The sequence below is a fragment of the Streptomyces sp. NPDC049627 genome, from assembly GCF_044465645.1.
Lineage (GTDB): Bacteria > Actinomycetota > Actinomycetes > Streptomycetales > Streptomycetaceae > Streptomyces.
On the sequence record NZ_JBITLW010000008.1, the window covers coordinates 281,217 to 338,887 of the forward strand.

The following is a 57,671-nucleotide window of genomic DNA, read 5'->3' on the forward strand; positions in this document are numbered from 1 at the left end:
GTGACGCCGTCGTTCGCGGTGACGCCGTCGTTCGCGGTGGCGGCAAGGCTCCCGTTCAGCCTTGAGGCGGCCGACCCCAGGCCCGCCGTTTGGGCAACGGACTCGCGTAGCTCCCGGCCCGGCTCGTCGTCAGCCCCAGCCCCACCAGCGACTCGGCCAGCTTCACCGCCGCTCCCACCCCGTCGACCACCGGAACCCCCAGCTTCTCCCCCACCGCCCGCTGCAGCCCGGTCATCCCGGCGCACCCCAGCACCAGGACCTCGGCACCGGCGTCCCGCGCCCGTTCGGCGGCAGCCAGGAACGCGGACTCCGTGCGCTCGCCGTCCTCCAGCTCCAGCACTCCGAGCCCCGTACCGATCACGGCGACGCAGTTGCGGCCCACGCCGGCCGTCTCCAGGCTGTCCTCGATCTGCCCGCACGACCGCTCCAGCGTGGTCACGACCCCGTACCGCCGCCCCAGCAGACAGGCCAGGTGCGCCGCCGCCTCCGTGATGTCGACGACCGGTACGTCCACCAGCTCCCGGACGCCCTCGCGCCCGTGCTCCCCGAAGCCGGCCATGACGACCGCGTCGTACTCGGGGCCCTCGTACGTCCGCAGCGCGTCCATCACGGCCGCCGCCGACAGATAGCTGTCCAGCCAGCCCTCCGCCGACTCCGGCCCCCACCGCGGCGTCAGCCCGAGCACGGTGGTGCCCGGGCCTGCCGCGGCCCGGGCACCTCGTACGATCTCCTCGGTCATCTCCTGCGTGGTATTGCAGTTGGTGACGACGATCCGCACGTCCTTCAGACCTCCCGCGCCACGGACCCTGCGGACCCGGTGAGGGACCCGGCGGCGGACTCGGCGCGCTCACCGCGGCACAGCACCAGATACAGCCCGGCCGCCATCGCCGTCCCGATGAACCACGAGTACGGCGCCACATCGCTGAACGTCTTCACCAGCGCCAGGACCGCCGCCACCCCGGCCGCGGGCAGGAACGCCCACAGCGCCTTGGGGTTGACGCCCTTGCGGTAGTAGTAGCGGGAGCCGGGCTCGGCGGAGAACAGCTCGTCCACGTCCACGCGGCCGCGCTTGACCAGGTAGTAGTCGACCATGATCACGCCGAACAGCGGGCCGAGGAAGGCGCCGAGGCCGCCCAGGAAGTAGTTCACGACGGTCGGGTTGGAGAAGAGGTTCCAGGGGGTCACCACCAGCGCCGCCACCGTGCTGATCATGCCGCCGACCTTGAAGGTGATCTTCTGCGGCCAGACGTTGGCCAGGTCGTACGCCGGTGAGACGAAGTTGGCGACGATGTTGACGCCCATGGTGGCGATGGCGAAGGTGAGGGCCGCCACGACCAGGACCCAGGTGTTGCCGACCTTGGCGACCAGCTCCGCCGGGTCCGTGATGGCCTCGCCGAACACCTCCAGCGAACCGGCCGTGACGATCACCGAGACGACCACGAACGCCGTCGAGTTGATGGGCAGGCCCCAGAAGTTGCCCCGCCGCACGGTCGGGTAGTCGGGCGCGAAGCGCGAGAAGTCGCAGAAGTTGAGCATCAGCGTCCCGTACGTGGCGAGGATCAGGCCGATCGCGCCGAACCACTGACGCCACTGCTCGCCGACGGACACCGGGTGCGGGGTGGTGGTGAGGGAGATCGTCCAGCCGGCCTTGGCGAGGATCCAGACCGCCAGCGCGATCATCACCACCCAGATCGCCGGACCGCAGAAGTCCTGGAACTTCCGCACCGACTCCATGCCCTGGCTGATGATCAGCGCCTGGATGAGCCAGAGGGAAAGGAAGGAGACCCAGCCGAGGGCGTGCAGGCCCAGGAAGGAGCTGTGCGTCCAGGACTCCAGGCCGGGCCAGGCGGCCAGCAGCATCACGTTCACGGCGACCGAGGCCAGATACGTCTGGATGCCGTACCACATGATGGCGATCACGGCCCTGATCAGCGCCGGGATGTTGGCGCCCCAGACGCCGAAGCTGATGCGGCTGACGACCGGGAACGGGACGCCGTGGCGCTGGCCGATCCTCCCCATCCAGTTCATGCCGATGTAGATCAGCACGAAGCCGACGAGCAGGGAGGTGAAGACCTGCCACACGTTCATGCCGAGGACCAGCAGACCGGCGGCGAAGGTGTAGTTGCCGAGGTTGTGGACGTCGGACATCCACATGGCGAAGAGATCGAAGACCTTCCAGTTGCGCTTGCCCGCGGGCGCGAGGTCTTCGTTGGTGAGCCGTGGATCGGGGACGAACGCTGGTGTGCCGGTGGCTTCGGCACGGTCGGCGAGGGACACGGGGCCTCCAGGAGCCGGGGGACGGGAGACTACTTGTGGAGGGCGTTTGGCAGAGCCGTTTGGTATACCAAACAGCGGACATAGTCCCGCCGTCAACAGTTCTGACCGATGTCGCTCTTGTTAACGCTTCGTAAAACACACCCGGGGTCGGCGAAGATGACCTCATGAGCTCCACGACGAAGATCGAACCCCTGGGCGCGATCCGCGAGCGCGTCCTGGCCACCCTCCGGCAGGAGATCATCGCGGGCCGCCTGCGCCCCGGCGACCGGCTCGTCGAGCGCGAGCTGGCCGACCGCTTCGGCGTCTCCCGCGTGCCGGTCCGCGAGGCGATCCGCGCCCTGGTCGCCGAGGGGTTCGTCCTCTTCGAGACGCCCCGCCGTACGGTCGTACGGCGGCTCACCCCGACCGACGTCAAGGAGCTCTTCGAACTGCGCGAGGCGTTGGAGGTGTACGCGGCGGGGCTCGCCGCGTCCCGTGCGACGCCGGAGGACCTGGCCGAGGTCGAGCAGCTCCTCGACCAGGCGGCCACCGCCACCGAGGCGGGGGACGCGGAAGCGATCACGGACGTCAACAGCCGGCTGCACGACCGCATCGTGGCGATGGCCGGCAACAGCCTGCTGATCGAGGCCCTGGAACCGGTCGCGGGCCGCCTGCGCTGGATGACCCGGCGCAATGAGGAGTGGCCCCAACTCCTCGTCGAGCACCGGGAGTTGTACGAGGCGATCGCGTCCGGCGACCCGGCCCGGGCCCGCGCGCACGCCCTCGCGCACGTGCGGACCAACCACCGGTCGACGGTGCGGCAGTTGTTCGGGGAGGCCGCGGCCGAGGAGCTGCCGTGACAGGCAGCGAAGGACTCGGCTCGCTCAAAGCCCCTCACGGGACGTCGTGCCCTGGGGCATCGCACTGCGCCAGGGGATGAGCGCGAGGGCGGCCGCCAGCGTGACCGCCCCGGCGGTCAGCGCGGTCGCCGTGAGGCCGTCGACGAAGGCCTGCCGGGCAACCGGCGTCGGCGGCAGTACGGCGGTCGGGCCGGCCACCGGGGCCGCGGCGCCGAGACGGTCGGTGACGACCGTACTGAGGACGGAACCCTGCACGGCGACGCCGAGAGCGGCTCCGACCTGGCGGGTGGCGTCGTTCACCGCGGACCCCAGTGCGGCCCGGGACAGCGGAACCGCGCCCATGACGGACTCCGTGCCGGCGACCGCGGCGATTCCGGCACCCAGCCCGGCGATGACCTGGAAGAACATCAGGTGTCCGTAGCCGGAGGTCGCCCGGGTGTGGGCCAGGACCGCGAACGCGCCGGTGACCAGGGCGAGTCCGGCCGCGATCGGGGTCCGTCCGTCATGGCGGGCGAGCATCCGCGGCGCCGCCAGTGAGCCCACGGCGAGGGCCGCGGCCAGGGGCAGCGTGCGGACACCGGCCTGCCAGGGGGTGTACCCCAGGACGCCTTGCAGATAGAGGGTGATGACGAACAGCGCCCCGTACAGCGCGAAGGACAGCAGCGCCAGGGACACGGCGCCGCGCAGCACGCCGGGTCGGCGCAGCAGGGGCAACGGCAGCATCGCATGCCCGGCGCGGCGCTTCTCATGGGCGGCGAACGCGGCCATGAGGGCGGCGGCCAGGGCGAACCCGGTGAGCACCGGTGTGCTCGTCCACCCCTTCACCGGGCTCTCGATCACCGCCCAGACGAGCGTGAGCAGTCCGCACGCCGACAGCAGCGCGCCGGGCAGGTCGACCCGCTGCTCGCAGCGGCCCTCGGCGCGCCCGCCGCCATGAATCCCTGTACGGCCGGGTCCGGTCTCCGGTACGACGAGCGCGGTGAGGACCAGCGTCACGGCGACGAACGGGACGTTCACCCAGAACCCGGCGCGCCAGGAGAAGCCCTCGACGAGCGCCCCGCCGAGCACGGGCCCCGTCATGCCGCCCAGCCCCAGGACGGCGGCCCACAGGGCGATCGCCCGGCGCCGCGCCGCGGGTTCGGTGAAGAGGTTGCCGATGATCGACAGGGTGGCGGGCATGAGCAGGGCCGCGCCGGCGCCCATGCCGCAGCGCGCGGCGATGACCGGGCCCGGCTCCTCGGCGAGCGCGCCGAGCGCGGAGGCGGCTGCGCACACCGCCAGACCGATCGTGAAGGCCCGGCGCCGGCCGATCCGGTCGGTGAGGGCGCCCGCGGTCAGCACGAGGCCGGCGAGGACCAGCGCGTAGGCGTCGACGATCCACTGGACCTGGGCCATGGAGGGGTCGAGGTCGCGCTGCAGGTCGGGCACGGCGACGTTGAGGACGGTCAGGTCCATGCCGAGCAGGAACACCCCGAGGCAGACCACCGCGGCGGCCGCCCAGCGCGCACGGTCGCGGGTCATCGGGCCGCGGTCTGCAGGTCCTTGGCGAGTTGCCGCACCAGGGCCGGCGCCTGGTCCGGGTCCTGCGGGTAGGTGTGGCGGCCGGGGAAGAGGCAGGGAGTCGCGGGCGTGGTGAAAAGGTCGTTCCAGCGTTCCAGGCAGTCCGGCGGAACGAGGGGGTCCGCGGTGCCGCCGTAGAGGGCCAGGGACACCTCCAGGGGCGGCTCGTCGTGGTGGCGGTGGTGCAGGGCGAGGACCAGGTCGGCGAGGAACGGTGTGCACAGACGCGTCACGGTCACCGGATCTTCGAGGAGTTCGGCGGGCACGGGACCCACCATGTCGGTGAACGCGTCGAGACCCGAGGTCAGCAGGGTGGCCAGGAGCCGGCCGAGGTCGCCCCGGTGGGGTGCGGGCAGGGCGGAGAGCGCGACGAGTACGGGCTCGCGCCGTCCGGTGCGGCGCAGGCGGCGCGCGGTCTCGTGGGCGAGCAAGGCGCCGAGGCTGTGGCCGAACAGGGCGAAGGGCCGCGGGTCGGCGGCGTCGTCGACGAGGGAGGCGAGCGCGGCGACGAGTGCTCGCGGGTCGGTCGACGACGGTTCGTCACGGCGACTGCCGCGACCGGGCAGCGCGACGGTGTACAGCTCCACGGCATCCGGCAGCAGCGCGGCCCAGGCCTGGTAGAACTCCGGCCCGGAACCGCCGGGCGGCAGGCAGTACAGGCGCACGGCGGCCTCGGGACGACGGGCGAGGGAGACGAGTGCGGGCACGGGGGCGGTCCTCATCGGGGTCGTGGGGAGGGGGTGAGGGGCGAGCGGAGCTGATCGGGCTGATGGGCGGAGGACCGGTCGTCACCGGAGTGGTGAGCAAGCGAACGAACTTCACCGGGCTGATCGGCGGACGCACCGCAACCACCGCAATGGCCAGCAGACCAACCGCCCGCACCAGGCTGATCGGGCCATGAGCGGAGCCAACCGTGCTGATCGGCGGACCAGCGGTCCTCACCGGAGTCATGAGCGGGCGAACGAACCTCACCGGGCTGATCGGCGGACGAACCGTCGTCACCTCAATGGCCAGCAGACCAACCGCCCGCACCGGGCTGATCGGCGGACGAACCGCAACCACCGCAATGGTCAGCGGGCCAACCGTCCTCACCGGCCTCATCAGCGGACGCACCGGCTCCACCGCAGGCGTCACCAGCTGAGCCGTACTCATCGGACAGGTCGCCGAGTGGCGTCGAGGCGGCCGAGTACCCGGCGCGCGAGGGCGGCGACGTTCGGCGTGCCGGCGAGTTCCACGGTGGGCAGTTCGCAGCCGAGCCGCTGCTGGAGCAGGGTGGCGAGTTCGGCGGCCAGCAGGGAGTCCACGCCCAGTTGGTCCAGGCGCCGGGTCCGGTCGACGCGGTCGGGCGTGGTCTGCAGGACGTGCGCGAGCAGCTCGGCCAGGACGTCCTCGACGAGGACGGCGGCGGCGTCGGGCGTGGCCCGCTCCAGCGCCTGCCGCAGCCGCTCCGCGCCGTCGGTGTGCTCGGCCGGGGGCAGCAGCGCGGCCGTACGCGGCGCGGTGAGGGTGTGCAGGAAGCGGTGCAGTCGTCCCCAGTCGACGTGGCCCACGGCGACCACCGTGGCGTCGGGGTCGGCGAGGAGCCGGTCGAGGGCGGCGAACGCGTCGGCGGTGGCGAGTCCGCCGAGGCCCAGCGCCGTCATCTCGGCGCCGCGCTCGGTGCGATGCACGAAACCGGCTCCGGCGATCGCACCCCACTGCACCGCGAGGCCGGGCAGTCCGGCCCGGCGCCGGTCGCGTACGAGGGCTTCCAGGGCGAGGTTGGCGGCCGCGTACGACGACTGCGCGAGGTTGCCGGCGACGGCGGCGACGGAGCTGTAGACGACGAAGAAGTCGAGCGGGCGGTCGCGCGTCAGCTCGTCCAGCACGTGACCGGCCGTCAGCTTGGGGGTGAGGACGGCCCGTACCCGTGCGTCGTCCAGTTCGTGCAGCGGAGCGTCGTCGAGCACCATCGCGGCGTGGACCACCCCGGCGAGGCGGCGTCCCTCGGCGTCGAGGTCGTCGAGGATGCGGCGCACGGCGTCCCGGTCGGCCGCGTCGGCGGCGTACGCGTTCACGCGCACCCCGAGCGAGGCGAGGTCGGCGGTCAGCTCAGCTGCGCCGGGCGTGTCCGCGCCGCGCCGGCCGACCAGCGTCAGATGGCGGGCCCCGCGGGCGGCCAGGTGGCGGGCGGTGGCGGCGCCGAAGCCCCCCAGCCCGCCGGTGACCAGGTAACTCGCCTCCGGATCCAGCGCGGGGGCGGTGGTCGCGGGGCGGACCGGCACGGGTTCGGCGGCGTCGAAGGTGACGACGACCTTGCCGATGTGCCGGGAGTGCTGCAGGGCGGCGAACGCCTCCCGGATCTTCGTGGCGGGGTGGACGCGATGGGGCAGGGGGCGGTAGTGGCCCGCGTGGACGCCCCGGGTGATCTCCGTCAGATGGGCGTCGGCCACCGGGGACGCCTCGGTGAGCAGCGCGGCCACGTCCACGCCGTGGAAGGAGAGGTTGGCGCGGAACGGTGCCAGGGCGAGGGAGTTGTCGGCGAGGAAGTCGCGCTTGCCGAGTTCCACGAACCGGCCGTGCGGCGCCAGGACCCGCAGGCTGCGGTCCATGGCCTCGCCGGCCAGGGAGTTGAGCACGACGTCCACGCCGCGGCCCTCGGTGAGCGTGTCGATCTCGTCGGCGAAGCGCAGGGTGCGCGAGTCGAGGACGTGCTCGACGCCGAACAGCCGCAGCAGGTCACGCTTGGCGGGGGTACCGGCGGTGGCGATGACGTGGGCGCCGATGTGCCGGGCGTACTGCAGGGCGGCGAGGCCCACGCCCCCGGCCGCGCCGTGCACGAGCACCGTCTCGCCGGGCCGCAGACGGGCCAGATGGCCCAGCGCGTGCCGGACGGTCAAGAAGACGGTCGGCAGCGTGGCGGCCTCGGTGAAGTCCATGCCGGCCGGCACCGGCACCACCCGGTCGGCGCGGGCCCGCGCGTGCGAGCCGTAGCAGCCGAGGGTCAGGCAGGCCACCCGGTCGCCGGCACCGATGTGCTCGACACCCGCACCCACGGCGACGACCGTGCCGGCGCACTCCAGTCCGATCGGCTCCGCGTCGAGCCCGCGCGGCGCCCGAGGCGGCGGCACCAGTCCCGTGACGGCCATGACGTCGCGGTAGTTGAGCCCGGCGGCCGCGACCTCGACGACGATCTCGTCGGCTCCCGGCCGCGGCACCCGCGCCGGACGCCAGCCGAGCCGGTACCGCAGACCGGGCTCGTCCACGGTCAGGGTGTACGCGGTGGACGTCCCTGCCCTCGAAGGCGCCACGGGACCCGGCACGTAGGGACGCAGCCTCGTCACGAAGCGCCCCTCCCGGGTCAGCAGCACCTCGTCGTCGGCCGGGCGGGCCGTCAGCTCCTCGGCCAGTCCGTCCTCGGCCCCGGGCGCGAGGGCGATGCGCCGGACGGCCAGCCTCGGCTGCTCGTTGGCCAGACTCCGGGCCGCTCCCCACAAGGCCGCGACGGCGGCCGGCGGGATGTCGTGGGCGCCGCACGCGACGACCCAGACGGTGACCTCGCGGTCCTCGGGCAACTGCCGGGTGGCGGTCGCGAGCGCGCGAAGCACGGCACAGTGCCGTACGGCGGTCTCCGTCACGGCAGCGGCGGCGCCTCCGAGGCCGCCCCCCTCAGCCAGCAGCACCAAGTCGTCCGTGTCCGCGAGGAGTTCGGACCACCACTGCGGGCGCTCGCTCGCGGGCCGGGCATCGGTGCCCAGCGCCGTCGCGGCCGCGGTGGCGAGCGGCCCGCCGGTCACGGCGGCCACCGCGGGCGGACGCACGGGACACGGCCCGGGCGACGCGGATGCGGATACGGCTGCGGCTGCCGATACGGCTGCGGCTGTGGCGCGGGGAACCCGGGCGGTGAGGATGACGGAGTAGTCGTCGTACGCGGGCTGCGCGGCGTCGCCCGGCTGCACGGTGCCGGTGTATCCGCACTCCTCCAGCAGCCCGGGCCACCGGTCACGTGCCACCAGCGGCCCGTTCGGCCGCAGATCCGTGTCCTCGGCACCCCAGTAGGAGTCCAGCAGCCCGAACACCGGAGTGAGCCCGGCCGGGTCGTGGCTCTCCACCGCGAGCAGCTGTCCGCCGTCGGCCAGCAGGTCGCCGACGCGGTGCAGGGCACGCCGCAGATTCCGCGTGGCGTGCAGCACGTTCGCGGCGATGACGAGGTCGTACGAGGCGGGCGCGAAGCCCTGGGCGACGGGGTCGGCGTCGAGATCGAGGCAGCGGTAGTGGACGAAGTCGTGGTCGGCGAAGCGGTCCTGGGCCGCCGGGAAGAAGGCGGAGGACACGTCGGTGTAGGTGTAGTGCGTACGGTCGGGCGGCAGCAGCGGCAGCAGCGCGGCCGTCAACCCGCCGGTCCCCGCGCCGACCTCCAGCACCCGCAGCGGCCGTCCCTCGGGCCACTCCGCCACGGCGGCGTCCAGCAGGAGCCGGGCGACGCGGTAGTGGTGCCGCATGACGGGTGTGCTGTCGTAGAAGCGCGCGGCGAGGGCGTCGGGCTCGGCGAGCAGCAGCGCGAGCGGGTCGGTGCGGCCGCGCAGCACGTCCGCGAGATGCCGCCCGCAGACGGCGTAGGTCTGCGCGGCGGTGATCTCGGCCGGGAAGGCCAGGAGCCCTTCCCGGAACAGCCGGTGCGGCTGCGGCTCCTCGGCCACCCGCCACCGGCCGTCCCCGCCCGCGGCCAGGACGCCCTGCTGTACGGCGTACTCGAACAGGGCGGTGAGCAGCCTGCGATGCCGGGACCGCACTCCGGCCGCGATCAGGTCGTCCAGCGTGAACTCCCCTGCTCCTGACAGGAGTTCGCGTACGGCGGCCGCGGTCAGGTGCGCGTTCAGGCGCAGAGCCTGGGCGCGGGCGCGGTCGTACGGGTGGGTCCGCCAGCTCCGCTCGGCCCGGGACAGTCCGTCCGCGCAGGCGGCGAGGGTGACCGCGGGTGCCGACCAGGGCGAGGGCGTGGCGGGGCTCGTGGGCAGCGGGGCGGCGCGCAGGACCTCGGCCAGCTGCTGGGGTGCGGTGGTGCGCGTCGCGTCGAAGCGGCGCAGTCGGCAGCCGAGCGCTTCCAGGGCCACGGTGCCGTCGTCGGCCATGACGGTCAGGTCCCAGACGGCCTCGCGTGGGGTACGGCCGCGCAGGCGCACGTGGATCAGGCCGGTGCGGGGCAGCGGCTGCCAGCAGCGCACGGTGTCGATGCCGACGGGGAGGAAGGCGGCCGGGGCGCGTTCGGTGCCGGCCGGCGTGCCGTCGGGGTTGGCCGCCTCCAGGTCCGTCGCCGCCGCGAGCAGCGGAAGGCCCGCCTGCAGGGCGCCGTCGAGAAGCGTGGGGTGGGCGAGGGGGGCGTCGGTGAGGTCGACGGTGGCGGCGTAGGAGGCGAGCACCTCACGGCCGTCGGCGGCGTCGGTGCGCAGGCCGGTCAGGGTGCGGAAGGCGGGGCCGTAAGGCAGTCCGGCGCGGGCGCAGAGGGTGTAGTGGCCGGCCGCGCTCATCTCGCGGGGCAGCCGGGCGCGCAGTGCGCGCGGGTCGGCGCCGGGCGGGCCCGCGCGCAGCAGCCTGCGCACTCTGCCGCGGGCGTGCTCGGTCCACGCACCGCCACCACCACCGTCACCACCGTCACGACCACCCCCACCGTCACGGCTGGAGACGGTGAAGGCGCCGTCGCGTTCCAGTGCCGTATGGACGGACACCGTGCGGTCCTCGTCCTCGCCCGGCAGGCTCAGCGCACGGCCGATCGACAGACCGAGCACCTCGACGGGCGCGGCGTGCACGGCCTGTCCGAGGGTCAGGGCCAGGTCCGCGTACCCGGCCGCCGGCACGACCACCGTCTCGCCGACGAGGTGGTCGGCCAGCCACCCCGGCACACCACAGGAGAGCTCCTGCTGCCAGGCGGGCCGCGCCCCCGGCAGCCGTACGCCGAGCAGGGCGTGGGGCGGCTGCCCCGGGTCGCCGTCCTCCTCGGCCGGGGTCTCCGGCCACCAGCCGGGACCGCCGTTCCAGTGGCGTTCGCGCTGCCAAGGGTAGGCGGGCACGTCGGCCACCCGGCCCGGATACGGGAAGGGGACACTCCAGTCCGCGTCGGCTCCGCACGCCAGCAGCTGGGCCACGGTGCCGTCGAGCGCGCCGGGGCCGGAGGCGGTGCGGGTGAGTGTGGGGATCACCGCGACGGGCCGCCCGGTGTCCGCCGTCGCGCGCCGCAGGTAGGCGCCGAGTGCGGGGTGGGGGCCGATCTCCACCAGGACGTCGCAGCCGGCCTCGCCGACGAGGACGTCCACCGCATCGGCGAACCGGACGGGCGCACGCACATTGCGCCACCAGTAGTCGGCGTCGAGGGCCGCGCCACCGCTCAGCCGCCCGGTGACCGTGGAGGCCAGGGGGATGCGCGCGGGCCGTGCCGCCAGCCCGGACAGCGCGGCGGCGAGCGGCCCGCACAAGGCGTCCATGGCGGGGCTGTGGAAGGCGTGGTCCAGCCCGAGGTCGCGGAAGAACACGCCCCCTTCGCCCAGCACTTCACCGAGCGCGGCGAGCGCCGCGGCGTCCCCCGCGACGGTCACGTCCCGGGCGCTGTTGATCCCGGCGACGACCAGCCGCTCCTCCTGCCCGGTCCCGGCGATCAGCTTCTCGGCGTCCGAGGCGCCGAGCCCGACGGCCGCCATCCTCCCGCACCCGGCGGTCGTGCCCTGGGCCCGGCTGCGCGCGGCGATCACCCGGCAGGCGGCCGCGCGGTCCAGGGCCCCCGCGCAGTAGGCGGCCGCGACCTCGCCCACGCTGTGCCCGCAGACCGCGGCGGCAGCGAACCCCCGTGCCGCGAGGGCCGCCACCAGCCCGGCCTGCAGGGCGAACAGCATCGGCTGGGCGATCTCGGTGCGCCGCCAGACCTCCGCCCCTCGCGGTGCGGCCATCTCCTCGCGGACCGACCAGCCGAGCAGCGGGCGCAACACCGCGTCGAGCGCGTCGACCTCGGCCGTGAAGTGCCCGTCGGCGCCGAGGAGTTCCGCGCCCATCCCGGCCCACTGCGACCCGTTGCCGCTGAAGACGAGTGCGATACGACCCCGCTCCACACCGACCGCACGGGCCGCGCCCGGCGCCGGGTCGCCCTGCGCCACGCTCCGCAACGCGCGCGCCGCCGACGCCGGGTCCCCGGCGAGCAACGCGACCCGATGCTCGTACCGGGCCTGGCGACGGCACGCCGTGTAGGCCGTGTCGTAGAAGGCGCCCGGGGCCAGGCCTTCCAGGTGCCCGGCCCACCGGACGGCCGCGGCCTCCAGCGCCTGCGGCGTGCGGGCGGACACGACGAGCGGGAGCGGGCCGTCGCAGCCGGGACGCGTCCGGTCGTCCGGAAGGCGGTCCGCGCCCTCCGCGCCGGATCGGCCGCATACGTCCGGAGCCGCGCCCAGCACCACATGGGCGTTGGCCCCGCCGAACCCGAAGGAGTTCACCCCCGCCACCAGCCGCGCACCCGGCAGGCCACGCACCTCGGCCACCGGTTCCAGGCCCAGCCCGGCGAAGTCGATCCGCGTACTCGGCGGAGCCGTACGCAGGGTCGCGGGAATCCGCCGCTCCCGCAGCACCAGCAGCGCCTTGAGCAGTCCCGGCACTCCGGCCGCCGCCTCCAGGTGCCCCAGGTTCGACTTCACCGACCCGATCGGCAGCGGCACACCCGGCGTACGCCGCCGTCCGAGCACCTCCCCCAAGGCCGCGCACTCGACGGGATCCCCGGCCTGTGTGCCGGTGCCGTGTGCCTCGACGTACGCCACCTCGTCCGCGCCGACGCCCGTCTCGGCGTACACCCGCTCCAGCAGCGCGGCCTGGCTGCGCGCGCTCGGCAGCGCCAGCCCGGCCGTACGGCCGTCCGCGTTGACACCGCTGCCGAGGATCACCCCGTGGATCCGGTCACCGTCCGCCAGCGCCGCAGTGAGCGGCTTGAGTACGAACACGCCGGCGCCCTCGGAGCGCACATAGCCGTCCGCGTGCGCGGAGAACGGATGGCAGCGCCCGCTCGGCGACAGCATCGACGCCTGCGCGAACCCGACGCTCTCCCACGGGTTGAGCAGCACGTTCACCCCGCCCGTGAGCGCGAGCGCGCTGCGCCCCGACCGCAGCTCCTGGCACGCCTGGTGCACTGCGGTGAGCGTCGACGAGCACGCCGTGTCGACGGCGAACGACGCCCCGCGCAGATCGAAGACGTACGACACCCGGTTCGCGGTGTTGCAGGCCGCCGTTCCGCTCATGGAATAGGCGTTCGTCGTGCGCGGCCGCCGCTGCTGCAGATCGCCGTATCCGTGCGAGGACACGCCCACGATCACCGCCGTGTCGCCGCCGGCCAGCGTCGCCGGGTCGATGCCCGCGTCGCCGAACGCCTCGACCGCGCACTCCAGGAGCAGCCGCTGCTGCGGGTCCAGCCGGGAGGCCTCCTTCGGGGAGATGCCGAAGAACTCCGCGTCGAAGGAGGCCACGTCGTCCAGGAAGCCGCCGGCGGCCGTGTACATGCGGCCGGGGCGCGGTCGTCCGTCGGCCGACACGAACCGCGTCACGTCGAACCGGTCGCCCGGCACCTCCCCGACCAGGTCCCGGCCCTCCGCCAACGCCGCCCACAGCCCGTCGAGGGACCGGATCCCGCCGGGCAGCCGGAGCCCCACGCCCACCACCGCGACGGCTCCGGAGCCGTGCCCCTCCTGCCCGGGCGGGGCGGGAGGGGCGAGGGGCAGGGAGCTGTCCGCGGCGGCGTCGGACATCGGACGAACGTGGTCATTGGGCTGGGGCACGCTGCCGACAACTCTCCGGGACCTCCCGGGGTTACTGCCGACGAGGCCATGCGGGGGGTGGCGGGCGAGGGGACGGCCGTCAGGAGCCGGGGGCGGTGTGCAGCGCGGCGAACAGGGCCCGGGCGCGGGTACCGTCCGCGCTGTCCCACGCGCCCGTGACGTGACCCTTCGCTCCCGGCGGCGGGACGGGCGAGCCGTCGGGGGCGGGCCGCAGGACGCGGTGCAGGCGGAGGGTCGCGCCGTCCGGTGCCCGCAGTTCGGTGCCCTCCTGGTCGTCGGTGACCACTCCCCCGGTGAAGTCCGAGGGGACGGCGCCGTCGCCGGTGTACAAGCGGCCGACCTCACGGTCGGGTGTGTCGCTGAGGCTCTGGGCCTGAGCCTGGGCCCGCCCCTCGATCAGTGCGAGCAACTGGGCGACCAGCACCGGGTCGTGGCACCCGTCGTAGACCCAGCGCTGTCCCAGTACGCCGTGCTCCATGGTGCCGACCAGGGCGTCCTCCGCGGCGTCGAGCGGTGCGCCGCGATAGGTGAGGGGCACCAGGTAGGCGGCGGGAGTGGCGCCGGTGGCATCGGTGGCATCGGTGACCACCATGAACTCGATCCCCACCTCGCCCTCCGGGTCGTCCAGCCGGAAGCCGCCTGCCTTGACCAACTCGGGTTCGACCCCGCCTGACTGGTACCAGGGGCGGGTGGGCAGCCAGGACGTGAGCAGTTCCAGCTTGGTCGGCTTGAGCGTGGTGTGGTGAATGACAGCCATCCGCGCACCGTAACGTCCGTACGACCGCCCCGTCCCCTCATTTCAGCCCGGCCGCCTCCGCCGCCGCACCCAGCACCTCCCGCAGCATCGCGGGCGTGAGCCTGCCGGTGAAGGTGTTGCGCTGGCTGACGTGGAAGCATCCGAAGAGCGCGAGGCCGTCGTGGCCTTCAAGGCCGTCGAGCGTGACCCGCGCCCCGTGCGCGAACGCGGGCCGCGGCCGGGGCACCCGCCACCCCGCCTCCGCCAGCGCGGGCAGGGCCGCCTGCCAGCCGAAGGCGCCCAGGACGACGACCGCCCGCAGCGTCGGCCGCAGCAGCCTCAGCTCCTGCACGAGCCAGGGCCGGCAGGTCTCCCGTTCCCCCGGGGTGGGCTTGTTGGCGGGCGGGGCGCAGTGCACGGGGGCCGTGACGCGGACCCCGTACAGCTCCAGGCCGTCGTCCGCGGCGACCGACGTGGGCTGCGAGGCGAGCCCCACGTCGTACAGCGCCTGGTACAGCACGTCGCCGGAACGGTCACCGGTGAACATCCGGCCGGTGCGGTTGCCCCCGTGCGCGGCCGGAGCGAGCCCGACGATCAGCAGCCGGGCGTCCGGCGGGCCGAAGCCCGGGACCGGCCGGCCCCAGTACGTCTGGTCGGCGAAGGCGGCCCGCCGGGTACGGGCCACCTCCTCGCGCCAGGCGACCAGCCGCGGGCAGGCCCGGCAGCCCGCGATCCGACGGTCGAGATCAACGAGGGCGTCCACAGCTCCACCGTAAAGCCGTCCCGGCGCCCGGTTCGACGGCCACGGGGACCGAGGTCGGGGACTAAGGTCGAGGCATGGCTTCCGAGGACGAGGAGAAGACCGGCAGCACGGCCGGATCGCCGGACGCGGGGAAGGCCGACCAGGCCGTCGACCCGAAGATCGCCGCCGCCGAGGCCGCCGGTCCGCAGCACGGCGAGCCCGTGCGGATCGACAGCTGGATCTGGGCCGTACGCCTGGTCAAGACCCGCTCCATGGGCGCCACCGCCTGCAAGGGCGGGCACGTGCGCGTGAACGGCCAGAACGTGAAGCCCTCTCACACCGTGCGCATCGGTGACGAGGTGCGGCTGCGGCAGGAGAACCGGGAGCGGATCGTCATCGTCAAGCGGCTCATCCGCAAGCGGGTGGGCGCACCGGTGGCCGCCCAGTGCTACGTCGACAACTCTCCCCCTCCCCCGCCGCGCGAGGCCGTCGCCCCGGCCGGCATCCGCGACCGCGGCGCGGGCCGGCCGACCAAGCGGGACCGCCGCGAGATGGAACGGCTGCGCGGACTCATGGGCGGCGGCGGAGGACGGCCACCCGGACAGTGACGTACGACGGTGGCGTCCGGCAGGCCGAACAGGCCCGGGCCGGACGCCACCGCCACCGTCGGGTCATGCCCGCCGACGCACCAGCCGCAGGAGATCCGCATTGGAACTCCGCCGCGCCCATGCGATCAGGGCGAGCGGCACGATCAGGATGAGCGGCGTCGCCGCGTTCTCGCCGTCGAAGGCGGTGATCGTGACCACGAACGCGCCCACCATCAGCGCACTCAGCGCCATGGCCGCCACCGACTGAAGCACCGGGATCAACAGCGCGATGGCGCCGGCCAGTTCGAGGGCGCCGATGGTGTACATGCCCACGCTTCCCCAGCCGAGCTCGTCGAAGCCCTCGGCAGCCGTCGGGTGCGCGATCAGCTTGGGCAGCGCGCTCGCGATCGCGTAGAAGAGAGCGAGCAGAATCTGCAGGCCGCGCAGGGCGATGCGGGCCCGGCGGCCGCGCGGAGTCGCGGACTCGGCGATGACGGTGCCGGAAGGGACGGGAGCGGTGGTCTCGGACATGGGGGTCTCCTGTGTGAAGCGGTCCGTGCTGCTGTCACAGAGGTAGACCGGGGCCCGCCCCGGAACTCATCGCCGTACGACGGTTTTTCATCCTCTCCGCTCGAACGGCAGCCACCCGTGCCCGATGTACCAGTGGCCGCCGGCCCGCAAGTGGTCCCCGACGGCCCGCTCCACGGCCGTGCGGCGCGGCAGGCTCTCGACGGGCAACTCCGGGTCGCCGAAGACGAATTGGACCGGCTCGCTGTCGGCCGGCTCCGCCTCCGCGCGGGCGACGCGGAAACGCTCCTGGAACCGGACGATGTTGGCGTCCCCGGGCAGGTACTTCCTGAGCTGGGGGTCCAGCAGCCAGGAGTGACAGGTCACGGCCTGGTACCGCTCCTCGGGAAAGTGCAGCGGGAAGAACTCCCGCGCCAGCGCCAGGCCCCGGTCGACGGCGGCCGGGGAGAGCGGCCCGTGGAAGTCGGGTATGTGCAGGTTCAGACAGGGCGAGCCCGGACCCGCGTCGCACCCGGCCGCCCTGAGCGCCGCTCCCGTCCGCTGCCCGAGCCGCACCCGCTCGAACTGCAGCCGCCCCAGCTGGTACAGCTCGCCGCGGAAATGATGGATCAGCCACCAGGGGGCCTGCACGCCCGCCCGGCCGTACCGCCTGCGGTACACGGCCATGTTCCGCCCGAGGTCGGCGAGGGTGCGCCGGGTGACGTCGGCCGGGATGCCGCGCTCGCGGTGGTACGCGCGCGTGACGGGCAGCGCCGCGACGAACACGTAGACGGGGAAGCAGCGCTGCAGGGCACCCGAGGCCCAGTCGAGGTCGGGCAGGTCGACGGGACCGCCGACCTGTCCCATCCCCAGGACGAGCTCGTCCACGGACCGCTCCAGGAACTGCCGCAGCTCCGGGTCGTCCGTCACCCGTCGGCCCATCCGGACGAGGTCGTTGATGTCCTCGTGGGGTACTCCGAGGTCGAGCAGCACTTCGGCCAGGTCATCGGTGTCCGGCAGCACGGAGCCCCCTGCGAGGAGTACGTTTCAAAGGAGAGTGGTGATTCCGATGCGTACGGGCAGTGAGCCTATGACAGCGCGCAGTGCGCTGCGTGCCCGTTTCTGGCTGTGCGTGTGGGGCGTGGCCTGGGCGATCTTCGGCACCGTCGCGTTCACGCTCGCGGGCCGCCCCGGCTGGGCGGTGGCCTGCGGGGTGTTGTGGCTGGTGATCACCGTCGACATGGCCATGGTCCTCAGGCACATCCGCCAGGGCCCGCACTACCAGCCGGGCCGCGACATACCGCCCTACCGCCCGCCCGAGAACCGCCCGTACCGGCCACCACCGCCGAACCGCCGCCCCTAGGGGGTGCCCGGCCGGTCCCCGCAGGCCGTGCCGCTCACGCGTCGAACCGTGCCGCCTTGAGGTACTCCGGGTTCGGGTCGAGTGCGGCCGCCAGCCTGAAGTGGCGCTTGGCCTGGTCGTGCCGCCCCTGACGCTGATAGGTCCGGGCGAGCGCGAAGTGCACGAAGGCGTTGTCCGGCTCGCGCTCCAGGACGATCGTGAACTCCAGCTCGGCTGGCCGCAGTTGGGCGGCGGCGAAGAAGGCACGCGCGCGCAGCAGCCGGGCCGCGGTGTTCTCGGGGTGCGCGGCGATGACCCCGTCGAGCAGCTTCACCGCACCCCGCGGGTCCCGCGCGGCGAGCAGCTGCTCGGCGGCGCGGAAGTCGATGACATGCGTCTCCGGAGTACGTCCGGTCGAACCGCTGGTCTCGGGCACGGCACAGTCCTTCCCTCGCTGCAGCGGTTCAACGCACGTACGACGTGCCGCTATTCCTGGGGCGACGGGGGCTGAGGGCTCCCCTGCGCCCCGTGGGCCCGGCGCACGAGCTCCTCCCACACGTCCTTCACGCGCCGCTGAAGCGCCTCCAGCGGTACGTCGTTGTCGATGACGATGTCCGCGATCTCCCGGCGCTCGTCCCGCGTCGCCTGCGCGGCCATCCGGGCGCGTGCGTCCTCCTCGGTCATGCCGCGCAGCCGGACGAGCCGGTCGAGCTGGGTCTCGGCACCGGCATCGACCACGACCACGACGTCGTACAGCGGCGCCAGGCCGTTCTCCGTGAGGAGCGGGACGTCGTGGACGACGACCGCGTCCTCGGCGGCGGCCTCTTCGAGCTCCCGGGAGCGGGCGCCGACGAGGGGGTGCACGATCGAGTTCAGTACGGCGAGCCGCTCGGGGTCGGCGAAGACGATCGAGCCCAGCTTGGGCCGGTCCAGGCTGCCGTCCTCGGCGAGCACGTCCTCCCCGAACGCCTCGACGACGGCGGCGAGACCGGGCGTACCGGGCGCGACGACCTCCCGCGCGATCCGGTCCGCGTCGATCAGTACGGCCCCGTGCTCCACCAGCAGCCGTGACACCTCGCTCTTGCCGGCACCGATGCCGCCGGTCAACCCCACCTTCAACATGACGGGAAGCTTAGGGCCTGCCGCTGACATCACCACCCGGCAGGCCTGGTCGGCCCTCAGTTGTCGCCTTCGCGCTCCGCGAGGAACCGCTCGAACTCGCGCCCGATCTCGTCCGCCGACGGGATGTCCACCGGCTCGGCCAGCATGTTGCCCCGGGTCTCGGCGCCGGCGACGGCGTCGTACTGGTGCTCCAGGCCCTCGACGAGGTTGGTGAGCTCCTCGTCGCCCTCACGGATCTGGCGATCGATCTCGTTCTGCGTGCGGTGGGCCTCGGTACGCAGGGAGTGCGCGACGCCGGGCAGGACCAGCCCGGTCGCCGCCGTGACGGCCTCCAGGACGGTCAGGGCCGCGTCGGGGTATGCGGAGCGGGCGATGTAGTGCGGCACGTGCGCGGCGACGCCCAGGACGTCGTGCCCGGCCTCCATCAGCCGGTACTCGATGAGGGCCTCGGCGCTGCCGGGCACCTGTGCCTCTTCGAAGGGGCTGCGGTGGCCCGGGACGAGTTCGGTGCGGTTGCCGTGCGGCGTGAGACCGACCGGACGGGTGTGCGGGACGCCCATGGGGATGCCGTGGAAGTTCACCGACAGCCGTACGCCGAGCCGCTCGACGATCTCCTTCACGGCGGCGGCGAAACGCTCCCACTCCACGTCCGGCTCGGGCCCGGACAGCAGCAGGAAGGGCGCCCCGGTGGCGTCCTGCACGAGCCGCACCTCGATGGCGGGATCCTCGTAACCGGCCCACCGGTCGCGCTTGAACGTCAGCAGCGGGCGTCGGGCCCGGTAGTCCACCAGCCGGTCGTGGTCGAAGCGGGCGACGACCTGGTGGGGCAGCGAGTCGAGGATCCCGTCGACGATCTGGTCGCCGGTCTCACCCGCGTCGATGTATCCGTCGAAGTGGTAGAGCATGACAAGACCGGCCGACTCCTGGGCGAGCGCCATGTCGACGACAGCCAGCCCCTTCGGCTCCCATGCGTACAAACCCTGCGGATCAAGCACTGTGACCGCCCCTCCTTGTGTCCGTAAGTGACAACGCCCTTACGGGCGTGGGCATTCCCGAAGAGAGGGGCTCATTGATCTTGCCGGGACGGACAACCCCCTAAGGGGCGCGGGGAACTGCGCGACAAGCCCCCACGGGCCCGCAGCCGACGTACGACCTGCTTCCCCGGGCAACACTGAGGGGCCGCACCTCGAAAGGTACGGCCCCTCAGTTACCGGCTATGCCTCAGCGGCCAGCGTTCAGCTCTGGCCCCCGGCCAGCTTCTCGCGAAGCGCGGCAAGCGCCTCGTCCGACGCCAGCGCACCGGAGGTGTCCGCACCCTCGGAGGAGTACGAACCGCCACCCGCGGCCGGAGCCGCACCCGCGGCGTCGCCGCCCTCGGCGGCAGCGGCAGCGTCGGCCTCGCGGCTCTTGATGACCTGCTGCTGGTGCTGCTCGAAGCGGGCCTGCGCCTCGGCGTACTGGCGCTCCCACTCCTCGCGCTGCTTCTCGTAGCCCGGCAGCCAGTCGTTGGTCTCCGGGTCGAAGCCCTCGGGGTAGATGTAGTTGCCCTGGTCGTCGTAGGACGCGGCCATGCCGTACAGGGTCGGGTCGAACTCGACCGAGGCCGGGTCGGCACCGAAGGACTCGTTGGCCTGCTTCAGCGAGAGGCTGATGCGACGACGCTCGAGGTCGATGTCGATGACCTTGACGAAGATCTCGTCGTTGACCTGGACGACCTGCTCCGGGATCTCCACGTGGCGCTCGGCCAGCTCGGAGATGTGCACCAGACCCTCGATGCCCTCGTCCACGCGGACGAACGCACCGAACGGAACCAGCTTCGTGACCTTGCCGGGCACGACCTGGCCGATCTGGTGGGTGCGGGCGAACTGCTGCCACGGGTCTTCCTGGGTCGCCTTCAGCGACAGGGAGACGCGCTCGCGGTCCATGTCGACGTCGAGGACCTCGACCGTGACCTCCTGGCCGACCTCGACGACCTCGGAGGGGTGGTCGATGTGCTTCCAGGACAGCTCGGAGACGTGGACCAGACCGTCGACGCCACCCAGGTCCACGAAGGCACCGAAGTTGACGATCGAGGAGACCACACCGGAGCGGACCTGACCCTTCTGCAGGGTCGTGAGGAACGTCTGGCGGACCTCGGACTGGGTCTGCTCCAGCCAGGCGCGGCGGGACAGGACCACGTTGTTGCGGTTCTTGTCCAGCTCGATGATCTTGGCCTCGAGCTCCTTGCCCACGTAGGGCTGGAGGTCGCGGACGCGGCGCATCTCGACCAGGGAGGCCGGGAGGAAGCCACGGAGGCCGATGTCGAGGATGAGACCACCCTTGACGACCTCGATGACGGTACCGGTGACGATCCCGTCCTCTTCCTTGATCTTCTCGATGGTGCCCCAGGCACGCTCGTACTGGGCGCGCTTCTTCGAGAGGATCAGGCGGCCTTCCTTGTCCTCCTTCTGGAGAACAAGGGCTTCGATCTCGTCACCGACGGCGACGACCTCGTTGGGGTCGACGTCGTGCTTGATCGAGAGCTCACGGCTCGGGATAACGCCTTCGGTCTTGTAACCGATGTCGAGCAGGACCTCGTCCCGGTCGACCTTCACGATGACGCCGTCGACGATGTCGCCGTCGTTGAAGTACTTGATCGTCTCGTCGATCGCGGCGAGGAAGGCTTCCTCGTTACCGATGTCGTTGACCGCTACCTGCGGGGTGGTGGCGGTGGTCTCGGTGCTGCTCGTCATGTGGGAAAGGGCTCCGGTACGGACATTGAAGTCGTAGGCACTGCTTACGCCGGGAGCCCGTTTCGCTCTGCAGAAGCCGGACAGCCAAGGAAGCGCCCCATGAAAATCCTGGTGGCGCCTCGACAACCGAGGGGACATACAACAGATGCGAGCGCAGCCTGCTACGTCTGAGGTGCGCAGGCCCGCAGCGCAACTTGTAGCATACGGGGGCAGCCGGACATGGTCAATGCGCGAAGCCGCCCACGCGGGGCGGATCGCCACATACCCGGCACAAGTCCTGTCTTCCGAGGCCACGCAGACGCCATGACGTCCCCTTCGTGGCACCACCGGGAAGAGCTGGACGGAAGAGTACGACGAGGGAGCCGATCATCCAAGAGCCCGAAGCGTTCGAACCCGAAGCCACCCGACGTGACGCCGGTGTCGTGGAGAGTTCCCGGGCCAACCGGGGCTGGTGGGACCGCAACGCGGACGAGTACCAGGTCGAGCACGGCACGTTCCTGGGCGACGACCGCTTCGTGTGGGGTCCCGAGGGCCTGGACGAGGTGGAGGCCGAGCTGCTCGGCCCGCCGGAGGACCTCAAGGGCAGACACGTGCTGGAGATCGGCGCCGGCGCCGCCCAGTGCTCGCGCTGGCTGGCCGACCAGGGTGCCCACCCGGTCGCCCTGGACATCTCGCACCGCCAGCTCCAGCACGCCCTGCGCATCGGCGGATCGTTCCCTCTGGTCTGCGCGGACGCCGGCGCCCTCCCCTTCGCCGACGCCTCCTTCGACCTGGCCTGCTCGGCGTACGGGGCGCTGCCGTTCGTCGCCGACCCGGTACTGGTGCTGCGGGAGGTGCGGCGGGTGCTGCGGCCGGGCGGGCGGTTCGTCTTCTCGGTGACCCATCCGATCCGCTGGGCGTTCCCGGACGAGCCTGGCCCGGAGGGGCTGAGCGTCTCCGCCTCGTACTTCGACCGCACGCCGTACGTCGAGCAGGACGACGAGGGCCGCGCGGTCTACGTGGAGCACCACAGGACCATCGGCGACCGGGTGCGCGACGTCGTGGCGGCGGGACTCCGGCTGGTGGACCTGGTCGAACCGGAGTGGCCTGCCTGGAACACCTCCGAGTGGGGTGGCTGGTCGCCGCTGCGCGGGAACCTGATCCCGGGGACGGCGATCTTCGTGTGCGTACGAGACTGAGAGCGTGATCCGTTACGACGCCCTGGACGCGCTGCCCGTACGCGGTGCCCTGCCCGGCTTGAACGACGCCCTGGACGGCCACGGCACCGCCGTCCTCGTCGCGCCACCTGGCACCGGCAAGACGACGCTGGTGCCGCTGGAGCTGGCCGGGCTGCTCGGGAACGGGCCCGCGCGTCGGGTGGTCGTCGCCGAGCCGCGCCGTATTGCCGCCCGCGCCGCCGCGCGGCGGATGGCGTGGCTGCTGGGCGAGCAGGCCGGCGAGAGCGTCGGCTACACCGTGCGCGGAGAGCGGGTCGTCGGGCGCCGCGCGCGCGTGGAGGTCGTCACGACCGGTGTGCTGCTGCAGCGGTTGCAGCGCGACCAGGAGCTGGCGGGCGTCGACGTGGTGGTGCTCGACGAGTGCCACGAGCGGCATCTGGACGCGGACACGGTGGCCGCGTTCCTGTGGGACGTACGTCAGACGCTGCGGCCGGAGCTGCGGTTGGTGGCCGCGTCCGCGACGACCGATGCCGAGGGCTGGGCCCGGCTGCTGGGCGATGCGCCGGTGGTCGAGGCGGCGGGCGTGTCGCACCCCGTGGAGGTCGTGTGGGCACCGCCGACGCGACCTGTACGGCCGCCGCACGGCATGCGGGTCGATCCGGCGCTGCTGACGCACGTGGCGTCGGTGGTGCGGCGGGCGCTGACAGAGCGGGCGGGGGACGTGCTGTGTTTCCTGCCCGGCGTGGGGGAGATCGCGCGGGTGGCCGGGCAGCTGGGGGGTCTGGCGGGCTTCGGTGAGGTCGAGGTGCTCCAGGTGCACGGGCGGGCGCCGGCCGCCGTGCAGGACGCGGTGCTGGCCGGTGGTGAGCGGCGTCGGGTGGTGCTCGCGACGGCCGTCGCCGAGTCGTCGCTGACCGTTCCCGGCGTGCGGGTCGTCGTCGACTCGGGGCTGGCGCGGGAGCCTCGCGTGGACCACGCGCGCGGGCTGAGCGCCCTGACGACCGTGCGGGCCTCGCAGGCGGCGGGGCGGCAGCGGGCGGGGCGGGCCGGGCGGGAGGCGCCGGGTGCGGTGTACCGGTGCTGGGCGGAGGCCGAGGACGTGCGGCTGCCACGCTTCCCGGCGCCGGAGATCAAGGTGGCCGATCTGACGGCGTTCGCGTTGCAGGTGGCCTGCTGGGGCGATCCGGAGGCCGCCGGGCTCGCGTTGCTGGACCCGCCGCCGGGCGGGGCGATGGCGGCGGCGAGGAGCGTGCTGTCGGCCATCGGGGCGGTGGACTCCGACGGGCGGGCCACGGGGCGGGGCACCGCGCTGGCCCGGCTGGGGTTGCATCCCCGGTTGGGGCGGGCGCTGCTGGACACCTCGGGTGAGGGCGGCGAGGTGGTCGCGCTGCTGAGCGAGGAGGCCCCCCGGGAGTACGGGGACGACCTGGCCGGAGCTCTGCGGGCGGCCCGGCGGGGCGGCGACGCCTACGCGGGGCGATGGCGTGCGGAGGTGCGTCGGTTGCGTGCGGTGGGCGAGAGCACACCGCACGCCGTGGACGACCGCACGGCGGGCCTCGTCGCCGCCCTCGCCTTCCCCGAGCGCGTCGCCAGGGCCGACGGCGGTTCCTACCTGATGGCCTCCGGCACCCGCGCCGAACTCCGTGACGGCAGTCCCTTGCGAGGTGCCCCGTGGATCGCCGTTGCCGTCGCGGACCGGCCCGTCGGCAAGGGGCACGCGCGCGTGCAGCTCGCCGCCGTGGTGGACGAGGACATGGCGCGGTCGGCGGCGGCCTCGCTGTACTCCGAGAGCCAGGAGGTGCACTGGGCCGAAGGGGACGTCGTCGCCCGGCGGGTCGAGCGGCTCGGGGCGATCGAGCTGGCGGCGCGGCCCCTGACGGACGCCGACCCCCTTCTCGTACGCGACGCCCTCCTCGAAGGCCTGCGGCAGGAAGGGCTCGGCCTGTTGCGCTGGTCCCCCGACGCCGCCGTCCTGCGGCAGCGGCTCGCCTTCCTGCGCCTCCATCTCGGCGAGCCCTGGCCCGACGTCTCCGACGAAGCGCTCCACGCGCGCGTGGACGAGTGGCTGGAGCCCGAACTGAGCCGGGCCCGGCGGCGGGCGGACCTCGCGCGGATCGATGCCGGGGAGGCGCTCGCCCGGCTGCTCCCATGGGCCTCGGGAGAGGCCGGGCGGCTGGACGAGCTCGCCCCGGAGCGGATCGCCGTACCGAGCGGGTCCAGGATCCGGATCGACTACGGCAACCCCGAACAGCCGGTCCTCGCCGTGAAGTTGCAGGAGATGTTCGGGCTGCACGCGTCGCCGTCGGTCGCGGGGGTGCCGCTCCTCGTCCATCTGCTCTCCCCGGCCGGGCGCCCCGCCGCCGTCACCGCCGACCTCGCCTCCTTCTGGAAGGACGGCTACAAGGGCGTACGGGCGGAGTTGCGCGGCCGTTATCCCAGGCATCCGTGGCCCGAGGACCCCGCCACCGCCGAACCGACCCGGCACACCAACGCCCGGCTCAGGCGGTGACCGGTTCCGGTTCGGTGTCCTGGGCGGGGCTCGGGTCTCCGGGGCGGCGGCCGCGTGCCTCCAGGTAGAGGGACAGCGACAGGAGCAGCAGCCCCAGCGCCAGGAAGCCCCACGGCAGATACGACGTCATCAGCAGGACCAGGGTGCGGTTGGACTTGACCAGGTCGACGGTGTAGTCGATGTAGTCCTCGCGCATCTTCACGTGGCCGGCGAAAGCCGTCACCCTGTCGCGGTCGCCGAGGAGGGTGCCGCCGCGCAGTTCCTCCTTGTGGATCTCCTCGCCGTAGACGGGTGCGCCGGTGAGGGGTTCGACCCAGAACTTGCGGACGGTCGTGTACCAGCGGGTGGTGCCCGTCCTGGCCACCGACTCCGGGGTGATGCCCTTGACCGGCATCGTCCTGGGGAACTGCACCTTGGTCCAGGGGATGGTCTGCTCGAAGTAGTAGACCTCGACGCCTCGGAAGTCCTGGGTGCCCTTGTAGTGGATCGGCGCGCTGGTGCGGGTCTGGGCGTCGAAGTACTCGTAGTCCCGTTTCTCGGTGAGGAACGGCCACTTGAACTCGATGCCCTCCCGCTTCACCGGGTCGCCGTCGACCGTCTCGCCGGTGGCGTGGACGGGTTCCTGGCTGTGGGCGTCGAAGATGTAGCGCTCGGGGATCCTGGAGACCATCTTGCCGTCGGGGCCGACGACGTACGACAGGCCGTCCCAGACCACCACGTCCTTGCCCGCCGTCTTCTCGATCTTCTCCGAGGCTTCGACGTTGCCCTTCAGTGTCTGCACGATGGTCACCTTGGGGACCTTGCGGGCCTTCATCGTGCCGTAGTCGAGAAGAGTCGCGTCCTTGGCCTCCAGGACCATGTCCTGGTACTGGTTCGCCGGGATCTTGGCCAGGCGCGGGAAGGCGTACCAGCGCAGCAGCGGGGACAGGGCCGCGAAGAACACGGCGAGGGCGAGCAGGATCAGACTGGCCTTGCGGCGCATCTCGGCCTCCCTCCCGGACGGGCGGACGCGGTCACGGGTGTGCGGGCACCGTCGTCAGCAGCGGCTTGGGGGACGTCTCGCCCGCCGGGCTGCCGAGTGCGGTGAGGGTGAACACCAGGGCGAGCGCGACGGCGAGACCGGTCGCGGCGGCGATGAGGGCGCGCATACGGTCCTCCCGGAACCCCGGAGCTGATACATCGTCAGGTCCGGCACGGTAGCAACGGGAAGGCGAGATGAGAACACGTTGCACGGACAACAGACGCAGGGCGCCCTGTCCGCCGTGGCGGAAGGGCGCCCTGCGTGGGGTCGTGCGGTGCCTACGGGGTCGGGCTCGGTGATGCCGACCCGGACGTCGACTCCGAGGGGGTCGGGCTGGGTGACGTCTCGACCGCCGCCACCTTCAGCTCCACGGTCAGCGTCGCGCCGCCCGCGGTGTTGATGCGGAGCAGGAACGTGCCGGTGGTGTCGTCGGCGTACAGCTTCGGCAGCTTGAGCAGGCCGTCGGCGTCCGTCGTCAGGCCGGTCAGGGTACGTACGGCCTTGCCGTCGGCGTCCTTGAAGTAGGGGCCCTTGTCGTTCTCGGCCGGGTCGTCCGCCGACTTGATGAGGGTGGCGGTGGCCGCGACCTTGTCCGCGACGGCGCCCTTGTAGGTCGCCTTGACCTCGACCTGGTCGGCGAACTCGCCGCCCGGGGTGCAGGTCAGCGGGGTGTCACTGGTGCGGGTCAGGGTGTCGGCGGCGCGCTCGGTGACCGTGGCCGTGTAGTCGAGACCGGTGACCGTACGGCCGACGACGGTGGCGCGGACGACGAACTCGCCCGTGTTCTCGCCCGCCTTGAGCGCGGGCGCCACTGCCTCGCCGGCGTTGTCGGTCAGGGCGGTGGCGTACTTCTCGCCGGTGCTGAAAACGGCGTCGGTGGCGCCGATGATCGTGAAGCGGATGCGGACCTTGGCGACGCCCTTGCCGGCCTTGGTCTCGGCGCGGGCACTGATCTTCTCGGTGAAGGTGTCGCCCGCCATCGCGGTGAGCTTCGCCGTGCCCGCGTCCTCCAGGTGGTGCACCGTGTCGGTGGGGGTGGGAGGCGTGGTGCTCGGCGGGGTCGTGGCCGGCGGTGTCGGCTTGGGGCTCGCGGAACCGCCGCCGTTGCCGCCGGGCTTGGCGGGGGTGCTGGGCGTCGCCGGCGTCCTGGGCGGCGTGGGCGACGGCGTGGGACTGGCCCCGGCGTTGTCGTCGCTGCGGCCGGACGGGAGGCTGCCGGTGCCGTCGGGGATCTCGTGGGTGCCCTTGCGGTAGTACTCCAGCCACGACAGGACGAGGTTGAGGTAGTCCTGGGAGTTGTTGTAGCTGAGGATCGCGCGGTCGAGGTCGCCCTGGGTGGACAGGTCCCAGCCGTAGCGGCACAGGTAGTGGGCGGCGGCGAGCGCGGCGTCGTAGACGTTGTTGGGGTTCTTCTCGCCGTCGCCGTTGCCGTCGCGGCCGGCCCACGCCCAGGTGGACGGGATGAACTGCATGGGGCCGACGGCACGGTCGTACGAGCTGTCCCCGTCGTAGGCGCCGCCGTCGGTGTCGCTGATGCTCGCGAAGCCGTTGCCGTTGAGCTGCGGGCCGAGGATCGGGGAGAGGGTGTTGCCGTTCGCGTCGACGCGGCCCCCGCGGGCCTGGCCGGACTCGACCTTGCCGATGGCGGCGAGGAGCTGCCAGGGCAGGTTGCAGCCGGGCTTGGCCTCCCGCAGCGCGGCCTCGGCCTTCTTGTAGGCGTCGAGCACGGTCGCGGGGATGCCCGCCTCGCCCTCGCCCGGGTTGACGGGGGTGCCGGCCGTGGGCGAGGGGTTGGGGCTGTTGAGCGGTGGCAGGTCCGTGTAGTACGGCGAGTTGCCGGTGGCGCTGTCTTCGGCGGTCGTGTCCGGTGAGGGCTGCGTTCCGGTGGTGACTCTTCTGCCGGCGTCGTCGGTCGTCACTCCCGGAGCCTGGGACGCGGCCAGTGCCGCGACCACGACCGCGGCCACCGTGGTGTTCACCGCCCCTTTGCGCAGCCTGCCGAATTGCGCCGCCATAGAGCGAACCCCTCCCGTGGACGCCCGAGCGCCCGTCTCTGTCTGCCGGGCCCGGCATGATGAGCCCGCCCCTGTTGTGACGATCGACTCGCCGCGACAGTTGCCCCCGCGGCGCATTTTCATGCGCTGTTCGCCTGCTCGACCGCGCGCCGCGGCGCGGCGACCCAGGCGACCCTACGACAACTTCCTTTGCACCGGCACCCGTTGGTGCCCGATTTTTACCAGTTGACCGTATGCGATCCTGGTCGGCGGCCGGGACCACCGGTCCGTCAACACCTCGCGCAAGGAGCCCCGTTGCCGTTCACGCTGAGCCATGCCGCGGCCGTACTGCCCGCCGTACGCACCGACGGAACCGGCCGAGGCGCTCTGGTACCGGCCGTCCTGGTGGCGGGTTCCTTCTCTCCCGACATGACCTATTACGCGGCGAGTGTCCTGCCCGGAGCGATGGAGTTCGGCGACGTCACGCACTCGTTCGCGGGCGTGTTCACCATCGACGTGGTGGTCGCCTGGGCACTGGTGGGCCTGTGGCTGCTGCTGCGTGAACCCCTGGTGGCGCTCATGCCGCTGCGGCGCCGGGCGCGGGTGGCCTCACTGGTGCGCTGCGGCGCCCCACGCGCGCGTGTACGGCCGTCGCTCGCGCTGCGGTGGTACGTCTCGGCCGCGCTCGGCGCGCTGACACATGTCGTGTGGGACGCGTTCACGCATCTCGACCGCTGGGGGATGCGGGTGTTTCCCGTGCTGGGCGAGGAGATCGCCGGGTCGCCGCTGTACTGGTATCTGCAGTACGGCGGTTCGGCGGTGGCGGCGGTCGTCATCGCCGCGTTCGTGGTGGTGGCCCTACGACGGGCCCCCGCGTCCGCGCCCGTCGGGGTTCCGGTGCTTTCGGTACGGGACCGGTGGTGGGCTTTCGCGGTGATCGGCGGGAGCGCCGGGGTGGCCGCGGTGCAGCGGGCCTCGCGGTGGTGGGCGTACTGGGGGTCGACCGCCAAGTACTGGGAGCTCATTCCGACGCTGTGCTTCGGGGCGGGCGCGGGGCTCGTGCTGGGGCTGTTGCTGTACGCCGTGGGGGTCAGGGTGTGGCGTCCGGTCCCGGGCGCGGATGTGGATGCGGGCGGGGACGGGGCCGCCCGGGAGCCGAGCCGTCCTGCGGCTCGGTAAGGGGGCCGGCGGTCGCGACGAACACCGTGACGGTGCGGACGGGGCGGGACCGCGGGAGCAGGGTGCGAGCGAGCGCCAGATAGCTGCGGGTGAGCTCGGCCCAGCCTTGTGGCCGGCGGGCGAGGCGGCGGTGGAGGGTGGTCGCCGTGTGCCGCAGGGTGCGCATCAGGTCGGCGGGGATGCGGGCGGTGCCGGCGCCTTCGGCGAAGGGCGGGACCGAGGGCGGCGCTGTGGAGAGGGCGGCTTCGGTGCTCACGTTCGCCTGTGCCGGGGCCGTCCCGGGGTGGAGCGTGCGTATACCCATGCCCGCCATCCTTACGGGCATCGGGCGTCGGGGGCGCTTTTGCGGGGGCCACGCGAGTGACGTTCCCTCCGGGGGCGCAGCCGGATCCCTGAGTGTCTGCCGGGTTGCTGTGGTTTTGGGGCTGACTGTGGTCTGTGGCTGGTCGCGCAGTTCCCCGCGCCCCTTTAGGACGTTGCAGTCCCGGCCGCTCAAAGCCCGAGCAGGCTGCCGGGCCGGTTGGGGAACCGGCCCGGCGTCGAGACGTGGTCCTTCGCCGGAGGCTAGTGCGCTGCCGACTCCCAGTCCGGGCCCACGCCCACCGAGACGCCCAGGGGGACGCTGAGGTGGACGGCGTTGGACATCTCCCGGCGGACCAGGTCCTCGGCGGCCTCGCGTTCGCCGGGGGCGATTTCCAGGACGATTTCGTCGTGGACCTGGAGGAGCATGCGGGAGGTGAGGTTCGCCTCGCGCAGGGCCTGGTCGACCTTGAGCATGGCGATCTTGACGATGTCCGCCGCCGTGCCCTGGATGGGGGCGTTGAGGGCCATGCGCTCGGCCGCCTCGCGGCGCTGGCGGTTGTCGCTGTTGAGGTCGGGGAGGTAGCGGCGACGGCCGAAGAGGGTCGCCGTGTAGCCCGTCGCCCGTGCCTCGTCGACGGCGCGGCGCAGGTAGTCCCGTACGCCGCCGAAGCGCTCGAAGTAGGCGTCCATCAGGGCGCGGGCCTCCCCCGCGTCGATGTTCAGCTGCTGCGAGAGGCCGAAGGCGGACAGGCCGTAGGCGAGGCCGTAGGACATCGCCTTGATCTTGCGGCGCATCTCGGCGTCCACCGCGGCCGGTTCCACGGCGAACACCTGTGAGGCGGCCGTCGTGTGCAGGTCCTCGCCCGAGGTGAACGCCTCGATCAGGCCCGCGTCCTCGGACAGATGGGCCATCACGCGCAGTTCGATCTGGCTGTAGTCCGCGGTCATCAGGGACTCGAAGCCCTCGCCGACCACGAAGCCCCGGCGGATCGCCCGGCCCTCGTCCGTGCGGACCGGGATGTTCTGCAGGTTCGGGTCCGTGGAGGACAGGCGGCCGGTCGCCGCGACCGTCTGGTTGAAGGTCGTGTGGATGCGGCCGTCCGTCGCGATGGTCTTGATCAGGCCCTCGACGGTGACGCGCAGCTTCGCCTGCTCGCGGTGGCGGAGCATGATGACCGGCAGTTCGTTGTCGGTCTGGGTGGCGAGCCAGGCCAGGGCGTCGGCGTCCGTCGTGTAGCCCGTCTTCGTCTTCTTCGTCTTGGGCAGGGCGAGTTCGCCGAAGAGGACCTCCTGGAGCTGCTTGGGCGAGCCCAGGTTGAACTCGTGCCCGGCCGCCGCGTGCGCCTCCTTCACGGCCTGCTGCACGGCGCCCGCGAACATCTGCTCCATGGCCTCCAGGTGGGCCCGGTCGGCCGCGATGCCGTGCCGCTCCATCCGGGCCAGCAGGGCGGACGTCGGCAGTTCCATGTCCCGGAGCAGGTCCGCGGCGCCGACCTCCGCAAGGCGGGCCTCGAAGGCCTCGCCCAGGTCGAGGACCGCGCGGGCCTGGATCATCAGCGCCTCGGCCTCGGCGCCGTCGTCCGTGCCGAAGGCCAGCTGGCCGTCGGCCGCGGCGGCCGGGGCCAGCTCGCGGTGGAGGTACTCCAGGGACAGCGCGTCCAGGTCGAAGGAGCGGCGGCCCGGCTTGACCAGGTAGGCGGCGAGCGCGGTGTCCATGCGCACGCCCTCGATGCTCCAGCCGTGCTCGGCGAAGACCCGCATCGCGCCCTTGGCGTTGTGGAAGACCTTCGGCTTGCCGGCGTCGGACAGCCAGGCCGCGAACGCCTTCTCGTCGGCCTCGTCCAGCTGTGACGGGTCGAACCAGGCCGCCGCTCCCCCGGCCGCGGCGAGCGCGACCTCGGCGACCGAGCCGGTGCCCAGCGCCCAGGCGTCCACGGTGGCGACGCCGAGGAGCTCGCCGCCGTGCTCCGCCAGCCAGGGGGCCAGCTCGCCGGTGCCGAGCACCGAGCCGTCCAGTTCCACACCGTCGGTCGAGATCGGGGTGGCCTCCGCCTCCTCGGCCCCGGGGTCGACGCCGAAGAGCCGCTCGCGCAGGGAGGGGTTACGGATCTCCAGGGTGTCCAGGATCATCGCGACGGCCTTGCGGTCGTACGGCACGCGCGCGACGTCGGCGACGGTCTTGGGCAGCTCGACATTGCGCTCCAGCTCGGTCAGCCGCCGGTTCAGCTTGACTGCCTCCAGGTGGTCGCGGAGGTTCTGGCCGGCCTTGCCCTTGACCTCGTCGACCCGCTCGACCAGCTGCGCGAACGAACCGAACTGGTTGATCCACTTCGCGGCCGTCTTCTCGCCGACGCCCGGGATGCCCGGCAGGTTGTCGGACGGGTCGCCGCGCAACGCCGCGAAGTCGGGGTACTGGGCGGGCGTCAATCCGTACTTCTCGAAGACCTTCTCCGGGGTGAACCGGGTCAGCTCGGAGACGCCCTTCGTCGGGTACAGCACCGTGGTGTGCTCGCTGACCAGCTGGAAGGAGTCCCGGTCGCCGGTGACGATCAGCACCTCGAAGCCGTCGGCCTCGGCCCGGGTGGCGAGCGTGGCGATCACGTCGTCGGCCTCGAAGCCGTCGATCGCGAACCGCGAGACGTGCATCGCGTCGAGCAGCTCGCCGATCAGCTCGACCTGGCCCTTGAACTCGTCCGGGGTCTTCGAGCGGTTCGCCTTGTACTCCGTGAACTCCGCGGACCGCCAGGTCTTGCGGGACACGTCGAAGGCCACGGCGAAGTGGGTGGGCGCCTCGTCACGCAGCGTGTTGGCCAGCATCGACGCGAAGCCGTAGATCGCGTTCGTCGGCTGGCCCGTCGCCGTCGTGAAGTTCTCCGCGGGCAGCGCGAAGAAGGCGCGGTACGCCAGCGAGTGCCCGTCCATGAGCATCAGGCGGGGCCGGCTGCCGCCGGGGTGGTTGTCGGTCTGCTTCGATGCTGTCTCTGCCACGCCCCCGATCCTGCCACGCCCCACTGACAGTCGGTCCCCACCGGGGTTCCCTCCGGTCGGGCGGCGCTGGACTCCGTCGGGCTCCGCCGTGAGGTCGATCGGCGATGCGGCGGAAGACAAAGGAGGAAGAAAAAGGAGAGCGACGGAGCAGCGCAGAACGGGGCGGGCGCGGCAGCACAGGCCAGGCACCAGCGCAGGCCAGGACAGACGCGGCAGCACCGCCAGGGAGCAGGCGAGGCCGGGCGGGCACCACCAGCGGCGGCGGACCGGTCGGCAGCAGGATCCCCGGCACGTCGGCCGCCTCTCCTCCGTCGGCTGCGGCGTCCAGGCATCCGTCACCTTCCACACGCCCGCCCCCGCTGACGGCCGATCCAGGACGCCCGCTCACCATCACCGCCCCCCGCTCCCCGCGCCCTACTCCCCACTCCCCCACCCCCTCCCCACAACCCCCGGCCCCATCCGTCCGCCCTCCCAGGCCCACCCCCCTCACTGTCCGTCCCCCGTGCGAGGATCGGAGATGTACCTCACACGTGTACACAAAGAGGAGTGCGCGATGGCCACCAAGCCGCCCAAGGGTGATCCGGTTCAGGACGCGCCGCAGGTCGCCGAGCCGAAGCACGCGGCTGCGGGGCTGCCGGCGATCGGGCACACCTTGCGCATCGCCCAGCAGCAGATGGGCGTGAAGCGGACCATGCTGACGCTGCTCAGCGTCAACCAGAAGGACGGCTTCGACTGCCCGGGGTGCGCCTGGCCGGAGCCGGACCACCGGCACAAGGCGGAGTTCTGTGAGAACGGCGCGAAGGCGGTGGCCGAGGAGGCGACCCTGCGCCGGGTCACCCCGGAGTTCTTCGCCGCGCACTCCGTCGCGGACCTCGCGACCAGGAGCGGTTACTGGCTGGGGCAGCAGGGGCGGCTCACCCACCCCATGTACCTCCCCGAAGGGGGCACGCACTACGAGCCGGTCACCTGGGAGCGCGCCTTCGACATCGTCGCCGACGAGATCACCGCCCTGGGCTCCCCCGACGAGGCCGTCTTCTACACCTCGGGGCGCACCAGCAACGAGGCCGCGTTCCTCTACCAGCTCTTCGCGCGCGAGCTGGGCACCAACAACCTGCCGGACTGCTCGAACATGTGCCACGAGTCGTCCGGGTCGGCCCTCTCCGAGACCATCGGCATCGGCAAGGGCAGCGTCCTGCTGGAGGATCTCTACAAGGCCGACCTGATCATCGTCGCCGGGCAGAACCCCGGCACGAACCACCCGCGCATGCTCTCCGCCCTGGAGAAGGCCAAGGCGGGCGGCGCGAAGATCATCAGCGTCAACCCGTTGCCCGAGGCCGGCCTGGAGCGCTTCAAGAACCCGCAGACCCCGCAGGGCATGCTCAAGGGCGCCTCCCTCACCGACCTCTTCCTGCAGATCCGCATCGGCGGCGACCAGGCCCTCTTCCGCCTCCTCAACAAGCTGATCCTGGAGACGGACGGCGCCGTCGACGAGGAGTTCGTCCGCGAGCACACCCACGGCTACGAGGAGTTCGCCGCGGCCGCCCGTGCCGCCGACTGGGACGAGACGCTGACCGCGACCGGCCTCACGCGCGCGGACATCGACAAGGCCATGGCGATGATCCTGGCCTCGCAGCGCACCATCGTCTGCTGGGCCATGGGTCTCACCCAGCACAAGCACTCCGTGCCGACCATCCGTGAGGTCGTCAACTTCCTTCTGCTGCGCGGCGACATCGGCCGCCCGGGCGCGGGCGTGTGCCCGGTCCGCGGCCACTCGAACGTGCAGGGCGACCGCACCATGGGCATCTTCGAGCGGCCCGCCCCGGCCTTCCTGGACGCCTTGGAGAAGGAGTTCGGGTTCGCGCCGCCGCGCGAGCACGGCTTCGACGTCGTACGGGCCATCCGCGCCCTGCGCGACGGCGAGGCGAAGGTCTTCTTCGCGATGGGCGGCAACTTCGTCTCCGCGACGCCGGACACCGACGTCACCGAGGCGGCCATGCGGCGTGCGCGGCTCACCGTGCACGTGTCGACGAAGCTCAACCGGAGCCATGTGGTCACCGGTGCGCGCGCGCTGATCCTGCCCACCCTCGGCCGCACCGAGCGGGACCTCCAGGTCGGCCCGAACGGGAAAAGCACAGCGCAGTTCGTGACGGTCGAGGACTCCATGGGCATGGTGCACGCCTCCCGGGGCCGCCTGGAGCCCGCGAGCGCGCACCTGCTGTCGGAGCCGGCCATCGTCTGCCGCCTGGCACGCCGCGTGCTGGGCGAGAGCAGCAGCACGCCCTGGGAGGAGTTCGAGAAGGACTACGCGACGATCCGGGACCGTATCGCGCGGGTGATCCCCGGCTTCGAGGACTTCAACGCGCGCGTGGCCCGCCCGGGCGGCTTCACGCTCCCGCACGCCCCGCGCGACGAGCGCCGCTTCCCGACGGCGACGGGCAAGGCCAACTTCACCGCGGCCGCGATCGAGTACCCGAAGGTGCCCGAGGGACGGCTGCTGCTGCAGACCCTGCGGTCGCACGACCAGTACAACACCACGATCTACGGACTCGACGACCGCTACCGGGGCATCAGGAACGGCCGCCGGGTCGTCATGGTCAACCCCGAGGACGCCGAGCGGCTGAACATCGCCGACGGCTCCTACGTCGACCTGGTGAGCGAGTGGAAGGACGGGATCGAGCGGCGGGCGCCCGGCTTCCGTGTCGTGCACTACCCGACGGCCCGCGGCTGCGCCGCCGCGTACTACCCGGAGACCAACGTCCTGGTCCCCCTGGACGCCACCGCGGACACCAGCAACACCCCGGCCAGCAAGTCCGTCATCGTCCGTCTGGAACAATCGGCCACCGACTGAGCGTTTGCTCAGTCGACCCGTACCGACGGAGCACGACGAACGGAGCCGGCCCATGGGCGAGCAGCAGCACGTGAAGTTCCCGCAAGAGGTCATCGACGAGTACGCCGCGCTCGGCGTCGACCTGCCGGCCCTGTTCTCCGCCGGGCACCTGGGGACCCGCATGGGTGTCCAGATCGTGGAAGCCTCCGCCGAGCGGGTCGTCGGGACCATGCCGGTGGAGGGGAACACCCAGCCGTACGGGCTGCTGCACGGCGGCGCCTCCGCGGTGCTCGCCGAGACGCTCGGGTCGGTCGGGTCGATGCTGCACGCCGGCAGCTCCAAGATCGCGGTCGGCGTCGACCTCAACTGCACCCACCACCGCGGCGTCCGCTCCGGCCTCGTGACCGGCGTGGCCACGCCCCTGCACCGGGGGCGCTCCACGGCGACGTACGAAATCGTGATCAGCGACGAGCAGGGGCGCCGCGTGTGCAGCGCGCGGCTGACCTGCATGCTGCGCGACGTGAACCGCAGCGACGAGGAGCGCCTCCGCGCGGCGAACTGACACGACGCGACACACCCGGCCGGAGGCGTTCCGGCCACATCCCTACGTCGACGTCCCGGCATCCTTACGCCGCCGTCCCGGCCACACCCTTACGTCGCCGTCCCGGTCGCCCTCTCACGTTGCCGTCCCGGCCAACGCCCGCACGCTTCCCCGACGTTGAACCCGAGCCCCCGGCGGCATACCGTCGAGGCATGACGACGGGAGCAGTGCGCCGGAAGGGGGCGGTGCTCGGACTGGCGCTGCTGGTGGCCGGGTTGGCGGCCGGCTGCGCCCCATCGGGCGCCCGGGACGGCGCGAGCCATGCCCGGGCGAGCGCCGACTCGCCCTCCCCGTCGGCGACTCCGCCCGCACAGCTGTGCACGCGGATCATCGGCTACTGGTCGCGCCGGGCGCTGACCGGCGACACCTACGGCGACTACCAGTCGATGGGCCTGTCCGACGGCCAGTACGAGATCCTCCGCAAGGTCGTGGACGCCGCCCGGGCGGAACGCGGGCGCGCGGACGCACAGGCGGCCGACCGCCTGATCGACCGCCGGGCACGCGAGTTGTGCGAGGAGCGGTACCGAAACGGCGAGCCGACCGGAGGCCCATGGGGCGCCGGGTGAGGCAATGTCCAATTCCGCTTTCGCGCCCCATATTCGTGCCCCATACACGAAAAGGATCGGGGAACGCCGAACACCTTTCGCGACTGTAACTCTGCGTAATACGGCTGCAATACAGGCCCCCGGTTCTCCCGAGAGGGGCACCCTCCCCGCAAGTCCGCGGAAGCCCCCAGGTAGCCTTCAGCAACGACCCTGGTAATCACCAAAACGCGCGAACACTCGTGAAGGAGCTACGCGCGAACGCTGCGGATTCTCACTATGTGGACAGGGCGAATCGGCTGGAAATCCGCTCTTCCCCCCACGGAGTACCGCTCTGTGTTACCCCGTGTCATAACAAGAGCGTCACAGCCTTGGTCAGAGCCTCCTCCATGTTCCCCACCCGCGCTTAGAGTCACGGCCAGTCACCGCGCCATCGGATTCGAAGTCACTTCGGCCCAGCGCTCGACTCGGCGAGTTCCACGGGGAGCCGCCGTGCCAGGGAAAGGACCTGATTCGTGCGTCAACGTTCGATCATCGCCATAACCGCCGCGCTCGCGGCGGGATCGCTGACACTCACGGCTTGTGGGTCGCGTGACGACGACGGCGGCAGCAGCAACGGCGACAAGACCACTGTCGTGATCGGTGTCGACGCCCCGCTGACCGGCGACCTGTCGGCGCTCGGCCTCGGCATCAAGAACTCCGCCGACCTGGCCGCCAAGACGGCCAACAAGAAGGAGTACGTCAAGGGCGTCGAGTTCAAGATCGAGGCTCTCGACGACCAGGCCCAGCCGTCCGTCGGCCAGCAGAACGCCCAGAAGTTCATCAGCAACAAGGACGTCCTCGGCGTCGTCGGCCCGCTGAACTCCAGCGTCTCGCAGCAGATGCAGAAGCCGTTCAACGACGCCGGCCTGACCCAGGTCTCCCCGGCCAACACCGGTACGGAGCTGACCCAGGGCGACGGCTGGAAGACCGGCAAGTCGGTCCGCCAGTTCAAGACCTTCTTCCGTACGGCCACCACGGACGAGATCCAGGGTGCCTTCGCGGCCGACTACCTGTACAACCAGGCGAAGCTCAAGAAGGTCTACCTGATCGACGACCAGAAGACCTACGGCGCCGGCCTCGCCGCCTCCTTCAAGGCGAACTTCACCAAGTTCGGCGGCCAGATCGTGGGCAGCGACCACATCAACCCCGACGACCGTGACTTCAACGCCGTGGTCGCCAAGATCAAGAAGACCGGTGCCCAGGCCCTCTACTACGGCGGCGAGTACCCGGCGGCCGCCCCGCTGAGCCAGCAGCTCAAGGACAGCGGCCAGAAGATCCCGCTCATGGGCGGCGACGGCATCTACTCGGGTGAGTTCCCGAAGCTGAACAAGAAGGCCGAGGGCGACCTCGCCACCTCCGTGGGCAAGCCGGTCGAGCAGCTCGACTCCGCCAAGACGTTCATCAAGGACTACGAGGCGGCGGGCTACGAGGACGCCTACGAGGCCTACGGCGGCCTCACCTACGACGCCACCTGGGCCATCATCGAGGCCGTGAAGCTGGCGGTCGAGGGCAACGACGGCAAGGTCCCGTCCGACGGCCGCAAGGCGGTCCTGGACGCCATGGCGAAGGTCAAGTTCGACGGCGTCACCGGCAGCATCTCCTTCGACGAGTTCGGTGACACCACGAACCACACGATGACCGCGTACAAGGTCAAGAACAACGCGTGGGCCCCGGAGTTCAGCGGCGAGCCCAAGCTCGGCTGACGAGGACGAGTAGAGAACAACTCCCCACCTCACACATTGATCCAGGCCGCGCGGGAAGCGCCCACCAGCGCTCCCCGCGCGGCGCCATATCCGAACCACTCCACGGAGGCCCTGCGGTGAACGAACTGCCGCAACAGCTGGCCAATGGACTCATCCTCGGCGCGATGTACGGACTCATCGCGATCGGCTACACGATGGTCTACGGCATCGTCCAGCTCATCAACTTCGCCCACGGCGAGATATTCATGGTCGGGGGCTTCGGGGCCCTCACCGTCTGGTTGGTACTCCCCGAAGGCTTCGCCCTCGGCGCCGCGATCCCCCTCATGATCCTCGCCGGCGTCATCGTCTCGGTCGCCGTCGCCACCGCGGCGGAACGCTTCGCCTACCGGCCGCTGCGCACCGCGCCACGGCTGGCGCCCCTCATCACCGCCATCGGCCTGTCCATCGTCCTGCAGCAGGCCGTATGGATGTGGTACCCGGACGCGAAGAAGGACCAGCCCTTCCCGCAGTTCGAAGGCGGCCCCGTCGACATCCTGGGCGCCAATGTCCAGCGCGGAGACCTCTTCGTGCTGGTCGCCGCCCCGCTGTGCATGCTCGCCCTCGGCCTGTTCGTCACCAAGACGCGCTCCGGCCGCGGTATGCAGGCCACCGCCCAGGACCCCGACACGGCCAAGCTGATGGGCATCAACACCGACCGCATCATCGTCATGGCCTTCGCCATCGGTGCCGCGTTCGCCGCCATCGCCGCGGTCGCCTACGGCCTGAAGAACGGTCAGGTCGGCTTCCGCATGGGCTTCCTGATGGGCCTCAAGGCCTTCACCGCCGCCGTGCTCGGCGGCATCGGCAACATCTACGGCGCCATGCTCGGCGGCATCGTGCTCGGCGTCGCCGAGTCCCTCGCCACCGGCTACATCGGTGACATCCCGGGCATGGACCTCTTCGGCGGCGGCGCCTGGAAGGACGTATGGGCGTTCGCCCTTCTCATCCTCGTCCTCCTGTTCAGGCCACAGGGCCTGCTCGGCGAACGCGTCGCGGATCGGGCGTGATACCCATGACCACCGAGACCCCCATGGACAAGACCACCGACACCACCAAGGTGTCCACCGTGCCGGCCACTCCGATCGTCCCGCTGCCGCACGCCGCGGCACGCGCGCTGACCGTCGCCGGCTCCGCCCTCGCCCTCATAGGCACCTTCCTCGCCTGGACCTGGACCGAGGAGTTCCCGGGCAACCTCACCGTCACCGGCTACCCCGGCGGCCTTCAGGTGCTCACGCTCGTGGGAGCCCTGCTGACGCTGCTGTTCGCCCTGTCCGGCTACGGCATCCGCGGCCTGGGCTGGCTCACCCCCGGCGGCAAGAACAGCCCCGTCCTGCTCGCCGCCCTCGGCGTGTTCGGCACCACGGGCTACGCCATGGGCGCGATCAGCCAGGAGCTCGGCGGCCTGGTCAACCTGGAGCCCGGCGCCTGGGTCTCCGGCATCGGCGCGCTCGTCGCCGTGATCGGCGCCCTCGGCCTCCCGGTCGACCAGCCCTACGGCGCGGGCGACCCGACCCCGAACCTCTGGGGCCGGATCCGCCACTCGCTCACGGCCCCCGAGCCCGGCCGTGCCAAGGACCTGCCCTCCTGGGCGGAGATCCTGATCATCGCCGCGGGCTTCGGCGTCGGCCTGTACGTCTTCGCGTACGGCATCGGCACCGAGTACTCCGAGCTGTTCATCGGCTTCCTGATCATCGCGGCGTTCGGCTTCACCGCCGTCACCCGCGCGGGCCTGCTCAAGCGGCTCTCGTCGCTGACCGCCAAGCACCGCAACGTCACCATGGCGGCGGCGTTCGTCGCGGCGATCTGCTTCCCCTTCACCCAGACCAACGACCAGTTCGCCCTCATCGGCGCGAACATCCTGATCTTCGCCACGGTCGCCCTGGGCCTCAACGTGGTCGTCGGCCTCGCCGGCCTCCTCGACCTCGGTTACGTCGCCTTCCTCGGCGTCGGCGCCTACGCCGCCGCCCTGGTCTCCGGCTCCCCGCAGTCGACGATCGGCGTCCACTTCCCGTTCTGGGCAGCGGTCCTCACCGGTGCCGCCGCCTCGCTGATCTTCGGCGTGGTGATCGGTGCCCCGACCCTGCGGCTGCGCGGCGACTACCTCGCCATCGTGACGCTCGGCTTCGGTGAGATCTTCCGCATCACCATGAACAACCTCAACGGCAACAGCGGACCGGACGTCACCAACGGCTCCAACGGCATCCCGAACATCCCCGACCTGGAGATCCTCGGGTTCAACCTGGGCCTGCCGCACGACGTCCTCGGCCACGAGCTCACCCGCTCCGGCAACTACTACCTGCTGATGCTGCTGTTCACGGCGATCGTCGTCATGGTCTTCCGCCGCTCGGCGGAGTCCCGCATCGGCCGCGCCTGGGTCGCCATCCGCGAGGACGAGACCGCCGCCACCGCGATGGGCATCAACGGCTTCCGCCTGAAGCTCCTCGCCTTCGCGCTCGGCGCCTCCCTCGCCGGCCTCGCGGGCACCGTCCAGGCGCACGTGTCGTACAGCGTCACCCCCGAGCAGTACCAGTTCGCCGGCTCCGTGCCGCCGAACTCGGCCTTCCTGCTCGCCGCCGTCATCCTCGGCGGCATGGGCACCATCAGCGGCCCGCTGATCGGCGCCGCGCTGCTCTACCTGATCCCGGCCAAGCTCCAGTTCATGGCGGAGTACCAGCTGCTCCTCTTCGGCATCGCGCTGATGTTCCTGATGCGCTTCCGCCCCGAGGGCCTGGTCGCCGACCGCAGGAAGCAGCTCGAATTCCACGAGACCGGACAGCTCGACGTACCGGAGGACAAGCCATTGCCCGAAGGCGCGACCGGCGTCGCGAAGGCAGGGGCGTGACCGCCATGACCACCACCACGACCGCTCCCACCACCACGACGGTGCTCGACGCCAGCGGTGTCACGATGCGCTTCGGCGGTCTGACCGCCGTACGCGACGTGGACCTCACCGTGAACACCGGCGAGATCGTCGGCCTCATCGGCCCCAACGGCGCCGGCAAGACGACCTTCTTCAACTGCCTCACCGGCCTGTACGTGCCGACCGAGGGCAAGGTCGCCTACAAGGGCACCGTCCTGCCGCCCAAGCCGCACCTGGTCACCCAGGCCGGCATCGCCCGTACGTTCCAGAACATCCGGCTCTTCGCCAACATGACCGTTCTGGAGAACGTGCTGGTCGGACGGCACACCCGCACCAAGGAAGGCCTCTGGTCGGCCCTCCTGCGCCTGCCCGGCTTCAAGAAGGCCGAGGAGGAGTCCCGCGCCCGGGCCATGGAGCTCCTGGAGTTCACCGGTCTCGCGGCCAAGGCCGACCACCTCGCCCGCAACCTGCCCTACGGCGAGCAGCGCAAGCTGGAGATCGCCCGGGCGCTGGCGAGCGAGCCCGGTCTGCTCCTCCTCGACGAGCCGACCGCCGGTATGAACCCGCAGGAGACCCGGGCGGCCGAGGAGCTCATCTTCGCCATCCGGGACAAGGGCATCGCCGTCCTCGTCATCGAGCACGACATCCGGTTCATCATGAACCTCTGCGACCGGGTCGCCGTGCTGGTCCAGGGCGAGAAGATCGTCGAGGGCCCCGCCGAGGTCGTCCAGGCCGACGAGCGCGTCATCGCCGCCTACCTGGGCACGCCCTTCGAGGGCGAGCCCGGCACCGCGGAAGCCGCCGAGGTCGAGGCTGCGGAGGCCGACGCGCAGAGCACCACGGAAGGGGACGACAAGTGACCGCACTGCTCGAGGTCGAGGACCTCAGGGTCGCTTACGGCAAGATCGAGGCCGTCAAGGGCATCTCGTTCAAGGTGAACGCGGGCGAGGTCGTCACCCTCATCGGCACCAACGGCGCCGGCAAGACCACGACCCTGCGGACCCTGTCGGGCCTCCTCCAGCCGCTGTCCGGCGAGATCAAGTTCGACGGCAAGTCGCTGAAGAAGATCCCCGCCCACAAGGTCGTCTCGCTGGGGCTCGCCCACTCCCCCGAGGGGCGGCACATCTTCCCCCGCATGACGATCGAGGACAACCTCCGCCTCGGCGCCTTCCTGCGCAACGACAAGGAGGGCATCGAGAAGGACATCCAGCGCGCCTACGAGCTGTTCCCCATCCTCGGAGAGCGCCGCAAGCAGGCCGCGGGCACCCTCTCCGGCGGTGAGCAGCAGATGCTCGCCATGGGACGGGCGCTGATGTCCCGGCCGAAGCTGCTCATGCTCGACGAGCCCTCCATGGGCCTCTCCCCGATCATGATGCAGAAGATCATGTCGACCATCCAGGAGCTCAAGTCCCAGGGCACCACCATCCTGCTCATCGAGCAGAACGCCCAGGCCGCGCTCTCCCTGGCCGACCACGGCCATGTCATGGAGGTCGGCAAGATCGTCCTCTCCGGCAGCGGGCAGGACCTGCTGCACGACGAGTCGGTGCGCAAGGCGTACCTCGGCGAGGACTGATCCCGCGCACACACGGGTGAGGCCCGCGTCCCTTCCGGGGCGCGGGCCTCACTCATACGCGGCTCGGCGTCAGCCCTTGGCCGCCTTCTTCTCCTCGGCGTCCTGAATGACGGCCTCGGCGACCTGCTGCATCGACATCCGGCGGTCCATGGAGGTCTTCTGGATCCACCGGAACGCGGCGGGCTCGGTCAGTCCGTACTCGGTCTGGAGGACGGACTTCGCCCGGTCCACCAGCTTGCGCGTCTCCAGGCGCTGGGTGAGGTCGGCGACCTCCTTCTCCAGCTCCTTCAGCTCCGTGAACCGCGATACGGCCATCTCGATCGCCGGCACGACGTCGCTCTTGCTGAACGGCTTGACCAGGTACGCCATGGCACCGGCGTCACGAGCCCGCTCGACCAGGTCGCGCTGGGAGAACGCCGTCAGCATCAGCACCGGGGCGATGCTCTCCTCGGCGATCTTCTCGGCCGCCGAAATACCGTCCAGCTTCGGCATCTTCACATCGAGGATGACGAGGTCGGGCCGGTGCTCACGGGCCAGCTCGACGGCTTGCTCACCGTCACCGGCCTCGCCGACGACGGTGTACCCCTCTTCTTCGAGCATCTCTTTGAGATCGAGCCGGATCAGCGCCTCGTCCTCGGCGATGACGACACGGGTCGTCAGCGGAGGCACGTGCGACTTGTCGTCGTCGGGCGCGTCTACGGGCTGGGGCGACTCGGGGGCGGTCACGGGGGCTCCTCGTTCAGGGCAGGGGTGCTGCTCCCAAGAGCCTACCTAGCTACGGTATGGTGGACGCGCGGAGGGTCAGGGGAAACCTTGGATTCTTCGAGCCCCGGTAGCCCAATTGGCAGCAGGCAACGGATTCAAAACCCGTACAGTGTCGGTTCGAGTCCGACCCGGGGCACTTTTCCTTCGATTTCAAGGTCGCAATACGGGCCCCTCCGATGGAGGGGCCTTCGCATTTTTCTGTTGCTTTTCTATTTGGGACTGTCGTCCTCCCCGATGTGATGCACCCGCACCATGTTCGTCGAGCCCGACACCCCAGGAGGCGAACCGGCCGTAATGACCACCGTGTCGCCCTTCTTGCAGCGGCCGTACTTCAGCAACAGCTCATCCACCTGGTCGACCATCGCGTCCGTCGATTCCACGTGCGGGCCCAGGAACGTCTCCACGCCCCAGGTCAGATTCAGCTGCGAGCGCGTGGCCGGTTCCGGGGTGAAGGCCAGCAGCGGGATCGGCGAGCGGTAGCGGGAGAGGCGGCGGGCGGTGTCGCCGGACTGGGTGAAGGCGACGAGGAACCTGGCGCCGAGGAAGTCGCCGATCTCGGCCGCCGCGCGGGCCACCGCGCCGCCCTGCGTCCGAGGCTTGTTCCGTTCCGTCAGCGGCGGGAGGCCCTTCGCCAGGAGGTCCTCCTCCGCGGCCTCGACGATCTTCGCCATCGTCCGGACCGTCTCGATCGGGTACTTGCCGACGCTCGTCTCGCCGGACAGCATCACCGCGTCCGTGCCGTCGATGACGGCGTTGGCCACGTCCGAGGCCTCCGCGCGGGTCGGGCGGGAGTTGTCGATCATCGAGTCGAGCATCTGCGTCGCCACGATGACCGGCTTGGCGTTGCGCTTGGCCAGCTTGATGGCGCGCTTCTGGACGATCGGGACCTGTTCCAGGGGCATTTCGACGCCGAGGTCCCCGCGCGCCACCATGATGCCGTCGAAGGCGGCCACGATGTCGTCGATCGCCTCGACGGCCTGCGGCTTCTCCACCTTGGCGATGACGGGGAGGCGGCGGCCCTCCTCGTCCATGATGCGGTGGACGTCCTCGATGTCGCGGCCGGAGCGGACGAAGGACAGCGCGATGACGTCGAAGCCGGTGCGCAGGGCCCAGCGGAGGTCCGCCTCGTCCTTCTCGGAGAGGGCGGGGACGGAGACGGCGACGCCGGGCAGGTTCAGGCCCTTGTTGTCGGAGACCATGCCGCCCTCGACCACGGTGGTGTGCACGCGCGGGCCGTCGACCGACGTGACCTCCAGGCAGACCTTGCCGTCGTCGACGAGGATGCGCTCGCCGGGGGTGACGTCGCCGGCGAGGCCGGAGTACGTGGTTCCGCAGGTCTCCCGGTCGCCCTGGACTCCCTCTTCAACGCTGATGGTGAAGGTGTCACCGCGTTCAAGGAGTACGGGTCCTTCGGTGAAACGGCCGAGGCGGATCTTCGGGCCCTGAAGGTCGGCGAGGATGCCGACGCTGCGGCCGGTCTCGTCGGAGGCCTTCCGCACGTGCTGGTAGCGCTCCTCGTGGTCGGCGTAGCTGCCGTGACTGAGGTTGAATCGGGCGACGTCCATTCCGGCGTCGACCAGTGCCTTTATCTGGTCGTACGAGTCGGTGGCGGGACCCAGGGTGCAGACGATTTTCGCTCGGCGCATGTTTCGACTCTATGACTTACCGGCGGGTAGAGAATTGGTCGGGCGTGACCACCCAACAACCTTTACATGAAGGGTTATTGACAAGTGTTGAATTGTGCGGCGGGATGCTCCGATGAGCGTTCGAAGCATCCCCCGAAGCACTCCGCGGGGTCGGTTCACAGCTGCGGCGGCGTCATGGTGAATCGCGCGTTCACCTGGGCGTAGACCCGCTGCCGCTGGGGTTCGAGGTCGAGGGGGGCGGCCGCGGCGTCCTCGGTGGCGCCGTACGCCATGGAACGCATCCGCCCCGCGGGGGCGGGCGCCACGGGCTGGGGGTTCTCCGCCCCGATGTCGGCGAGTTCGACCAGGGCGGCGAGTGAGGCGCCCAGCGCCTCCGCGTACTCCCGTGCCCGCTGGACCGCTTCCCGCACCGCCTGCTGCCGGGCCTCCCGGTGGGCCGGCGAGTCGGGACGCAGGGCCCACCAGGGGCCGTCCACCCGGGTGAGGTCCAAGTCGGCGAGCCGCGTGGTGAGTTCACCGAGAGCGGTGAAGTCGGTGAGCTCGGCGGTGATGTGGACGCGGCCGTGGTAGGCGTGGATCCGCTCGCCGCGGCCTTTCTCCTTCAGTTCCGGGGTGATGGAGAAGGAGCCGGTCTCCAGGCGCTCCACCGCGTCGCCGTACGTCTTGATGAGGTCCAGGACGGTGGTGTTGCGGCGCGTGAGGTCGTCGAGGGCGGCGCGGCGGTCCTTGCCGCGGGCGGCGACGGCGACGCCGATGCGGGCGATCTCGGGGTCGACCTCCAGGCGGGCCTCGCCGCGGACGGCGATGCGCGGAGCGGTGGGGGTGCCGTAGGGCACGGCGGGCTGAAGTTCCTCTGAGGGGTCGGTCATACGTCCCACTCTGTCATCGCTTGCTGGGTTACGGCCCCCGTAGGTCATCAGATCGAAACCTGCGGAGTCTGTCGCCGATCGGCATGGGCAGGTCAGAATCTACGCGCGTCAGTGTCCTCGTATCTACGCGCGTTGTTGACCATTCCCCCAGGAGAAGCACCATGCCGTTGAACCGCCGGAAGTTCCTGAAGAAGTCCGCCGTGACCGGGGCGGGGGTGGCGCTGGCCGGCGCGGTGGCTCCGGCGGCGCAGGCCGCGGAGGCCACGGAGGCCACGGAGGCCACGGCGGCGAAGAAGTGCGCCAAGCGGTACGCGCTGACGGTGCTCGGCACGACCGATCTGCACGGTCACATCTTCAACTGGGACTACTTCAAGGACGCCGAGTACACGGACAAGGCCGGCAACGCCCAGGGCCTCGCGCGGATCTCGACGCTGGTGAACCAGGTCCGTGAGGAAAAGGGCCGCTGCAACACCCTGCTGATCGACGCGGGCGACACGATCCAGGGCACCCCGCTGACGTACTACTACGCCAAGGTCGACCCGATCACCGCCGAGGGCGGCCCGGTGCACCCGATGGCGCAGGCGATGAACGCCATCGGCTTCGACGCGGTGGCGCTCGGCAACCACGAGTTCAACTACGGCATCGAGACGCTGCGCAAGTTCGAGGAGCAGTGCGACTTCCCGCTGCTGGGCGCGAACGCGCTGGACGCGAAGACGCAGAAGCCCGCCTTCCCGCCGTACTTCATGAAGAAGTTCCGCGTGCCGGGCGCCCCGGCGGTGAAGGTCGCCGTCCTCGGCCTCACCAACCCGGGCATCGCGATCTGGGACAAGGCCTATGTGCAGGGCAAGCTGACGTTCCCGGGCCTGGAGGAGCAGGCGGCGAAGTGGGTGCCGAAGCTGAAGGCGATGGGCGCCGACGTGGTGATCGTCTCGGCGCACTCCGGCTCCTCGGGGACGTCGTCGTACGGTGACCAGCTGCCGTACATCGAGAACTCGGCGGCGCTGGTGGCGCAGCAGGTGCCGGACATCGACGCGATCCTGGTCGGCCACGCGCACGTGGAGATCCCGGAGCTGAAGGTCACCAACGCCAAGACGGGGAAGACGGTCGTCCTGTCGGAGCCGCTGGCGTACGCGGAGCGGCTGTCGCTGTTCGACATCCAGCTGGTCTTCGCCAAGGGCCGCTGGAGTGTCGAGTCCGTCTCGTCCAAGGTGCTCAACTCGAACTCGGTCGCCGACGACCCGAAGATCACCAAGCTGCTGACGGACGAGCACGAGAAGGTCGTCAAGTACGTCAACCAGGTCGTCGGCACGGCGACCGAGACGCTGACGACGGTCGAGGCGCGCTACAAGGACGCCCCGATCATCGACCTGATCACCAAGGTCCAGGAGGACGTGGTCAAGGCGGCGCTGGCGAGCACCCAGTACGCCTCGCTGCCCGTCATCGCGCAGGCCTCTCCCTTCTCCCGTACTTCGGAGATCCCGGCCGGCGAGGTGACGATCCGGGATCTGTCGAGCCTGTACGTGTACGACAACACGCTGGTCGCGAAGCTGATGACGGGCGCCCAGCTCAAGGCGTACCTGGAGTACTCGGCGGAGTACTTCGTGCAGACGGCGCCGGACGCGGCGGTCGACGTCGAGAAGCTGACGAACGCGAACAACCGCCCGGACTACAACTACGACTACGTGTCGGGGCTGTCGTACGAGATCGACATCGCCCAGGCGGCGGGGTCGCGGATCAAGAACGTGACCTACAACGGTGCCGCGCTGGACGATGCGCAGAAGTTCGTGTTCGCGGTGAACAACTACCGGGCCAACGGCGGCGGCGCGTTCCCGCATGTGGCGTCGGCGCAGGAGCTGTGGTCGGAGTCGACGGAGATCCGCACCCGGATCGCGGAGTGGGTGACCGCGAAGGGTGTGCTGGACCCCAAGGAGTTCGCGTCGGTGGACTGGAAGCTCACGCGGAACGGTACGCCGGTGTTCTAGGCGTCCATGAGCGGTGTCAGCACCTTCGGCCGGCGCGCGGACGGGATCCGGGGCTCCTGCTGTTGCAGGCCGAAGGTGGTGAACGCCGTGCGGGTGGGCAGCCGGTAGGCCTGTTCGCCCGTGAGGGAGTTGAGGATGCCCGCGCTGCGCCAGGCGGCGAGGCCGAGGTCGGGGGTGCCGATGCCGTGGGTGTGGCGTTCGGCGTTCTGGACGTAGACGTGGCAGCCGGAGCCGGTGACGGAGGGGTCCATGACCAGGCGGTACTGGTCGTCGACGCGGGGGCGTTCCTGGTTGTCCCGGCGCAGGTAGGGGTCGAGGCCGGCGAGCAGGCAGTCGAGGGACCGTTCGCGGTAGCCGGTGGCCAGGACGACCGCGTCCGTGGTCAGGCGTGAGCGGGTGTTCTGCTGGAGGTGCTCCAGGTGGAGCTCGACCTTGGTGGTGGCGATGCGGCCGGCGGTGCGGACCAGGACGCCGGGGGTGATGACGGTGTCGGGCCAGCCGCCGTGCAGGGTGCGGCGGTAGAGCTCGTCGTGGATCGCGGCGAGGGTGTCGGCGTCGATGCCCTTGTGGAGCTGCCACTGCGATGCGACGAGCCGGTCGCGGACCGGTTCGGTGAGGGCGTGGAAGTAGCGGGTGTAGTCGGGGGTGAAGTGCTCCAGGCCGAGCTTGGAGTACTCCATGGGCGCGAACGCCTCGGTCCGGCCGAGCCAGTGGAGCCGCTCGCGCCCGGTGGGGCGGCGCCGGAGCAGGTCCAGGAAGACCTCGGCGCCGGACTGTCCCGACCCGATGACGGTGATGTGCTCGGCGGCGAGCAGCCGCTCGCGGTGGTCGAGGTAGTCGGCGGCGTGGATGACGGGGACGGCGGGTGCGTCGACGAGGGGTCTGAGCGGGTCGGGGACGTACGGCTCGGTGCCGATGCCCAGGACGACGTTCCGGGTGTACGTACGGCCGAGCGCCTCGCCCTCGCCGTCCGGGCCGAGCTGGGTGAAGTCGACCTCGAAGACGTCGCGTTCGGGGTTGAAACGGACGGCGTCGACCTGGTGGCCGAAGTGCAGTGCGGGGAGGTTCTCGCAGACCCAGCGGCAGTAGGCGTCGTACTCGGCGCGCTGGATGTGGAAGCGCTCGGCGAAGTAGAAGGGGAAGAGCCGGTCGCGGGCCTTGAGGTAGTTCAGGAAGGACCAGGGGCTGGCGGGGTCGGCGAGCGTCACCAGGTCGGCGAGGAAGGGGACCTGGATGCGGGAGCCGTCGATGAGCAGGCCGGGGTGCCAGGAGAAGGCCGGGCGCCGCTCGTAGAAGACGGCGTCGAGGCCGGCGAGGGGGTGGGCGAGGGCGGCGAGGGAGAGGTTGAAGGGGCCGATGCCGATGCCGACCAGGTCGCGGGGGGTGTCGGGGTCGCGGTGCGGGGGCGTGGGGTGCACCTCGGCCGACGGGTTGGGGTGCGTATCGGCTGGGGGGTTCGACTGCGGACTCATCCGGGAGTGTTTCCTTCCACCAGTTTCAGGAGGGCGGCCAGGTCGTCCGGGCGCGTGCGGGGGTTGAGGAGGGTCGCCTTCAACCACAGGCGGCCGTCTATGCGGGCCCGGCCGAGGACGGCGCGGCCGTCGGTGAGGAGCCTGCGGCGTACGGCGGCGACGGTGTCGTCGCCTGCGTGTGCGGGCCGGAACAGGACCGTGCTGAGGGTGGGCCGGTCGTAGAGCTCGAAGCCGGGGTGGTCGTCGACGAGGGCGGCGAACTCGTGGGCGTTGTCGCAGACCTGCTCGACCAGCCGGCCGAGGCCGGTGCGGCCGAGGGTCCTGAGGGTGACGGCGATCTTCAGGGCGTCGGGCCTGCGGCTGGTGCGCAGGGAGCGGCCGAGCAGGTCGGGCAGGCCCGCCTCGGTGTCGTCGTCGGCGTTGAGGTAGTCGGCGCGGTGGTGGAGCACGGCGAGGTCGCCCGGGTCGCGGACCGCGAGGAGCCCTGCGGCGACCGGCTGCCAGCCGAGTTTGTGCAGGTCCAGAGTGACGGTGTCGGCGGCGTCGAGGCCGGTCAGCAGGTTGCGGTAGCGGTCGCTGAACAGGAGGGCCCCGCCGTAGGCGGCGTCGATGTGGAGCCGTGCGCCGTGGGTGGCGCACAGGGCGGCGATCTCCGGGAGGGGGTCGATGAGCCCGGCGTCGGTGGTGCCCGCGGTGGCGGCGACCACGAGGGAGCCGCGCGGGCCGGGCAGGGCGGTGAGGGCGTCGTCGAGGGCGGCGGGGTCGAGGGTGCCGGCCGGGGCGGGGACGACCACGGGCTCCGGGAGGCCGAGCAGCCATGCGGCGCGGGGCAGCGAGTGATGGGCGTTCGCGCCGTGCACGAGCCGGACGCCGGTGCCGTGGGCTTCTCGGGCGAGGAGGAGGGCGGCGAGGTTGGATTCGGTGCCGCCGGTGGTGACGAGGGCGTCGGGGTGTGCGGTGGCGTTCTCGCCCCCGCCGCCCCTACCCGTCCCATCCTGAAGGGGCGCCGCCCCTTCGACCCCGCCAGGGGGCTCCGCCCCCTGGACCCCCGTCGGCCCCGAAGGGGCCTCGTCCTCAAACGCCGGACGGGCTGGAAAAACCTCCCGCGCGAGCGCCGCCGTCACCAACGCCTCCAGCTCCGAGGCGCCCGGCGCCTGGTCCCAGGAGTCCAGCGAGGGGTTGAGGGCGGAGGCCGCGAGGTCGGCCGCGGTGGCCACGGCCAGGGGTGGGCAGTGGAGGTGGGCCGTGCACAGGGGGTCCGCAGGGTCTGCGGTGGTCTCGGTGAGGGCCCGGACGACCGTGCGGAGGGCATCTGGGTCGCCCTGGCCCGGGAGTACGTCGCCGATCGCGTCCCGTAGGCGCGCGGCCACCGCGTCCGGGCCACCCGAGGGCAGTGGTCCTCCGCGGGCCCTGGTGCCCTCGCTCAGCGCGTCGAGCACGGTGTCGAGCAACGGCCGTAGGGCGTGGGGTCCTTCGGGGCCTGAAGCGAGCGACGACGGCGTGCTCATCGTGTCCTCCCGGGCGCTGGGGCAAGAGGGACTCCCAGCTTGTACCCGGATGCGTGATGACGCCCGAAAAGCCCAACGATCGGAACCCGAAAGGGGGTACTTGCGTGCGGGGAAAGCGTGTCGGGTGCGGCGTGCGGAGGATGGCGAGGTAGGGACCACCGCATCCGACGGACGAAGCAGCGGCCCCTACTTCAGTGCGACCAGGGCGCTAGCCCTCCCGCACCCGCAACGCGCGTGCCAGGTCGTCGAGTTGATCGACCAGCTTGCGCCGCAGCGCCGGGATCGGCTCGCCGTCGCGCAGGCACTCCTCGCCCAGCCGCAGGGTCTCGGCGTCGACGGCGTGGGCCGGGAAGGCGTAGCGGCCGGCGGCGTCGGCGATGGCGGGGCCCCGGCGGGCGGCGACGGCGACCGCGTCCGGGTAGTAGCGGGACACGTACGGCCGTACGAGGTCGGCCTGTTCGGGCTGCCAGAAGCCCTGGGCGGTGGCGGTGAAGAGGTAGTTGGACAGGTCGGTGCCGTCGTCGGTGGCGAACATGGCGGCCCAGGCCTTCGCCTTGGCCTCCTCGTCGGGCAGGGCGGCCCGGCAGCGGGCGGCGCCCTCCTGGCCGGTGGCGCTCGGGTCGCGGTCCAGCTCGGCGGCGATGGCGGCCTCGTCGACGGCGCCCAGGACGGCGAGGCGGCCGAGGACGCGCCAGCGCAGCTCGGGGTCGAGTTCGGGTCCGCCGGGCACGGTGCCGTCGGCGAGCCAGGCGGCGATGGTGTCGGGGTGGGCGGCGACGTCGATGAAGTGCCGTACGGCGATGAGGCGCAGGTCGGGGTGGTCGCCGTCCTCGGTGCGGCGGATGAGGTCGCGGCAGAGGGAGGAGAGGGTGGCCAGGGCGGCGGGGCGCTGCTCCGGGGTGAGGTAGCGGTCGGCGACCTGGGTGGTGGCGAAGGCGAGGACGCCCTGGACGATGGCGAGGTCGGTCTCGTGGGGCAGGTGGGTGCGGGCCGTCTCCAGGTAGGCGGTGGAGGCCAGTTCGCCGTCGCGGACGGCGTCGCGCAGGGCGTTCCAGACGACCGCGCGGGTGAGCGGCTCGGGCAGTCCGGCGAGGTTCTTGCGGACGGTCTCGAAGGACTCGGGGTCGAAGCGGACCTTGGCGTAGGTCAGGTCGCCGTCGTTGAGCAGCAGCAGCGCCGGGCGCTTGCCGATGGGGAGCGGGGCCGGGTGCGGGACGTCGAGCGCGAGGCGGTCGCGCAGGACGAGGTGGCCGTCGTTGTCGCCGAGGTCCAGGTCGTACAGGCCGACGGCGACGCGGTGCGGGCGGCTGCCGGCGCGGTCGACGGTGAGGCTGTACGTGCCGTTCTCGCCGGGGGTGACGGCCGGGGTGAGGGTGTCGACTCCCGTGGTGCGCAGCCAGGTGTCGGCCCAGGCGTGGACGTCGCGTTCGGTGGCGGAGGCGAGGGAGTCGATGAAGTCGGCGAGGGTGGCGTTGCCGAACTTGTGGCGGGCGAAGTGGGTGTTGATGCCGGCGAGGAAGTCCTTCTCGCCGAGCCAGGCCACCAGCTGGCGCAGCGCGGAGGCGCCCTTGGCGTAGGAGATGCCGTCGAAGTTGAGCAGGGCCGCGGCGGTGTCGTGGACCGCTTCGGGGGCGACCGGGTGGGTGGAGGGGCGCTGGTCGGCGTCGTAGCCCCAGGCCTTGCGGGCGACGCCGAAGTCGGTCCAGGTGTCGCTGAAGCGGGTGGCCTCGGCGCAGGTCTGGTAGCCCATGTACTCGGCGAAGGACTCGTTCAGCCAGATGTCGTCCCACCAGCGCAGGGTGACGAGGTCGCCGAACCACATGTGGGCCATCTCGTGGGCGATGACCATGGCGCGGGTCTGGCGCTCGGTGTCGGTGACGGCTGAGCGGTAGACGAACTCGTCGCGGAAGGTGACCAGTCCGGGGTTCTCCATGGCGCCGGCGTTGAACTCGGGGACGAACGCCTGGTCGTAGGAGTCGAAGGGGTAGGGCTCGTCGAACTTCTCGTGGTAGCGGTCGAAGCACGCGCGCGTGACGTCGAGGAGTTCGTCGGCGTCCGTGTCGAGGTAGGGGGCGAGCGAGCGGCGGCAGTGCAGTCCGAAGGGCAGGCCGCGGTGTTCGGTGCGCACGGAGTGCCAGGGGCCGGCGGCGACGGCGACGAGGTAGGTGGAGATCAGCGGGGTGGGCGCGGCCTGCCAGCGGCCCTCGCCGAGGTGTTCGGTGATGCCGTTGGCGAGGACGGACCAGCCCTCGGGAGCCGTGACGGACAGCTCGAAGACGGCCTTGAGGTCCGGCTGGTCGAAGGCGGCGAAGACGCGCTGGACGTCCTCCATGAACAGCTGGGTGTAGACGTAGGTCTCGCCGTCGGTGGGGTCGGTGAAGCGGTGCATGCCCTCGCCGGTGCGGGAGTAGCGCATGGCCGCCTCGACGCGCAGTTCGTGCTCGCCCGCGGTGAGGTTCTTCAGCGGCAGCCGGTTCTCGTCCAGGGTCTCCGGGTCGAGGGGCTGTCCGTCCAGCGTGACGGAGCGCAGCTCGGCCGGCTTGATCTCGACGAACGTGTCCGTGTCCGCGTGGTCCGCGCGCGTGGTGAACCGGATGACGGTGCGGGAGTCGAAGGTCTCGTCCCCCGTGGTCAGGTCGAGTTCGATCGTGTAGCGATGGACGTCGAGGAGCTGGGCACGGATCTGCGCTTCGTCGCGCGTGAGTACGGACATGCAGGACATGCTGCCTGATGCCGCTGACAAGGCACAGGGGCGGATCGGTACGTGCGTTATGTCCGGTCCGCAGGTGGCCTCATGTCCGGTCCGTGCGTCGCCTCATGTCCGGTCCGTCGTCGGCGTCTCCGCCGGGCTGTCGCGCTGCGGCGGGACGCGGGCGTCGGGACGGGGCAGGGTGGCGGGGCGCGGTCCGGGGTCCTCGACGCCGGGGTCCTCCTTGATGAGGGCGCGTAACTCGCGGATCTCGTGCTCCAGTGCGCGGTGGCGACGGTAGGAGTCGTACAGGTAGCGGACCTTGGTGCGCAGCGACCAGGGGTCGATGGGTTTCAGGACCAGGTCGGCGACGCCGAGTCCGAAGGCGGTGGACATCAGCTCCTGGTCCGCGCCGAAGCCGGTGAGCAGGACGACCGGTATGTGCTGGGTCTGTTCCACCCGCCGCATGTAGCGCACCACCTCCAGGCCGCTGACGCCGGGCATCCGGACGTCCAGGAGCAGCAGGCCGACCTGGCCGCGGAGCACCTGCTTGAGCGCTTCGTCTCCGCTGGTGGCACGGGCGAGCCGGTAGCCCAGCGGGGCCAGGGCGCTCTCCAGCGCGTACAGCGTGTCCTCGTGGTCGTCGACGATGAGGATCTTGGCATCCGACGGCATGGCCCGACGTCCCTCCCGCGTGGACATCCAGGGTATGTCCGGGGGCGCTGACGGGGAGTGCGTGTCAGCTGACTTGGAGTGCACAGCGCAGCATGCCCGGCGCGGGCCGCCGTGTCACTCCCCCGGGAGGGCTTGTCGGGGTGCTGTCGTCGCATTCGCGTCGTCCGCCCGCCCGGCCAGGCGCGATCGGCGGCAGGTCCGCGTCAGTTCGCCGTGGGCGCAACGCCGTTGATGGTGTCCTCGGCGATGCTCTCGTGGTGCCTGATCACTTCGGCGATGATGAAATTGAGGAATTTTTCAGCAAATGCCGGGTCGAGCTTGGCGTTCTCGGCGAGGGTGCGCAGGCGGGCGATCTGCCGGGCCTCGCGGGCCGGGTCGGCGGGCGGGAGCTGGTGCTTGGCCTTGAGGTGGCCGACCTGCTGGGTGCACTTGAAGCGCTCGGCGAGCATGTGGACGACGGCCGCGTCGATGTTGTCGATGCTGTCGCGCAGCCGGGCGAGCTCCGCGCGGACGGCGGGGTCGACGTCGCCGGGGGACGGGTTGCTGGTGGTCATGAGGGCCCAGCCTACGGGGCCCCGTCAGGTGGTCGTTCGTTCGATCACGGGTGGGTCGCCGGGGTCGGGGACCTGGTTGCTCCAGCCGCGCGGGACGGTACGGCCCTGCTGGGCGCGGAGGCGGACGGGGGCCCTGCCGACGCGGCGGGTGAACAGGCGGGAGACGCTCCTTGGCGCGGCCCAGGCGGATGCCGAGCAGATAGCCCTTGGGGCTGCAGCCGGCGCCGCGCCGCGCGGCGGTGCGCAGTCCGCGAGGGGCATGCCGTGCCGGGCTGCATGGTCGGCGACCGTGAGCGGCGGGCACGCGTCGCGTGCCAGTGCCTTGAGGGCCTGGTCGCCGTCGGGGCGGGGCCCTGCCGTCGCATTCCCGTCGTCCGCCCGGGGGGCGGGCCCTGCGGCGTCAGGTGCGTGCTCTCGGCGTGCCGGGCGCGGCCCTCGTACTGGTTGTACGTGAGCCCGCGCCCGGTGCGGCGAGTGGGGCACCTCCCACGCCCTCAAGGCAGTGGGCGAGCGTGCATGGCGTCGCGGGGCAGGCCGGAGCCGATGGTGGGCGGGGCCGGAGGAGGTGTGCGTGCTGGAGCCGGCGGAGACGGCCCGGGCGGGGTCCGGCGAGGCGGGTGCCCCGGTGCTCCGGGCCGTCTGACACGGCACCAACTCACCACTGACGCATCAATGCACACCGCAGACCATGGACGCACCACTGACGCACCAGTGCTTCACCGTCGATGCACCCCTGACGCCCCCTTGCTGCGGCGGCTGCCTACAGGGCGTTCGCCGCGCGGGCTATGTCCTTCGCGAAGGTGCTGACCTCCGTGTAGACGCCGGGCACACCGGTGCGGGCGCAGCCGTCGCCCCAGCTGACTATGCCGACCTGGATCCACTTGTTCGCGTCGTCCTTGCGGAACATGGGGCCGCCGGAGTCGCCCTGGCAGGTGTCGATGCCGCCGCGTTGCCAGCCGGCGCACAGTTCCTCCTTCGACACCAGCCGGTCTCCGTAGTGGCGCTTGCAGGTGCGGTCGGCGACGAAGGGAACGGTGGCCTTACGGAGCTTGGTCGTGCCCGTGCCGGCTCCCTCCTGGGTGTCGCCCCACCCGGCGATCGTGAACATGCCGCGGTTGTAGCGGTCCGTGGTGGCGATCTTCAGCGTCGGCTTGTCGATGGGCCGGGCGAGCTTGATCAGCGCCCAGTCCTTGCCGCTGCCGTCGTAACCCGGGGCCACCTTGACCTTGGTCGACTTGACCTTGATCGCGGCGGAGGAGTCGAGGTCGTTGACACCAGCGGTGACGGTGATGCTGGTGTTGTTGCCGGAGCCGTCCATGCAGTGGGCCGCGGTCAGGACGACGTCCTTCTTGTAGAGCGCCCCGCCGCAGCCCATGGAGAGATGGACCATGAACGGGAACTCCGCCTGCGCGGCGGGCGTTCCACCGACGACGCGGGTGGACGCGCCGCCCGGACGGGCGGACGCGCCGTCGGCACTGTGGGACGCGGCGTTCGCGCTGAGGGGCTGGAGGGAGGCGACCGCGAGCGCGACGGCACCGACAGCCGCGCCTCTCTTGGCCAGGGTCATGCCGCTTCTCTTCGGCGAGCTGGGGGTCAACATACGTCCTTTCATGGCGTGTTGAGCGGCCCGCAGTATGAAGATCGGGTGGCATGCTTGACAAGGACGGATCTCACGTCCCCGGCGTGGAACCTCCCCGGGGAAAATCCCCTCACATCCCCGTAGAGTGGAATCGGGTTCAAGGCGTCTTGGGGGTACGGCCGTGGCGAACGGCGGACCGGTCCAGCACGGCTTCCCACACCTGGAGACGGTGCGGGCCTCCATCACCGCGCTCTACAGGCGGCTGTCGTACGACACCGTCCAGACGTTCGCGACCAGCGTGGCACCGGTCGATGTGGCGTTCTGCGACACGGATGATCTGTATCTGGGCGCGCAGCGGGTGGCCCGCGAACTGGTCCGGCACTACCACCTCCCGGACGCCCGCCTGATCGTCAGCTTTCGGGAGATGACGCACGCGGCGAACGTCGAACTCGCCGCCGGGCCCGAGTACTTCGTCGAACTGAACGACCGATTCCGCACCCATCGCCAGGACATCGGGGCGGCGCTCGCCCACGAGGTGATGCACGTGTATCTGCACCGCCTGGGGCTGTCCTTTCCCGGCACGCGGGACAACGAGATCCTCACGGACACGGCGACGACGTATCTGGGGGCTGGCTGGCTGCTGCTCGACGCGTACCGGGAGGACGCGGCGTCCTCGCAGAAGCTGGGGTATCTGACGCCGGAGGAGTTCGGGTACGTCCTCGCCAAGCGGGCGCTGGTGTTCGCCGAGGATCCGTCGGTGTGGTTCACCAGCCCTCAGGCCTACACGGCCTATGAGAAGGGCCTTGCCGAGGCTCGTCGCGATGAGCAGCAGCCTCCGTTGACGGCGGCGGGGTGGGCGGGGCGGCGGCGGTATGCCCGGGATCGGCGGCATGCGCAGGAGCATCACGGGGGCGATGCCGGGGCCGGGGCCCGGCCGGGGGTGCCGTATGCGTTCACGCCGGACGGGCGGGGGCCGTTGCGGGTGTCGTTTCCGTGCCCTACGTGTCAGCAGCGGATTCGGGTGCCGGTGCGGGGGAGGGTGCGGGCGCGGTGCGGGTTGTGCCGGACGGTGCTGGAGTGCGACACGTAGGGGTTCCTCGCCCCCGCCGCCCCTACCCATTCCCATCCCCCAGGGGCTCCGCCCCTTCGACCCCGCCAGGGGGCTCCGCCCCCTGGACCCCCGCTCCTCAAACGCCGGAGGGGCTGACTTACCAGCCCGTCCGGCGTTTGAGGACGAGGCCCCTTCAGGGCCGAAGCGGGGGTCCGGGGGCGGCGGGGGCGAAAAACGCTCACGCCCCGTACACCGCCCCCGGCACCTCCGCCTCCCCCAACAGCTTCAGCACCGTCTCCCCCGCCTCCTCCGGCGTCCA

46 protein-coding genes, 1 tRNA gene and 1 pseudogene (2 of these 48 cut by a window edge) are annotated in these 57,671 nt (G+C 71.5%); 19 read left to right on the plus strand and 29 right to left on the minus strand.

Annotation, left to right across the window (positions count from 1 at the left end; all coding sequences use genetic code 11):
• Positions 1-65 carry the 3' end of a GNAT family N-acetyltransferase gene (locus ACIBU0_RS23385; protein WP_398821340.1) on the plus strand. Its footprint begins 475 nt before the window's first position, so only the last 65 of its 540 coding nucleotides appear in the window; its start codon lies off the left edge, out of view; the stop codon is at positions 63-65.
• Here ACIBU0_RS23385 and ACIBU0_RS23390 read toward each other — a convergent pair.
• Together ACIBU0_RS23390 and ACIBU0_RS23395 are read right to left on the minus strand one after the other, a co-directional pair.
• Positions 56-778, minus strand: a complete 723-nt coding sequence (locus tag ACIBU0_RS23390; protein ID WP_398821342.1) for an aspartate/glutamate racemase family protein — start codon at positions 776-778, stop codon at positions 56-58. The two genes, ACIBU0_RS23385 and ACIBU0_RS23390, sit on opposite strands and share 10 nt — an antisense overlap.
• 5 nt (positions 779-783) lie before the next feature.
• Positions 784-2,277, minus strand: coding sequence for an NCS1 family nucleobase:cation symporter-1 (locus ACIBU0_RS23395; RefSeq protein WP_398821344.1), 1,494 nt, complete (start codon positions 2,275-2,277; stop codon positions 784-786).
• Between the two features lie 164 nt (positions 2,278-2,441).
• Here ACIBU0_RS23395 and ACIBU0_RS23400 point away from each other — a divergent pair, with 164 nt between their 5' ends.
• The gene (locus tag ACIBU0_RS23400; protein ID WP_398821346.1) at positions 2,442-3,116 is read left to right on the plus strand and encodes a GntR family transcriptional regulator; all 675 of its coding nucleotides are present in this window, start codon (positions 2,442-2,444) and stop codon (positions 3,114-3,116) included.
• Positions 3,117-3,140: 24 nt separating this feature from the next.
• Here the strand turns inward: ACIBU0_RS23400 and ACIBU0_RS23405 are convergent, their stop codons facing one another.
• Complete coding sequence (locus ACIBU0_RS23405) at positions 3,141-4,637, minus strand: MFS transporter (RefSeq protein ID WP_398821348.1); 1,497 nt, start codon at positions 4,635-4,637, stop codon at positions 3,141-3,143.
• Positions 4,634-5,383, minus strand: coding sequence for a thioesterase II family protein (locus ACIBU0_RS23410; RefSeq protein ID WP_398821350.1), 750 nt, complete (start codon positions 5,381-5,383; stop codon positions 4,634-4,636). Before ACIBU0_RS23410 ends, ACIBU0_RS23405 begins: the two co-directional genes overlap by 4 nt.
• 206 nt (positions 5,384-5,589) lie before the next feature.
• Between ACIBU0_RS23410 and ACIBU0_RS23415 the strand changes: the two genes are divergently transcribed.
• Positions 5,590-5,817 (plus strand): hypothetical protein, encoded by a 228-nt coding sequence (locus tag ACIBU0_RS23415; protein ID WP_398821352.1) that lies wholly within the window; start codon positions 5,590-5,592, stop codon positions 5,815-5,817.
• A gap of 7 nt (positions 5,818-5,824) precedes the next feature.
• Here ACIBU0_RS23415 and ACIBU0_RS23420 read toward each other — a convergent pair whose 3' ends face one another.
• The 3 genes from ACIBU0_RS23420 to ACIBU0_RS23430 form a co-directional block, all read right to left on the minus strand.
• Entirely contained in the window at positions 5,825-13,426 is a 7,602-nt protein-coding gene (locus ACIBU0_RS23420; RefSeq protein ID WP_398821354.1) for an SDR family NAD(P)-dependent oxidoreductase, read from the minus strand.
• Positions 13,427-13,535: 109 nt separating this feature from the next.
• Positions 13,536-14,213 carry a 1,4-alpha-glucan branching protein gene (locus ACIBU0_RS23425; protein WP_398821356.1) on the minus strand — a complete coding sequence of 226 codons (678 nt, stop codon included), beginning with the start codon at positions 14,211-14,213 and terminating at the stop codon, positions 13,536-13,538.
• A 37-nt stretch (positions 14,214-14,250) separates the two neighbouring features.
• Complete coding sequence (locus tag ACIBU0_RS23430) at positions 14,251-14,955, minus strand: uracil-DNA glycosylase (protein ID WP_398821358.1); 705 nt, start codon at positions 14,953-14,955, stop codon at positions 14,251-14,253.
• A 74-nt stretch (positions 14,956-15,029) separates the two neighbouring features.
• Between ACIBU0_RS23430 and ACIBU0_RS23435 the strand changes: the two genes are divergently transcribed.
• Positions 15,030-15,542, plus strand: coding sequence for an RNA-binding S4 domain-containing protein (locus ACIBU0_RS23435; RefSeq protein WP_398821360.1), 513 nt, complete (start codon positions 15,030-15,032; stop codon positions 15,540-15,542).
• A gap of 63 nt (positions 15,543-15,605) precedes the next feature.
• Here the strand turns inward: ACIBU0_RS23435 and ACIBU0_RS23440 are convergent, their stop codons facing one another.
• Both ACIBU0_RS23440 and ACIBU0_RS23445 read right to left on the minus strand, forming a co-directional pair.
• Entirely contained in the window at positions 15,606-16,052 is a 447-nt protein-coding gene (locus tag ACIBU0_RS23440) for a DoxX family protein (RefSeq protein ID WP_398821362.1), read from the minus strand.
• Positions 16,053-16,139: 87 nt separating this feature from the next.
• Positions 16,140-17,051, minus strand: coding sequence for an acyltransferase domain-containing protein (locus ACIBU0_RS23445; protein ID WP_398821364.1), 912 nt, complete (start codon positions 17,049-17,051; stop codon positions 16,140-16,142).
• 46 nt (positions 17,052-17,097) lie between these two features.
• Between ACIBU0_RS23445 and ACIBU0_RS23450 the strand changes: the two genes are divergently transcribed.
• Positions 17,098-17,391 (plus strand): DUF6343 family protein, encoded by a 294-nt coding sequence (locus ACIBU0_RS23450; RefSeq protein ID WP_398821366.1) that lies wholly within the window; start codon positions 17,098-17,100, stop codon positions 17,389-17,391.
• Positions 17,392-17,425: 34 nt separating this feature from the next.
• Here the strand turns inward: ACIBU0_RS23450 and ACIBU0_RS23455 are convergent, their stop codons facing one another.
• The 4 genes from ACIBU0_RS23455 to rpsA form a co-directional block, all read right to left on the minus strand.
• Complete coding sequence (locus ACIBU0_RS23455) at positions 17,426-17,806, minus strand: tetratricopeptide repeat protein (RefSeq protein WP_398821368.1); 381 nt, start codon at positions 17,804-17,806, stop codon at positions 17,426-17,428.
• Between the two features lie 50 nt (positions 17,807-17,856).
• Positions 17,857-18,492 (minus strand): dephospho-CoA kinase, encoded by a 636-nt coding sequence (gene coaE, locus ACIBU0_RS23460; RefSeq protein ID WP_398821370.1) that lies wholly within the window; start codon positions 18,490-18,492, stop codon positions 17,857-17,859.
• Positions 18,493-18,548: 56 nt separating this feature from the next.
• Positions 18,549-19,487: a PAC2 family protein gene (locus ACIBU0_RS23465; RefSeq protein ID WP_398821372.1), complete on the minus strand. Its 939-nt coding sequence runs from the start codon at positions 19,485-19,487 to the stop codon at positions 18,549-18,551.
• Between the two features lie 240 nt (positions 19,488-19,727).
• The gene (rpsA, locus tag ACIBU0_RS23470) at positions 19,728-21,224 is read right to left on the minus strand and encodes a 30S ribosomal protein S1 (RefSeq protein WP_398821374.1); all 1,497 of its coding nucleotides are present in this window, start codon (positions 21,222-21,224) and stop codon (positions 19,728-19,730) included.
• Positions 21,225-21,541: 317 nt separating this feature from the next.
• Here rpsA and ACIBU0_RS23475 point away from each other — a divergent pair, with 317 nt between their 5' ends.
• Both ACIBU0_RS23475 and hrpB read left to right on the plus strand, forming a co-directional pair.
• Complete coding sequence (locus ACIBU0_RS23475; protein ID WP_398821376.1) at positions 21,542-22,402, plus strand: class I SAM-dependent methyltransferase; 861 nt, start codon at positions 21,542-21,544, stop codon at positions 22,400-22,402.
• A gap of 4 nt (positions 22,403-22,406) precedes the next feature.
• A complete protein-coding gene (hrpB, locus tag ACIBU0_RS23480; RefSeq protein WP_398821378.1) occupies positions 22,407-24,890 on the plus strand; it encodes an ATP-dependent helicase HrpB in 2,484 nt (827 codons plus the stop codon).
• On the opposite strand, the gene ACIBU0_RS23485 is transcribed toward hrpB, so the two are convergent.
• The 3 genes from ACIBU0_RS23485 to ACIBU0_RS23495 form a co-directional block, all read right to left on the minus strand.
• Positions 24,880-25,872: a DUF3068 domain-containing protein gene (locus ACIBU0_RS23485; protein WP_398821380.1), complete on the minus strand. Its 993-nt coding sequence runs from the start codon at positions 25,870-25,872 to the stop codon at positions 24,880-24,882. The two genes, hrpB and ACIBU0_RS23485, sit on opposite strands and share 11 nt — an antisense overlap.
• A 31-nt stretch (positions 25,873-25,903) precedes the next feature.
• On the minus strand, positions 25,904-26,038 hold the full coding sequence (locus tag ACIBU0_RS23490) for an SPW_0924 family protein (protein WP_186285679.1): 135 nt from the start codon (positions 26,036-26,038) through the stop codon (positions 25,904-25,906).
• A gap of 151 nt (positions 26,039-26,189) precedes the next feature.
• Positions 26,190-27,926, minus strand: coding sequence for a lytic transglycosylase domain-containing protein (locus ACIBU0_RS23495; RefSeq protein WP_398821382.1), 1,737 nt, complete (start codon positions 27,924-27,926; stop codon positions 26,190-26,192).
• A gap of 294 nt (positions 27,927-28,220) precedes the next feature.
• Between ACIBU0_RS23495 and ACIBU0_RS23500 the strand changes: the two genes are divergently transcribed.
• Positions 28,221-29,084 (plus strand): DUF4184 family protein, encoded by an 864-nt coding sequence (locus ACIBU0_RS23500; protein WP_398821384.1) that lies wholly within the window; start codon positions 28,221-28,223, stop codon positions 29,082-29,084.
• Here the strand turns inward: ACIBU0_RS23500 and ACIBU0_RS23505 are convergent.
• Positions 28,996-29,388: a hypothetical protein gene (locus ACIBU0_RS23505; RefSeq protein ID WP_398821386.1), complete on the minus strand. Its 393-nt coding sequence runs from the start codon at positions 29,386-29,388 to the stop codon at positions 28,996-28,998. The genes ACIBU0_RS23500 and ACIBU0_RS23505 overlap by 89 nt on opposite strands.
• 260 nt (positions 29,389-29,648) lie before the next feature.
• Complete coding sequence (polA, locus tag ACIBU0_RS23510; RefSeq protein WP_398821388.1) at positions 29,649-32,375, minus strand: DNA polymerase I; 2,727 nt, start codon at positions 32,373-32,375, stop codon at positions 29,649-29,651.
• Between the two features lie 553 nt (positions 32,376-32,928).
• On the opposite strand from polA, the gene ACIBU0_RS23515 reads away from it, so the two are divergent.
• From ACIBU0_RS23515 to ACIBU0_RS23550, 8 genes are all read left to right on the plus strand, one after another.
• Positions 32,929-35,223 carry an FdhF/YdeP family oxidoreductase gene (locus tag ACIBU0_RS23515; protein ID WP_398821390.1) on the plus strand — a complete coding sequence of 765 codons (2,295 nt, stop codon included), beginning with the start codon at positions 32,929-32,931 and terminating at the stop codon, positions 35,221-35,223.
• Between the two features lie 52 nt (positions 35,224-35,275).
• The gene (locus tag ACIBU0_RS23520) at positions 35,276-35,764 is read left to right on the plus strand and encodes a hotdog fold thioesterase (protein WP_398821392.1); all 489 of its coding nucleotides are present in this window, start codon (positions 35,276-35,278) and stop codon (positions 35,762-35,764) included.
• A 191-nt stretch (positions 35,765-35,955) separates the two neighbouring features.
• Complete coding sequence (locus ACIBU0_RS23525; RefSeq protein ID WP_398821394.1) at positions 35,956-36,369, plus strand: hypothetical protein; 414 nt, start codon at positions 35,956-35,958, stop codon at positions 36,367-36,369.
• Between the two features lie 491 nt (positions 36,370-36,860).
• Positions 36,861-38,090, plus strand: coding sequence for a branched-chain amino acid ABC transporter substrate-binding protein (locus tag ACIBU0_RS23530; RefSeq protein WP_398821396.1), 1,230 nt, complete (start codon positions 36,861-36,863; stop codon positions 38,088-38,090).
• 116 nt (positions 38,091-38,206) lie between these two features.
• The gene (locus ACIBU0_RS23535; RefSeq protein ID WP_398821398.1) at positions 38,207-39,136 is read left to right on the plus strand and encodes a branched-chain amino acid ABC transporter permease; all 930 of its coding nucleotides are present in this window, start codon (positions 38,207-38,209) and stop codon (positions 39,134-39,136) included.
• A gap of 23 nt (positions 39,137-39,159) precedes the next feature.
• Positions 39,160-40,971: a branched-chain amino acid ABC transporter permease gene (locus ACIBU0_RS23540; protein ID WP_398821753.1), complete on the plus strand. Its 1,812-nt coding sequence runs from the start codon at positions 39,160-39,162 to the stop codon at positions 40,969-40,971.
• Between the two features lie 5 nt (positions 40,972-40,976).
• Positions 40,977-41,849, plus strand: a complete 873-nt coding sequence (locus ACIBU0_RS23545) for an ABC transporter ATP-binding protein (protein WP_398821400.1) — start codon at positions 40,977-40,979, stop codon at positions 41,847-41,849.
• On the plus strand, positions 41,846-42,562 hold the full coding sequence (locus ACIBU0_RS23550; protein WP_398821402.1) for an ABC transporter ATP-binding protein: 717 nt from the start codon (positions 41,846-41,848) through the stop codon (positions 42,560-42,562). The genes ACIBU0_RS23545 and ACIBU0_RS23550 overlap by 4 nt, the downstream gene beginning before the upstream one ends.
• 69 nt (positions 42,563-42,631) lie before the next feature.
• Here ACIBU0_RS23550 and ACIBU0_RS23555 read toward each other — a convergent pair whose 3' ends face one another.
• Positions 42,632-43,288, minus strand: coding sequence for an ANTAR domain-containing response regulator (locus tag ACIBU0_RS23555; protein WP_062142879.1), 657 nt, complete (start codon positions 43,286-43,288; stop codon positions 42,632-42,634).
• Between the two features lie 100 nt (positions 43,289-43,388).
• Here ACIBU0_RS23555 and ACIBU0_RS23560 point away from each other — a divergent pair.
• Positions 43,389-43,463, plus strand: a tRNA-Leu gene (locus ACIBU0_RS23560).
• A gap of 73 nt (positions 43,464-43,536) precedes the next feature.
• On the opposite strand, the gene pyk is transcribed toward ACIBU0_RS23560, so the two are convergent.
• Positions 43,537-44,973 (minus strand): pyruvate kinase, encoded by a 1,437-nt coding sequence (pyk, locus tag ACIBU0_RS23565; protein WP_398821405.1) that lies wholly within the window; start codon positions 44,971-44,973, stop codon positions 43,537-43,539.
• 155 nt (positions 44,974-45,128) lie between these two features.
• A complete protein-coding gene (locus ACIBU0_RS23570; protein WP_398821407.1) occupies positions 45,129-45,842 on the minus strand; it encodes an SIMPL domain-containing protein in 714 nt (237 codons plus the stop codon).
• A 161-nt stretch (positions 45,843-46,003) separates the two neighbouring features.
• Between ACIBU0_RS23570 and ACIBU0_RS23575 the strand changes: the two genes are divergently transcribed.
• A complete protein-coding gene (locus ACIBU0_RS23575) occupies positions 46,004-47,824 on the plus strand; it encodes a bifunctional metallophosphatase/5'-nucleotidase (RefSeq protein ID WP_398821409.1) in 1,821 nt (606 codons plus the stop codon).
• Here ACIBU0_RS23575 and ACIBU0_RS23580 read toward each other — a convergent pair.
• The 7 genes and pseudogenes from ACIBU0_RS23580 to ACIBU0_RS23610 all read right to left on the minus strand — a co-directional run bounded on the left by ACIBU0_RS23580 (position 47,821) and on the right by ACIBU0_RS23610 (position 56,289).
• Positions 47,821-49,296 (minus strand): lysine N(6)-hydroxylase/L-ornithine N(5)-oxygenase family protein, encoded by a 1,476-nt coding sequence (locus ACIBU0_RS23580; RefSeq protein ID WP_398821411.1) that lies wholly within the window; start codon positions 49,294-49,296, stop codon positions 47,821-47,823. The two genes, ACIBU0_RS23575 and ACIBU0_RS23580, sit on opposite strands and share 4 nt — an antisense overlap.
• Positions 49,293-50,804, minus strand: coding sequence for a pyridoxal phosphate-dependent decarboxylase family protein (locus tag ACIBU0_RS23585; protein ID WP_398821413.1), 1,512 nt, complete (start codon positions 50,802-50,804; stop codon positions 49,293-49,295). Before ACIBU0_RS23585 ends, ACIBU0_RS23580 begins: the two co-directional genes overlap by 4 nt.
• Positions 50,805-51,012: 208 nt before the next feature.
• Positions 51,013-53,517 carry an aminopeptidase N gene (gene pepN / locus ACIBU0_RS23590; RefSeq protein WP_398821415.1) on the minus strand — a complete coding sequence of 835 codons (2,505 nt, stop codon included), beginning with the start codon at positions 53,515-53,517 and terminating at the stop codon, positions 51,013-51,015.
• Positions 53,518-53,619: 102 nt separating this feature from the next.
• Positions 53,620-54,168, minus strand: coding sequence for a two-component system response regulator (locus tag ACIBU0_RS23595; protein ID WP_398821417.1), 549 nt, complete (start codon positions 54,166-54,168; stop codon positions 53,620-53,622).
• A 203-nt stretch (positions 54,169-54,371) separates the two neighbouring features.
• Positions 54,372-54,722: a chorismate mutase gene (locus tag ACIBU0_RS23600; RefSeq protein WP_398821419.1), complete on the minus strand. Its 351-nt coding sequence runs from the start codon at positions 54,720-54,722 to the stop codon at positions 54,372-54,374.
• A gap of 24 nt (positions 54,723-54,746) precedes the next feature.
• Positions 54,747-55,085 (minus strand): annotated as a pseudogene (locus ACIBU0_RS23605) (AraC family transcriptional regulator); the annotation flags it as partial.
• 397 nt (positions 55,086-55,482) lie between these two features.
• On the minus strand, positions 55,483-56,289 hold the full coding sequence (locus tag ACIBU0_RS23610; protein ID WP_398821421.1) for a S1 family peptidase: 807 nt from the start codon (positions 56,287-56,289) through the stop codon (positions 55,483-55,485).
• Between the two features lie 193 nt (positions 56,290-56,482).
• On the opposite strand from ACIBU0_RS23610, the gene ACIBU0_RS23615 reads away from it, so the two are divergent.
• A complete protein-coding gene (locus ACIBU0_RS23615) occupies positions 56,483-57,391 on the plus strand; it encodes a hypothetical protein (protein ID WP_398821423.1) in 909 nt (302 codons plus the stop codon).
• A gap of 199 nt (positions 57,392-57,590) precedes the next feature.
• On the opposite strand, the gene ACIBU0_RS23620 is transcribed toward ACIBU0_RS23615, so the two are convergent.
• Positions 57,591-57,671, minus strand: partial view of an SDR family oxidoreductase gene (locus ACIBU0_RS23620; protein WP_398821425.1) — the 3' portion only. The gene runs 1,041 nt beyond the window's last position; only the last 81 of its 1,122 coding nucleotides appear in the window; the start codon falls outside the window, past its right edge; its stop codon occupies positions 57,591-57,593.

Excerpts from the sequence above, each read along its gene's own strand:
- ACIBU0_RS23400 (WP_398821346.1), top strand. The coding sequence starts at position 2,442 with ATGAGCTCCACGACGAAGATCGAACCCCTGGGCGCGATCCGCGAGCGC.
- ACIBU0_RS23405 (WP_398821348.1), bottom strand. The coding sequence starts at position 4,637 with ATGACCCGCGACCGTGCGCGCTGGGCGGCCGCCGCGGTGGTCTGCCTC.
- ACIBU0_RS23420 (WP_398821354.1), bottom strand. The coding sequence starts at position 13,426 with ATGTCCGACGCCGCCGCGGACAGCTCCCTGCCCCTCGCCCCTCCCGCC.
- ACIBU0_RS23425 (WP_398821356.1), bottom strand. The coding sequence starts at position 14,213 with ATGGCTGTCATTCACCACACCACGCTCAAGCCGACCAAGCTGGAACTG.
- ACIBU0_RS23435 (WP_398821360.1), top strand. The coding sequence starts at position 15,030 with ATGGCTTCCGAGGACGAGGAGAAGACCGGCAGCACGGCCGGATCGCCG.
- ACIBU0_RS23440 (WP_398821362.1), bottom strand. The coding sequence starts at position 16,052 with ATGTCCGAGACCACCGCTCCCGTCCCTTCCGGCACCGTCATCGCCGAG.
- ACIBU0_RS23450 (WP_398821366.1), top strand. The coding sequence starts at position 17,098 with ATGCGTACGGGCAGTGAGCCTATGACAGCGCGCAGTGCGCTGCGTGCC.
- coaE (WP_398821370.1), bottom strand. The coding sequence starts at position 18,492 with ATGTTGAAGGTGGGGTTGACCGGCGGCATCGGTGCCGGCAAGAGCGAG.
- rpsA (WP_398821374.1), bottom strand. The coding sequence starts at position 21,224 with ATGACGAGCAGCACCGAGACCACCGCCACCACCCCGCAGGTAGCGGTC.
- ACIBU0_RS23485 (WP_398821380.1), bottom strand. The coding sequence starts at position 25,872 with ATGCGCCGCAAGGCCAGTCTGATCCTGCTCGCCCTCGCCGTGTTCTTC.
- ACIBU0_RS23490 (WP_186285679.1), bottom strand. The coding sequence starts at position 26,038 with ATGCGCGCCCTCATCGCCGCCGCGACCGGTCTCGCCGTCGCGCTCGCC.
- ACIBU0_RS23495 (WP_398821382.1), bottom strand. The coding sequence starts at position 27,926 with ATGGCGGCGCAATTCGGCAGGCTGCGCAAAGGGGCGGTGAACACCACG.
- ACIBU0_RS23505 (WP_398821386.1), bottom strand. The coding sequence starts at position 29,388 with ATGGGTATACGCACGCTCCACCCCGGGACGGCCCCGGCACAGGCGAAC.
- ACIBU0_RS23515 (WP_398821390.1), top strand. The coding sequence starts at position 32,929 with ATGGCCACCAAGCCGCCCAAGGGTGATCCGGTTCAGGACGCGCCGCAG.
- ACIBU0_RS23520 (WP_398821392.1), top strand. The coding sequence starts at position 35,276 with ATGGGCGAGCAGCAGCACGTGAAGTTCCCGCAAGAGGTCATCGACGAG.
- ACIBU0_RS23525 (WP_398821394.1), top strand. The coding sequence starts at position 35,956 with ATGACGACGGGAGCAGTGCGCCGGAAGGGGGCGGTGCTCGGACTGGCG.
- ACIBU0_RS23540 (WP_398821753.1), top strand. The coding sequence starts at position 39,160 with ATGGACAAGACCACCGACACCACCAAGGTGTCCACCGTGCCGGCCACT.
- ACIBU0_RS23545 (WP_398821400.1), top strand. The coding sequence starts at position 40,977 with ATGACCACCACCACGACCGCTCCCACCACCACGACGGTGCTCGACGCC.
- pyk (WP_398821405.1), bottom strand. The coding sequence starts at position 44,973 with ATGCGCCGAGCGAAAATCGTCTGCACCCTGGGTCCCGCCACCGACTCG.
- ACIBU0_RS23570 (WP_398821407.1), bottom strand. The coding sequence starts at position 45,842 with ATGACCGACCCCTCAGAGGAACTTCAGCCCGCCGTGCCCTACGGCACC.
- ACIBU0_RS23575 (WP_398821409.1), top strand. The coding sequence starts at position 46,004 with ATGCCGTTGAACCGCCGGAAGTTCCTGAAGAAGTCCGCCGTGACCGGG.
- ACIBU0_RS23580 (WP_398821411.1), bottom strand. The coding sequence starts at position 49,296 with ATGAGTCCGCAGTCGAACCCCCCAGCCGATACGCACCCCAACCCGTCG.
- ACIBU0_RS23585 (WP_398821413.1), bottom strand. The coding sequence starts at position 50,804 with ATGAGCACGCCGTCGTCGCTCGCTTCAGGCCCCGAAGGACCCCACGCC.
- pepN (WP_398821415.1), bottom strand. The coding sequence starts at position 53,517 with ATGTCCGTACTCACGCGCGACGAAGCGCAGATCCGTGCCCAGCTCCTC.
- ACIBU0_RS23595 (WP_398821417.1), bottom strand. The coding sequence starts at position 54,168 with ATGCCGTCGGATGCCAAGATCCTCATCGTCGACGACCACGAGGACACG.
- ACIBU0_RS23600 (WP_398821419.1), bottom strand. The coding sequence starts at position 54,722 with ATGACCACCAGCAACCCGTCCCCCGGCGACGTCGACCCCGCCGTCCGC.
- ACIBU0_RS23610 (WP_398821421.1), bottom strand. The coding sequence starts at position 56,289 with ATGACCCTGGCCAAGAGAGGCGCGGCTGTCGGTGCCGTCGCGCTCGCG.